Source organism: Bradyrhizobium sp. UFLA01-814, assembly GCF_046718885.1.
Classification (GTDB): Bacteria; Pseudomonadota; Alphaproteobacteria; order Rhizobiales; family Xanthobacteraceae; genus Bradyrhizobium; species Bradyrhizobium elkanii.
In genome coordinates this window covers 1-42024 of sequence record NZ_JAQOSR010000069.1, presented here as the reverse complement: position 1 = coordinate 42024, position 42024 = coordinate 1, and the positions used below count along the sequence as shown (strand labels likewise).

General features: G+C 64.3%; 38 protein-coding genes, 2 pseudogenes and 1 riboswitch. Of the genes and pseudogenes, 15 read left to right on the top strand and 25 right to left on the bottom strand.

The features are described from left to right. Positions 1–318 precede the first annotated feature (318 nt). The gene (locus PMN64_RS21580) at positions 319–1707 is read left to right on the top strand and encodes a P-loop ATPase, Sll1717 family (protein ID WP_411782068.1); all 1389 of its coding nucleotides are present in this window, start codon (positions 319–321) and stop codon (positions 1705–1707) included. A gap of 120 nt (positions 1708–1827) precedes the next feature. Here the strand turns inward: PMN64_RS21580 and PMN64_RS21575 are convergent. The 8 genes and pseudogenes from PMN64_RS21575 to PMN64_RS21540 form a co-directional block, all read right to left on the bottom strand. Then, positions 1828–2025, bottom strand: a pseudogene (locus PMN64_RS21575) (hypothetical protein); the annotation flags it as partial. A gap of 104 nt (positions 2026–2129) precedes the next feature. Beyond that, complete coding sequence (locus tag PMN64_RS21570) at positions 2130–2525, bottom strand: hypothetical protein (protein ID WP_411782067.1); 396 nt, start codon at positions 2523–2525, stop codon at positions 2130–2132. 390 nt (positions 2526–2915) lie between these two features. Further along, complete coding sequence (thiC, locus tag PMN64_RS21565) at positions 2916–4814, bottom strand: phosphomethylpyrimidine synthase ThiC (protein WP_411782066.1); 1899 nt, start codon at positions 4812–4814, stop codon at positions 2916–2918. Positions 4815–4987: 173 nt separating this feature from the next. Next, complete coding sequence (thiE, locus tag PMN64_RS21560) at positions 4988–5596, bottom strand: thiamine phosphate synthase (RefSeq protein WP_411782065.1); 609 nt, start codon at positions 5594–5596, stop codon at positions 4988–4990. Continuing rightward, complete coding sequence (locus PMN64_RS21555; protein WP_028332604.1) at positions 5583–6365, bottom strand: thiazole synthase; 783 nt, start codon at positions 6363–6365, stop codon at positions 5583–5585. The genes thiE and PMN64_RS21555 overlap by 14 nt, the downstream gene beginning before the upstream one ends. A gap of 206 nt (positions 6366–6571) precedes the next feature. Continuing rightward, the gene (gene thiS, locus PMN64_RS21550; protein WP_411782064.1) at positions 6572–6769 is read right to left on the bottom strand and encodes a sulfur carrier protein ThiS; all 198 of its coding nucleotides are present in this window, start codon (positions 6767–6769) and stop codon (positions 6572–6574) included. Beyond that, a complete protein-coding gene (locus PMN64_RS21545) occupies positions 6760–7773 on the bottom strand; it encodes an FAD-dependent oxidoreductase (RefSeq protein ID WP_411782063.1) in 1014 nt (337 codons plus the stop codon). The genes thiS and PMN64_RS21545 overlap by 10 nt, the downstream gene beginning before the upstream one ends. Beyond that, a riboswitch (TPP riboswitch) is annotated at positions 7761–7902 on the bottom strand. Its footprint overlaps the gene before it by 13 nt. A gap of 172 nt (positions 7903–8074) precedes the next feature. Continuing rightward, a complete protein-coding gene (locus tag PMN64_RS21540; RefSeq protein WP_411782062.1) occupies positions 8075–8596 on the bottom strand; it encodes a transglycosylase SLT domain-containing protein in 522 nt (173 codons plus the stop codon). Between the two features lie 370 nt (positions 8597–8966). Between PMN64_RS21540 and PMN64_RS21535 the strand changes: the two genes are divergently transcribed. Next, complete coding sequence (locus PMN64_RS21535; protein ID WP_028332600.1) at positions 8967–9164, top strand: hypothetical protein; 198 nt, start codon at positions 8967–8969, stop codon at positions 9162–9164. A 26-nt stretch (positions 9165–9190) separates the two neighbouring features. Here the strand turns inward: PMN64_RS21535 and PMN64_RS21530 are convergent, their stop codons facing one another. Beyond that, positions 9191–10549, bottom strand: a complete 1359-nt coding sequence (locus tag PMN64_RS21530) for an ATP-binding protein (protein ID WP_411782061.1) — start codon at positions 10547–10549, stop codon at positions 9191–9193. A 2-nt stretch (positions 10550–10551) separates the two neighbouring features. Beyond that, positions 10552–11289, bottom strand: a complete 738-nt coding sequence (locus PMN64_RS21525) for a response regulator (RefSeq protein ID WP_411782060.1) — start codon at positions 11287–11289, stop codon at positions 10552–10554. A gap of 268 nt (positions 11290–11557) precedes the next feature. Between PMN64_RS21525 and PMN64_RS21520 the strand changes: the two genes are divergently transcribed. Then, positions 11558–11935 (top strand): PRC-barrel domain-containing protein, encoded by a 378-nt coding sequence (locus tag PMN64_RS21520; RefSeq protein WP_028344225.1) that lies wholly within the window; start codon positions 11558–11560, stop codon positions 11933–11935. Positions 11936–12049: 114 nt separating this feature from the next. On the opposite strand, the gene PMN64_RS21515 is transcribed toward PMN64_RS21520, so the two are convergent. After that, complete coding sequence (locus tag PMN64_RS21515; RefSeq protein WP_411782059.1) at positions 12050–12286, bottom strand: hypothetical protein; 237 nt, start codon at positions 12284–12286, stop codon at positions 12050–12052. Here PMN64_RS21515 and PMN64_RS21510 point away from each other — a divergent pair. Continuing rightward, positions 12270–12809 (top strand): PRC-barrel domain-containing protein, encoded by a 540-nt coding sequence (locus tag PMN64_RS21510; RefSeq protein ID WP_028344227.1) that lies wholly within the window; start codon positions 12270–12272, stop codon positions 12807–12809. The genes PMN64_RS21515 and PMN64_RS21510 overlap by 17 nt on opposite strands. 239 nt (positions 12810–13048) lie before the next feature. Next, a complete protein-coding gene (locus tag PMN64_RS21505) occupies positions 13049–16117 on the top strand; it encodes an alpha-mannosidase (RefSeq protein ID WP_411782057.1) in 3069 nt (1022 codons plus the stop codon). Positions 16118–16201: 84 nt separating this feature from the next. Here PMN64_RS21505 and PMN64_RS21500 read toward each other — a convergent pair whose 3' ends face one another. The 3 genes from PMN64_RS21500 to PMN64_RS21490 form a co-directional block, all read right to left on the bottom strand. After that, a complete protein-coding gene (locus tag PMN64_RS21500) occupies positions 16202–17416 on the bottom strand; it encodes an ABC transporter substrate-binding protein (protein WP_028342234.1) in 1215 nt (404 codons plus the stop codon). Between the two features lie 300 nt (positions 17417–17716). Beyond that, positions 17717–19285: a DUF4403 family protein gene (locus PMN64_RS21495; RefSeq protein WP_411782056.1), complete on the bottom strand. Its 1569-nt coding sequence runs from the start codon at positions 19283–19285 to the stop codon at positions 17717–17719. A 190-nt stretch (positions 19286–19475) separates the two neighbouring features. After that, positions 19476–20165, bottom strand: coding sequence for a L,D-transpeptidase (locus tag PMN64_RS21490; RefSeq protein WP_283069529.1), 690 nt, complete (start codon positions 20163–20165; stop codon positions 19476–19478). 253 nt (positions 20166–20418) lie between these two features. Between PMN64_RS21490 and PMN64_RS21485 the strand changes: the two genes are divergently transcribed. Continuing rightward, a complete protein-coding gene (locus PMN64_RS21485; RefSeq protein WP_411782055.1) occupies positions 20419–21639 on the top strand; it encodes an acyltransferase family protein in 1221 nt (406 codons plus the stop codon). Between the two features lie 23 nt (positions 21640–21662). On the opposite strand, the gene PMN64_RS21480 is transcribed toward PMN64_RS21485, so the two are convergent. Continuing rightward, positions 21663–22352 (bottom strand): sulfite exporter TauE/SafE family protein, encoded by a 690-nt coding sequence (locus PMN64_RS21480; protein WP_411782070.1) that lies wholly within the window; start codon positions 22350–22352, stop codon positions 21663–21665. Between the two features lie 320 nt (positions 22353–22672). Continuing rightward, entirely contained in the window at positions 22673–23653 is a 981-nt protein-coding gene (locus PMN64_RS21475; protein ID WP_411782054.1) for an AraC family transcriptional regulator, read from the bottom strand. A gap of 134 nt (positions 23654–23787) precedes the next feature. Here PMN64_RS21475 and PMN64_RS21470 point away from each other — a divergent pair, with 134 nt between their 5' ends. Next, positions 23788–24363, top strand: coding sequence for a VOC family protein (locus tag PMN64_RS21470; protein ID WP_411782053.1), 576 nt, complete (start codon positions 23788–23790; stop codon positions 24361–24363). 163 nt (positions 24364–24526) lie between these two features. On the opposite strand, the gene PMN64_RS21465 is transcribed toward PMN64_RS21470, so the two are convergent. Continuing rightward, the gene (locus tag PMN64_RS21465) at positions 24527–25909 is read right to left on the bottom strand and encodes a TAXI family TRAP transporter solute-binding subunit (RefSeq protein ID WP_411782052.1); all 1383 of its coding nucleotides are present in this window, start codon (positions 25907–25909) and stop codon (positions 24527–24529) included. Positions 25910–26047: 138 nt separating this feature from the next. Between PMN64_RS21465 and PMN64_RS21460 the strand changes: the two genes are divergently transcribed. The 3 genes from PMN64_RS21460 to PMN64_RS21450 all read left to right on the top strand — a co-directional run bounded on the left by PMN64_RS21460 (position 26048) and on the right by PMN64_RS21450 (position 28692). Beyond that, a complete protein-coding gene (locus PMN64_RS21460; protein ID WP_411782051.1) occupies positions 26048–27103 on the top strand; it encodes a glycosyltransferase family 4 protein in 1056 nt (351 codons plus the stop codon). Between the two features lie 33 nt (positions 27104–27136). After that, the gene (locus PMN64_RS21455; protein ID WP_411782050.1) at positions 27137–27826 is read left to right on the top strand and encodes a methyltransferase domain-containing protein; all 690 of its coding nucleotides are present in this window, start codon (positions 27137–27139) and stop codon (positions 27824–27826) included. Between the two features lie 248 nt (positions 27827–28074). Further along, entirely contained in the window at positions 28075–28692 is a 618-nt protein-coding gene (locus tag PMN64_RS21450) for a hypothetical protein (RefSeq protein WP_411782049.1), read from the top strand. 408 nt (positions 28693–29100) lie between these two features. On the opposite strand, the gene PMN64_RS21445 is transcribed toward PMN64_RS21450, so the two are convergent. Then, a complete protein-coding gene (locus tag PMN64_RS21445; RefSeq protein WP_411782048.1) occupies positions 29101–30765 on the bottom strand; it encodes an aminotransferase class III-fold pyridoxal phosphate-dependent enzyme in 1665 nt (554 codons plus the stop codon). A gap of 34 nt (positions 30766–30799) precedes the next feature. Between PMN64_RS21445 and asd the strand changes: the two genes are divergently transcribed. Both asd and PMN64_RS21435 read left to right on the top strand, forming a co-directional pair. Then, positions 30800–31666 (top strand): archaetidylserine decarboxylase, encoded by an 867-nt coding sequence (asd, locus tag PMN64_RS21440; protein ID WP_411782069.1) that lies wholly within the window; start codon positions 30800–30802, stop codon positions 31664–31666. 121 nt (positions 31667–31787) lie between these two features. Continuing rightward, entirely contained in the window at positions 31788–32588 is an 801-nt protein-coding gene (locus PMN64_RS21435; protein ID WP_411782047.1) for an NUDIX hydrolase, read from the top strand. On the opposite strand, the gene PMN64_RS21430 is transcribed toward PMN64_RS21435, so the two are convergent. Next, positions 32589–34394, bottom strand: a complete 1806-nt coding sequence (locus PMN64_RS21430) for a winged helix-turn-helix domain-containing protein (protein ID WP_411782046.1) — start codon at positions 34392–34394, stop codon at positions 32589–32591. 163 nt (positions 34395–34557) lie between these two features. Between PMN64_RS21430 and PMN64_RS21425 the strand changes: the two genes are divergently transcribed. From PMN64_RS21425 to PMN64_RS21415, 3 genes are all read left to right on the top strand, one after another. Continuing rightward, a complete protein-coding gene (locus tag PMN64_RS21425; protein ID WP_028332582.1) occupies positions 34558–34863 on the top strand; it encodes a nickel-binding protein in 306 nt (101 codons plus the stop codon). A gap of 78 nt (positions 34864–34941) precedes the next feature. After that, complete coding sequence (locus tag PMN64_RS21420; RefSeq protein ID WP_411782045.1) at positions 34942–35352, top strand: hypothetical protein; 411 nt, start codon at positions 34942–34944, stop codon at positions 35350–35352. A 116-nt stretch (positions 35353–35468) separates the two neighbouring features. Further along, positions 35469–36296 carry a methyltransferase domain-containing protein gene (locus PMN64_RS21415; protein WP_411782044.1) on the top strand — a complete coding sequence of 276 codons (828 nt, stop codon included), beginning with the start codon at positions 35469–35471 and terminating at the stop codon, positions 36294–36296. Between the two features lie 92 nt (positions 36297–36388). Here the strand turns inward: PMN64_RS21415 and PMN64_RS21410 are convergent, their stop codons facing one another. The 6 genes and pseudogenes from PMN64_RS21410 to PMN64_RS21385 all read right to left on the bottom strand — a co-directional run. Then, entirely contained in the window at positions 36389–37951 is a 1563-nt protein-coding gene (locus PMN64_RS21410; RefSeq protein ID WP_411782043.1) for a FecR domain-containing protein, read from the bottom strand. A 159-nt stretch (positions 37952–38110) separates the two neighbouring features. After that, the gene (locus PMN64_RS21405; protein ID WP_411782042.1) at positions 38111–38434 is read right to left on the bottom strand and encodes a hypothetical protein; all 324 of its coding nucleotides are present in this window, start codon (positions 38432–38434) and stop codon (positions 38111–38113) included. A gap of 144 nt (positions 38435–38578) precedes the next feature. Continuing rightward, a complete protein-coding gene (locus PMN64_RS21400) occupies positions 38579–39193 on the bottom strand; it encodes an inner membrane-spanning protein YciB (RefSeq protein WP_411782041.1) in 615 nt (204 codons plus the stop codon). 40 nt (positions 39194–39233) lie between these two features. After that, positions 39234–40052 carry a CPBP family intramembrane glutamic endopeptidase gene (locus PMN64_RS21395; protein ID WP_411782040.1) on the bottom strand — a complete coding sequence of 273 codons (819 nt, stop codon included), beginning with the start codon at positions 40050–40052 and terminating at the stop codon, positions 39234–39236. A gap of 92 nt (positions 40053–40144) precedes the next feature. Further along, positions 40145–41254, bottom strand: a complete 1110-nt coding sequence (locus PMN64_RS21390) for a helix-turn-helix domain-containing protein (RefSeq protein ID WP_411782039.1) — start codon at positions 41252–41254, stop codon at positions 40145–40147. A gap of 152 nt (positions 41255–41406) precedes the next feature. After that, positions 41407–41625, bottom strand: a pseudogene (locus tag PMN64_RS21385) (DUF2147 domain-containing protein); the annotation flags it as partial. Positions 41626–42024: the final 399 nt, after the last annotated feature.

Here is a 42024-nt window from a genome sequence, read left to right as displayed (position 1 = left end):
CCATGGTCGTCGGCAGCGTCAGATGTGTATAAGAGACAGGAGTTTGGTGCGGGGGCGGGTGGCGGTGTGCAAGCCGCGGCTGCACGAGCGTCGGCGTAGGCGTTCCGTAGTTGTTTTGTGGTCCGTATGAGCGCAGCAATGTTCGAGGCATTTTTACCCCAAATGTCGCTTCACCCATCAGGGCTATTTGCTGTCGCTTCGCTCATGCGGGTAGATGCTACTTAAGACTAGTGTCGCCCGCTAGCGGCTGACGCACGCGAGGTCTATAAGATCGTGAGAATCATTATCGACCACCTATAGTTGCCAAGTGGAAAATCGATGGCCAAGCTCTCCCTCACTCAGTTTGAAACATTTGGAGATGTCGCAGCAGAAGATGACGCCGTCCTCGACTATTTCGTTTCAACGAATGCCGTTCAACGAATTGAAAAGCGCGAAGCGTTTCTCGTGCTTGGTCGAAAGGGAACTGGGAAAACTGCGATCGTTAGATATCTTACGGAGGGCAAGGTTCGACCGCTTTCTAAAGCCTTGAACCTTCGCGGGTACCCTTGGAATGTCCACGCAAGTCGTGTGGACCATGGCGCGTCAGACATTGAGGCCTACGTTTCTTCGTGGCGCTATCTTATCGCCGTCGAACTGGCTACCCTTGTTATCGCGCATCCAAAAGGTGGCGCGAGTGTACATGCGAAACCCTTGCAGCAGTTTTTGACGGATAACTATGGCGGAACAAACCCGGAATTGTCGGACATATTGCGACCGAGCAAGCTACGCTTAGAGAAATTTTCGCTACAGCCTTCGATTATGGGAAACCAGCTAGGTTCGGTAAGCCTCAACAGGCCTGAGCAGGATCACCAATTTGGCCTTGAACTTAATGCATTGGCCAACTCAATATTTAGCGCTGTTGAAAAGGTCTCTACTGATGCGAAGCTCGACTCGTTGAGCCTACATTTCGATGAGCTTGATCAAGGATTGTCAGCGTTAGACGAAGCTCGCAGCAAGATGCTAATCGGACTTGTTCTGGCGGCGCGCGATATAAAGCGAAACGGCGAGCGACAGTATGGTGCCGTCAATCCCGTGGTGTACCTTCGAACCGACCTATGGGATGAACTCCAGTTTTCTGACAAAAACAAAATCAGCCAAACCTTGACGTTTCACTTGGAGTGGAATCCGAAGTCCCTGCTGGATCTTGTAGAGACGCGACTTCGTGCGAAACTGTCGTCGAATGCTTCTTGGGCCGACATCGCAGATGATAGCCTAATGCGAGGTTCGCAAAGCAAATGGAATCATATATTGGCGCGAACATTCTTGCGACCGCGCGATGTGATTCGCTTTCTGAACACAGCTCTGGAGCGTGCCAAGGAACGAAATTATGGATCGCCACTTGTCTTTCTTAATGAGGACATTGTGGGCTCTCGCGAAGATTATTCGTCTTATCTGAAGCAGGAGCTTGATGATGAGATCCGTCCCCACTGGGCTTACTGGGACGAAGCGCTCCAGGCATGCTCAGCGATAAGCACCATTACATTTGAGCGTGGCCTTTTTGAAGAAGAGTATGCGAAGCGAAAATCACCAAAAAACCCGATCACTGCATCGGAGGCGTTGTCTCTCTTGTATAGATTTTCAGTTGTTGGGTACGAGCGCAGGAGCGGCTACGGCGGATCGTCTTGGGCCTTCAATATACTGATCCCGAAGCCGGCTGGGATAACGTAGCCAATCGCTTTAAGGTTCATCTCGGATTGAAGGAATATGCAAAGCTGAGAGAGACTAGAGAGTAAGAGAGCTTAAGGATATGACTCAGTGGCAGAATGACCGGGCAATGCTCGGTCATTTTCATTTCGTGTAGAACGTGCCCGGGAGCCCTCGCAACACTCGATTGCTCTCCTCCACTTTCTCCGCATCGAGATACACGCTTTCACCCATCTCCTTGAACTTGACGCTCGTCTGCGCTATGCCCTGCTCCTTGTCGTTGAGTGTCGCGGCGTAGTCGCGGACGTCCCGGGTGATCTTAATGGGCCTGAAGCGTAAGCCCATCTTATCGCGATCATTGCGATGGCGCGCGAAGGTGCTGTGGCGGGCGACCGGACCTTCGCCAGCCGATCATCCACCTACTCTCAGGCCGTCGCCGCCGAATATCACATCGAGCAGCGAACATACGGCGTCTCCACGGGCACCGGTTCCTTGGAGCTGAGTATGATCTTGTTCTCGCCGGAGAGTTTTATGTCGAATGACACGTCCGAAACCGCGACGCCGTCCGAGCACGACGCAATCACGCGAACATTCTGCCCGTCATCATGCAGCGATTTGACGGTACATTTCTGAAACGTGCCGGTGATTTGTTTCCCCTGGACGATCAAGCCGCCCGCGTTGAGGTCGGCATCCTTCTTGAACGCGAGCTTGTTGTTCTCCTTGGTGAAGACCTGATTGCAAGCCGAGGCGTCGATCGTCCAGGCTCCGCTCAAATCCGCAGCCTGTGTCGAGGCCGTTTGCGCAACGAGAAGTATGAATAGCACCGCATTGAAGGTTCTCATGAAACTCTCCAATCAAATGGTCACTAGACTGCTGGACCCTCTGCGAGGCGAACGTGGAATTGGCGCTCAATCGTCTATTTGAGGGCAGGGGTAATATCCCCGACGCAACCTTCATCGCTTTTGAGCGTCATAGCAAGCGATGAGATGGCGGATTTTTCGTTGATCCAAGTCAAGGGTTCTGCGGAGCGCCTGGTGTGGCCCTGGGCCGGTTGCTGTCGTGACCGGCCCTCTACAAGCCGCACACACGCACTAAATCATAAGTGAATGATCCAGACGCAAAAAGGCCGGGCTTTCACCCGGCCCTTCGTATTTCGATGGATGCGCGGGTCATCTCGCGCGAAGACGCGCTTCGCGCTGTTGCCCGGCAAGACGAGCGGTGAGGGCGAGCCCTCACAATACCCGATTGCTCTCCTTCACCTTGTCCGCATCGAGATACACGCTAGACCCCATCTCCTTGAACTTGGCGCTCATCGTCGCCATGCCGTCCTCGATGGTGGCTGACACCGACATCCCAACGCCCGTCGGGTCGTTGAGCGTCGCAGCGTAGTCGCGGACGTCCTGGGTGATCTTCATCGAGCAGAATTTCGGGCCGCACATCGAGCAGAAATGCGCGACCTTGTGGGCTTCCTTCGGCAGGGTCTCGTCGTGGAAGTTCTTCGCGGTGTCCGGATCGAGGCCGAGGTTGAACTGGTCCTCCCAGCGGAAGTCGAACCGGGCACGGCTGAGCGCATCGTCGCGGAGCTGCGCGGCGGGGTGGCCCTTGGCCAGATCAGAGGCATGGGCCGCGATCTTGTAGGTGATGACGCCGGTCTTGACGTCGTTGCGGTCGGGCAGGCCGAGATGCTCCTTCGGCGTGACGTAGCAGAGCATCGCGCAGCCGAACCAGCCGACCATGGCGGCACCAATGCCCGAGGTGATGTGGTCGTAGCCCGGCGCGATGTCGGTCGTCAGCGGCCCGAGGGTGTAGAACGGCGCCTCGCCGCACTCCTTGAGCTGCTTGTCCATGTTGATCTTGATCTTGTGCATCGGGACGTGGCCGGGGCCCTCGATCATGACCTGGCAGCCCTTGTCCCACGCGATCTTCGTCAATTCGCCGAGCGTCTCGAGCTCCGCGAACTGCGCGCGGTCGTTGGCGTCGGCGATCGAGCCGGGACGCAGGCCGTCGCCGAGCGAGAACGAGACATCATACTTGCGCATCAGATCGCAGATCTCGTCGAAATGCGTGTACAGAAAACTCTCCTTGTGATGCGCGAGGCACCACTTCGCCATGATCGAGCCACCGCGCGACACGATGCCGGTGACGCGGTTGGCGGTGAGGTGGATGTAAGGGAGGCGCACGCCGGCGTGGATCGTGAAATAGTCGACGCCCTGTTCGCACTGCTCGATCAGCGTGTCCTTGTAGAGCTCCCAGGTCAGCTTGACGGGATCGCCGTCGCACTTCTCCAGCGCCTGGTAGATCGGCACGGTGCCGATCGGCACCGGCGAGTTGCGCAAAATCCATTCGCGGGTGGTATGGATGTTGCGCCCCGTCGAGAGGTCCATCACGGTGTCGGCGCCCCAGCGGATCGCCCACACCATCTTGTCGACCTCTTCCTCGACCGACGAGGTCACCGCCGAGTTGCCGATATTGGCATTGATCTTGGTCAGAAAGTTGCGGCCGATGATCATCGGCTCGAGCTCGGCATGGTTGATGTTGGAGGGAATGATGGCGCGGCCGCGCGCGATCTCGCTGCGGACGAATTCCGGGGTGATGAAGGCCGGCACGGAGGCGCCGAAGCTTTCGCCGTCGGCAAGCGCGGCCTCGGCGCGCTCGAGCTGCTCCTTGCGGCCGAGATTCTCGCGCTCGGCGACGTAGATCATCTCCTTGGTGATGATGCCGGCGCGGGCGAACTCGAGCTGCGTGATCTTGTGGCCGTCGAGGCCGCGCAGCGGCGTGTGGTGCGCGGTGAACGCCTTGGCGGCGTGGGAGGCGCCGACATTGCCGTTGTCCTCCGGCTTGATGGTGCGGCCCTCATATTCCTCGACGCCGCCGCGCTCCTTGACCCAGGCCAGCCGATTGCGCGGCAGGCCGGCGTTGACGTCGATCGTGACGTTCGGATCGGTGTAGGGGCCCGAGGTGTCGTAGACCGGCAGGTTCGGCTCGCCGGCGCCCTCCGACAGCATGATCTCGCGCAGCGGCACGCGCAGATCGGGCGCGGCCTCCGGAGTCGCAAAGATCTTGCGCGAGGCGGGCAGCGCGCCGGTGGTGACGGCGGGACGGGTGGTGTCGGGATTGGAGCGGATGTTCATGAGGGATCCTCCGTTTTAATTCGTGTGCGTAGCGGTGATGTTGGTTCTCGTCATCCTGAGGTGCTCGCGAAGCGAGCCTCGAAGGATGAACGAGCCGGGCCGTCGCCCTTCGAGGGCCGCTGAAGAAGCGGCCACCTCAGGGTGACGGGATGAACAGTGTGTGCTGACCGCCATCACGCGGCCTCCGCGCTGAGGCCGAGCCATTGTCTGACCCGCGCGTCGGGGTCGGGGTTCTGGGTGACGTCACTGACGACGGCGATCGAATCGGCGCCGGCGGCGAAGATCTCGGCCGCATGCTCGAACTTGATGCCGCCGATCGCGACAAGGGGGATCGCGCCGATCCGTTTCTTCCACTCGGTGATCTTCGGAATGCCCTGCGGCTCGAACCGCATCGATTTGAGCGTGGTGAAGAAGATCGGGCCGAGCGCGACATAGTCGGGCTTGGCGGCGAGCGCGGTGGCGAGCTCGGCGTCGTCATGGGTGGAGATGCCGAGCGTCAATTTCGCTTTGCGAATCTCGCCGAGGTCGGCCTCAGTGAGGTCTTCCTGGCCGAGATGCAGATGCTCGGCGCCGGCGACGATCGCCGCGCGCCAATAGTCGTTGACGACGAGCTTGGTCGGCGTGCCCTTGGTCACCGCCAGCGCATCGCTGACGATCTGCAGCGCCCCGGCATCGTCGAGTTCCTTGGCGCGCAGCTGGATGGTGCCGACGCCGAGTTTGGTCAGTCGCTCGACCCATTTGATGCTGTCGACGACGGGATAGAAGGGGTCAGGATACGGCATGCCAGAACGGGGTCCCAACGACAGGGGTGGAGGGGGAGGCGAAGTCGCGGGCTTCCATCAGCCCGGCTTCGTAAGCGGTGCGGCCGGCCTCGACGCCGAGGCGGAAGGCATTGGCCATTGCGACGGGATCGGCAGCTTTGGCGACCGCAGTGTTGAGCAGAACGGCGTCATAGCCGAGCTCGAGCGCTTCGGCGGCATGCGACGGCGCGCCTAAGCCGGCGTCGACCACCAGCGTGATGTCGGGCAGGCGGTCGCGCAGCAGCTTCAGCGCGTCGCGGTTGGTGATGCCCTTCGCGCTGCCGATTGGAGCTGCCCACGGCATCACCACCTTGCAGCCAGCGTCGACCAGCCGCGAGGCGACCGAGAAATCCTCGGTGCAATAGGGGAAGACCTCAAAACCGTCCTTGATCAGGATGCCGGCCGCCTCGACCAGGCCGACCACGTCGGGCTGCAGCGTGTCGTTGTCGGCGATCACCTCGAGCTTGATCCACGGCGTGCCGAACAATTCGCGCGCGAGCTTTGCGGTGGTCACCGCCTCCTTGACGCTGCGGCAGCCCGCGGTGTTCGGCAGCACGGTGACGCCGAGCTCGCGGATCAGCGACCAGAACGCATCGCCGGTCTTGCCGCCCGCCGCCTCGCGGCGCAGCGACACCGTGACGATGCTGGCGCCGGAGGCGCGGATCGCGTTCTGCATGATCGCAGGCGAGGGATACAGCGCCGTGCCGATCAGCAGGCGGGACGGGAAGGATTTGCCGTAGAAGGTGACCATGGTGTTAGTGTCTCTCCGCTCTCAGCCCCGCACTCAACTCGTCGTCCCGGCGAAGGCCGGGACCCATACGCCGCGGCCCTTCAGTGAGGCACGCGGGGCGACGTTCTTTCCGGCAATTGCTGGTCGTGGTTATGGGTCCCGGCTCCGTGCGCAAGCGCGCACTCGGCCGGGACGACGTGGGGAGGGACTTTGCGAAATAACTCACATCACCCTCCCTGCCGCGGCGTGATGATCTCGATCTCGTCGCCGGCTTTCAGCGCGGTGTCGGCCCAGCGAGTCTTCGGCACCACGTCGTAGTTCAGCGCGATCGCGAAATGCGTGCCCTCGTAGTCGAGCTCGGCCAGCAGCGCGTCGACGCTGACGGCACTGATCTCCCGCTGCTCGCCGTTGACGATCACGCGCATTGCATCACCTCATTGTCGATTTCGCCGCGCGCGAGATAGGCGAGCGTCAGCTCGGCCAGCGCCGGCGCCAGCAGGAAGCCATGACGGTAGAGTCCGTTCACCGTGATGCGTTCCTGCTCGATCCTGATTTTCGGCAGATTGTCGGGGAATGCCGGGCGCAGGCCGGCGCCGAATTCGACGATGCGGGCCTCGGCGAACGCCGGATGCACGACATAGGCCGCGCCCAAGAGCTCAAGCGCCGAGCGCACGCTGACGCCGTTATCCTCGGCCTCGATCGAGGTCGCGCCCAGCATGAAGCGGCCGTCGCCGCGCGGGATCACGTAAAGCGGCCAGCGCGGATGGATCAGCCGCACCGGGCGCGCCAATTCGACCTCGGAGGTCTCGATGATGATCATCTCGCCCTTGACGCCGCGCAAGCTCGGCTCGCGGTCGCGCGCGGCAAGGCCGCGGCAGTCGATCACGACGCCGTCGAGATCGGCTGCCTCGGCGTCGCTGCCGAACTTGATGGCGCCACCGGCCTTGGCGATCGCGGCATGCAGCCGCGGCAGCACGCGGCGCGGCTCGACATGGCCCTCGTCGGGATAGAACAGGGCGTCACGGAAACGGCCCTCGAGCGACGGCTCGAGCCCGCGAACGCCCTCGGCGTCGAGCCGGCGATGGCCGGTGGTAAGGCGGGCAAAGCGCTCGAAATCGGCGCGGTCGCGCGGATGCGCCACCACCAGCGAGCCGTTGAACGGGGTTTCCGGAACGTGCTGCCGCCACAGCTCGAGCGAGCGGATGCCGAGCCGGGAGATCACGGGCTCGGAGGCTTCCGCCTCGCACCAGGGCGCCAGCATCCCGCCGGCCCAGTGGCTTGTGGATTCCGTCATCGCGGCGTCACTGCGCTCATGCAGGGTGACGGCACGTCCGGCCTCTGCGAGCAACAGCGCATGCCAGGCGCCGGCTATGCCTGCGCCGATGATGGTGACGGGGGAATCCCCCCGCGGTCTTGACGTCTGATACATCCCTGTCCCTTCGCCGGCATGACCCGGATCAGGTTCAAAGGGTCACCGCGGTCCCGGACTATTTGCCTACTGGCTAGTCCAAGCTTGCGGTATCTCAGCTCCTCCTTCGGAGCACCCCTCGGAACGCCCCTAATGTAGGCGGATAGGCTTGTGTGTCAACTTGTATGCCAGACGCGGGCGCGTTGCGGTGCCGCACCTCTTCACACCAGGTTGCTGGCGGAATGATTGCGTGATTTGCGTTGAGAGGCGGTGTCGCGGATGGCCGGCCACGCTGTGCGGCTGCGCGCAGACGCGATCGGCGCTATTTTTCGGCCTGTTCCGGCTTCGGCTCGGCGGTATCGGCTGTCATTTGCTCCGACTTGGCGAGCTCCTTCGGCGGTGCACCCGCGCCGCCATGCTTCGCTTCCTTCAGGTGATCCCCGCGCTGGCGCTTTGCGGCGTAGTAATACCCGCCCGCGAAGTAACGCACGGCTCGATCGTGATTGCCATTGGCGGCGCGATAGGCGCCGGCGAGGTACTTGATGCCGTATTTGAGGTTGGTCTGGGGATCGCGCAGACCCTCGGCGGTACCGGTGTAGCCGAGGCCGCGTGCAGTGCCGAGCTTGATCTGCATCAGCCCGATGGTGCCGCCGCGTCCGATCAGCTGCGGATGGTACTTGCTCTCGCGCACGATGACGCGATGCACCAGCTCTTCCGGCACGAGGTTGGCCTGGGCCTCGGCCGCCACCATCGCCTCATATTGCGCGCGCGATTGCGCCTGCGCGCTCGCGCAGGACGCCAGCACCGCGATCGCAAGGCAGCCAAGGGCTTGTACGGTCTTCATCTCGGTCGCTCGGGGCTTTCAGATGCGCGTCGGTTCTGCGGTCTCATTGGTACGGCGAGCGGGCAGGAATGTGGCAGAACCTTCGCATCAGCGAACGTTATGCGTCCGTGATTGTCCGGATGCCGGTGGGCCGGCCGACGATTGCGCGAATGATGCTTCAAATTGTTCGCTTCAACCGTCTCAGCCAAAAATTGTCTTGGCCTGCAATTTCCTTGTAATTTTTCTGACTAATTTTGCCGCACGCTATCCACAGCAGTTTGTCGTGCAAACGAATCAATGAAGGTCTAGACTTCATCCACGACAGGGTGCGCGATCGTTCAGTCAGCAGCTCTGTCCAAGCACGCAAGAAACAACATTCGGGAGATGCGCCATGGTCCGTCAGGACACCGGCTATATGCCTCGCGAAAATCCCTGCGCGCAATGCGGTAAGCCGATCGCTCGCCCCGATTGGGTGGAGCACAGCGAAGGCCGTTCCTCGTTCTTGTGGAATTGCCGCGCCTGCAATTACCGCTTCGAGGCCATCGCGATCTACGAGGAAGCGGAGCTCATTACGCCGCTCGCCGCCTGACGTCTCATCACATCGGCTTGCGCTGATCAGGCCGCGGATTTCTGCCGCGGCCGCAATTGCTGTTGCCGCGCCGGCAATTCGATCCGGACCACGAGCCCGTGCGGCCTGCGATCGTGCAGCGACAGCGTGCCGGCATGCGCGAGCACGATGGCGTTGGCGATCGACAGGCCAAGGCCGAAGCCTTCGGCCTCATCCATATTGCGCGCCTGGTCGCCGCGCACGAACGGCTCCAGCACGCTCGCCTTGTGCGCATCCGAGATGCCGGGCCCGTCATCCTCGATGTCGACGACGAGGCGGTCGGGCTTGACGTCGAGGCGCACGGCAACTTCGCCGCCGAACCGCACGGCATTCTCAACCAGATTGGTGATGCAGCGATGCAGGTCGGCCGGCCGCGCGGTCGCCATCGCGTGCTGCGGGCCCGTGTAGCTGACCTTGTGTCCCATGTCCGCGAACTGATCGGTGACGAGGTGCAGCGTGCTCGCGATGTCGACCAGCGTCATCTCCTCGAGCTTGCGGTCGTTGCGCAGGAACGACAGCACCGATTCCAGCATCGAGCGCATCTGGTCGAGGTCGCGCAGCATGCGGTGGCGGTGGGTCTCGTCCTCGATGAATTCGGCGCGCAGCCGCATCCGCGTGATCGGCGTGCGCAGATCATGGCTGATCGCGGCCAGCATCTTGGTGCGATCGTCGATCAATGCGGTGATGCGCTCGCGCATCCGGTTCAGCGCCCGGGCCAGCGAACGGATCTCCTCCGGACCGCGCTCGGGCAGCGGCGCGGCGGCGCCGTTCAGGCTGAAGGTCTCGGCGGCCTTGACGAAGGACGACAGCGGCGCGGTCAGCGCCCATGCTGCCCACAGGCCGAGCAGGGTGACGCTGATGACGGCGAACAGCACCGTCATCATCCACGGTCCGCCCCAGAACGGCCGCATGTGCTGATCCGGCGTCAGGTTGGCGGCGAACATGGCGCCGTCGGGCAGGCGGATCGCGACGCGGCGAATTTCGCCGTCATGCGGCGTGCCGCCGGCCTCGCGCGGCAGCAGGAAGATGCGATAGCCGGCGCCGAGCCGGCGCAGCGCGTGCAGGCTCGGCGCGTCGGTTTCGGTGAGCGCGCCGGCATCGGCCGGCAGGTCGCCGATCGCAAGTTGCGGGAAGGCGCGGGCGACGTCGGCCACGAGCCGCGGCCGCTCCGACGCCGGGGCATGCCCGAGCAGCTGCGCGGCGGCGGCGAGCTGGGTGTGCCAGCGATCCGAAGGCTCCAGCCGATCAGGGCGATGGATCAGGAAGGTGGCGGTGATGATCAAATGCAGCGCGACGATCGAAACGACGACCAGCGCCGCCATCTGGGCGCCGATCCCCCGCAGACTCAGCACGCGCAGCAGCTTCATGGTCAGTTGTTCGTGGCGGCAACCGCCTCCACCCTCGGCGTGAACACATAGCCGCCGGAACGCACCGTCTTGATCATGCTGGCTTCCTGCGGATCGGGCTCGATCTTGCGGCGGATGCGGCTGACCAGCACGTCGATCGAACGTTCGAACGAGCCGGCGCTGCGGCCCTGGGTCAGGTCGAGCAGGCTGTCGCGCGACAGCACGCGGCCGGGCCGCTCGCAGAAGGTGCGCAGCAGGTCGAACTCGGCGCTGGTCATGGCGACGCGCGCGCCTTCGGGGTTGCGCAACTCGCGCAGGCGGATGTCGATACGCCAGCCGAGGAAGGTCAGCGTGGTCGCGCCCTCGATCGCGCTGGCGTTGCGCGCGGCAGCCTGCCGACGCAGCACCGCGTTGATCCGCGCCAGCAGCTCGCGCGGGTTGAACGGCTTTGCCAGGTAATCGTCGGCGCCCATCTCGAGGCCGAGGATGCGGTCGACGTCCTCGCCGCGCGCGGTCAGCATGATGATCGGCGTCTGCGATTCCGCCCGCACCTTGCGACACAGGCTGAGGCCGTCCTCGCCGGGCAGCATGACGTCGAGCACCAAGAGGTCCACTCGGTGGTCGGTCATCGCCTTGGCCATCTCGCGGCCGTCGCAGGCGGTCGTGACATGACAGGAATTGGTACGGAGATATTTTGCGATAAGGGACCGCGTCTCGCGGTCGTCCTCGACGACAAGGATATTGGGCGCAGCCTGGGTCATACCGATCTTTTGTCCGTGATTCGGGGAAAGCGGCTCAGGAATTTTGTTTCAGTATGTGTCTGAAATCTTGCCCGGCTATCCGGGTTAACAGGTCGGCGGCAGGGAGAAAAGTTATCGTTCTGTCATCAATCCTGGCGCCCTGAAATGCGCGCAGAACCTCCCGGGACAGCTATGTTAGCCGGAGAAAGGGAAGGGCGGCTGTCATATCCAGGGCGGAACCCGTCCCCCTTGCGACGCGTTATTTCCCTTTCAGGTCAGGGAGGGTGAGATGGCTGTCGAGGTCGAGACCAGGCCGCATCAGCTCATTGCAAGCGACCGGGTCGAGGGGACGGCGGTGCGCCGGGCCAATGGCGACATGATCGGCCATATCGAGCGGCTGATGATCGACAAGATCTCGGGCAAGGTGTCGTACGCGGTGTTGAGCTTCGGCGGCTTCCTGGGCATCGGAACCAATTTGATCCCGCTGCCCTGGGGCCGGCTGCACTACAACCCGAAGTTCGAGGCCTATGAGCTCGACATCGAGGACGAGGAGCTGAAGCGCGCGCCGTCGTTCCGTGCCGACAAGGATTTCGATTGGGGCGATCGCTCGCAGGAAGTCGAGTTGCATCGCTTCTACGGCGTGCCGCCCTATTGGGGCGGCTTCTGATCGCGCGGCAACATGCGCGCATGATGACGCTCGTCGATCGGTGATGCGGTCGCGGGGCGAGCGCGCGGCTTGTGCAGCGCGGTTCGCCGGGACGACTTAGTGAGCCAAACATCGTCACATCATGGACTGCGCGTCCGGCGCAGTCGTGAGGCTCAACCGCAAGCTTAGTTGAGAGATCACGATCGCTTTCGTCAAGCGGCGCAGCGTTCCATGCGCTGAAAGGTCCTCACCCTGTTCCTCGGCATCCAAGCGGCTTTTGATCGCAGGTCCGTTAGGAACGGTTGCGAAGATGACGGGTTTTCCCAGCATCGATTTTGGAAGAGGAGAGCCATCAATGTTGGTCAAATCCATCGTCGCCGGCCTCGCCGGCACCGCGCTGCTTGCGACCGTCGCCGTTGCGCAGACGCCAACCGACAAGGGCGACAAGATGTCTCCTGCGGCCACGTCGCCGGCTCCAGCGGCATCGACGTCAGCGACGTCGCCGACCGAGTTCAAGGGCAACTGGCGTGCGTCGAAGGTCGCCGGACTCAGCGTCTATAACGACAAGAACGAGAGCGTCGGGTCGATCAACGATCTGCTGATGGACAAGAGCGGTACGATCAAGGCGGTCGTGATCGGTGTCGGCGGCTTCCTTGGCGTCGGCGAGCATCTGGTCGCCGTGCCGCTCGACAAGGTGAAGTTCGTCAGCGAGCCGATCGCCTATACCGGCGCGTCCAACAGCACCGGCGGCACCGCCAAGACGAACACCACCACGGGTGCAGCCCCGGCGGCGGCGGCGTCGAAGCCGAATCCCTGGTATCCGGATCACGCCGTGTTCAACGCGTCCAAGGATGAGCTGAAGGCGATGCCCGAGTTCAAGTACTCGACCGACTAAGGCATATCGCGACCTGCAAGAAAAAGCGCGTCCGGCTGCTGCCGGGCGCGCTTCTTGCTGGCCGGATGGATAAAGTCCGCGAAGAATGTAAGGATTAGGTCAGGCAATCCAATTCGGACAGCGCGTCTCCGGGCATTGGAGAGGTGAGGCATCGGAAAGGTGAGGTCCGCGAAGCGACCCGTTGCAATCTTCATCAACAGATTGAGCTTACGTAATCATTCTTCAAATGGCTGAACCTGATGAATGACAAGGACCGCGAGAGCGGCGATCCCGCGGTAGCCCGGATTCGCGGCCGCTACCCGCAATACACGCGGCGCCGGTTGCAAGGCTTTGCGGAGCGGCTGCAACAGAAGATCCATGCCGACCGCGTGCCGGTCACTTCGCTCGCGCTTGCCGGTCCCACCGAACGGATCAGCCTCGAGGACGCGCTCAAGCTCGATTATCGGGCGGTCCCATTGGGCGAGACGCTGGGACCGCTATGGGCGACTTATTGGGTGCACGTCGTGGCCGAGGTGCCGCAGGCCTGGGCCGGCTCGCGCGTGGATCTGTATTGGGACAGCCGCTCGGAAGCGCTGCTGCGGCTCAACGGACGTTCCTCGCAGGGTCTCAATCCCGGCCGCCACATCGCGCCGCTCGTTCAGTCGGCCCGCGGCGGGGAGACCGTCAGCTTCCATGTGGAGGTGGCCTGCAACGGCCTGTTCGGCGCGTTCTGGAGCGATCCGCAGGCCTACGCGCTGGTCGCCTGCGAGCTGCGCCGCTTCGATCCCGAAGCCTCGGCATTCTATTTCGACTACGAGGTGCTGCGTCAGCTCGAGGCTGACCGCGATCCCACGACAAGGTCGAGGTCATACGGAGCTGTCGGCGAAACGGCGCAGCCGGCGCTGGATCGGACCTGGGCGGGGCGCCTGCTGCACGATCTCAACCGCATCTGCAACATCACCGATCCCGACGATCGCGCGACATGGCCGGCGGCGCGGGCGATCCTCGACGGCCTGCTCGCGGCACGAAACGGCAGCATCACCCACGAGATGTCGGCGATCGGCCACGCCCATCTCGACACGGCATGGCTGTGGCCGCTGGCGGAAACCCGGCGCAAGGCGCAACGCAGCTTCTCCACGGCGGTGGCGCTGATGGAACGCTATCCCGATTTCAAGTTCGCCTGCTCGCAGGCCTATCAGTACGCCGTCATCGAGCAGAATGACCCTGACCTGTTCGCCCGAATTCGCGCCAAGGCCGCCGCCGGCCAATGGATTCCGGTCGGCGGCAGCTGGATCGAGCCGGACTGCAATCTGCCGTGGGGCGAGTCGATCTGCCGTCAGTTCCTCTATGGTCAGCGCTATTTCGAGCAGACGTTCGGTGCGCGCTCCAGCGTGTTCTGGAATCCCGACGTGTTCGGTTACGACGCCCAGCTGCCGCAGCTGATGCAGTCGGCAGGGATGTCGCGCTTCCTGACCCAGAAGCTGTCGTGGAACAAGTTCACCTCACCGCCGCATCACAGCTTCCATTGGCGCGGACTGGATGGCAGCACAGTGCTGGCGCATTTCCCCCCGGCGGACACCTACAACGGATCGGCGCAGGTCGCGGAGCTCCGCTATCACGCCGCCAATTACAAGGACGCCGACCGGTCGTCCGACGCACTCTATCTGTTCGGCTATGGCGACGGCGGCGGCGGTGCCGACGAGACGATGCTCGAGACGTTGCAGCGCGCAAAGGACTTGCAGGGGCTGCCGCGGATCCAGATTCGCTCCGTCGACGAGTTCTTCGACCGCCTGGCGGTATCGGCGCCGGATCTGGCGACGATCGAAGGCGAGCTCTATCTCGAATATCATCGTGGCACCTACACCACGCAAGCCGAGACCAAGCGCCTCAACCGCGCCTGCGAGGCCGGCCTTCAGGCACTCGAATTCGTGACCACTGTCGCGGCTGCCTGCCGGCAACCGGCACCATCCGCACAGGAGATCGAAGCGCTGTGGCGCACGCTGCTGGTCAACCAGTTCCACGACATCATTCCCGGCAGCAGCATCCGCGAGGTCTATGAACGTGCGGAGGTCGAACTCGCCGGCGTGGCGGAGGATGCCGGGCGTCGCACGCAAGCCGTGCTGGCGACACTGTGCGATCCCGAAGACGGCACTTGGACACCCATCAACACGCTGGGCTGCGCGCGTGCCGAGGTCGCGTCCGACCCCGACGGCGAGCTTCGTTACGTCGTCGCCGCGCCGTTTGCGGCGGGCGAATCGACGACGACCGAGGATCGCGTTGTGGTCGCCGCCGATGCGGACGGCTTCGTGCTGTCGAACGCGCGGCTCGAAGCGCGCATTGATCGCAGCGGGCTTGTTCGGTCGCTGCTGCATGTTGCGAGCGGCCGCGAGACCTTCGCATCACCGGCAGCGCGGCTGCTGCTGCTCGATGACCGGCCGCTCGATTTCGAGGCATGGGATATCGATCCGTTCGCGCTGGAGACCGCGCGCGAGGCGGCAGGGGAGGTGAGCTGCGCCGTGCTGTCGGATGGCGGACCGCGCGGCGAGGTCCGTTTCGAGCGCGAGCTCGGAAGCGCGAGCCGGCTCGCGCAGGTGATCCGCCTCGATGCCGGCGCCGATCATCTCGAATTCGAAACCACGGTCGATTGGCAGGAGCGCAAGACGGCGCTGAAGGTCATGTTCCCGGTGGCCTGCCGTGCATCCAACGCAACCTATGAAACCATGTTCGGCGCAACCGAGCGGCCGACGCATGCCAACACGGATGCCGATGCGGCCAAGTACGAGGTGCCCGGCCATCGCTGGGCCGATATCGCCGAGCCGGATTTCGGCGTGTCGCTGTTCAGCGACTGCCGTCACGGCTATTCGGCGTTCGGCAACCAGCTCGCGCTGACGCTGCTGCGCGGCTCCGAATTGCCCGATCCGCAGGCCGATATCGGGCGGCATCGGATGCGCTATGCGATCTATCCCCATCGCGGCGACTGGCGCAGCGCGGACACGGTCGGGCGCGCCTTGCGGTTCGAGCGTCCGGTGCTGTGGACGAAAGGAAAACCGCGCGCGCCGTTGCGACATTCGCTTTTGGCCGCGTCCCCGGGCAACGTGATCGTCGATACGATCAAGCCCGCCGAGGATGGCGACGGCTGGGTGGTGCGGCTCTACGAGAGCGCAGGCATTCGCGTCGCCGCGACGCTCGATTTCGGCGTCGACATCGCGTCGGTGTGGATGAGCAACACCCTGGAAGACCGCATCGAGACCCTGCCGACCGAGGGGCGGGGGTGCCGCCTGGCGCTGCGTCCGTTCCAGATCGCAACGCTGCGGGTCTTCCAGGCGTAGTGCTTGCAGTGAACTTTCGCCCCGCCCGGCTTGCGCGGAGAAGCCGGATCGCATCGCCAGATGCGATCCGGTGTGGCGTAGCCGTCAGTTCGACTTCACCAGCGGACAGCCGCCCTTGTCGAGCGGGCGGAACGCCTCGTCGCCGGGCACGGTGGCGATCAGCTTGTAGAGGTCCCACTCGCCCTTGGATTCCTCGGGCTTCTTGACCTCGAACAGATACATGTCGTGCACCATGCGGCCGTCGATCCGGATATGGCCGTTCTTGGCGAAGAAATCGTTGACCGGCGTGGCGCGCATCTGGGCCATCACCTTCGGCGCCTCGTCGGTGCCGATGGCCTCGATCGCCTTCAGGTAATGCATGGTCGCCGAGTAGAGGCCGGCCTGGATCATGGTCGGCATGTGGCCGACCTTCTCGTTGAAGCGCTTCGAGAAAGCGCGGGTCTCGTCGTTCATGTCCCAGTAGAAGGCGTCGGTGACGATCAGGCCCTGGGTCGCCTTGATGCCGAGCGAATGCGTGTCGGTGATCTCCTGCAGCAGCGCGATCATCTTCTGGCCGCCCTGGGTCAGGCCGAACTCGGAAGCCTGCTTCAGCGCGTTGGTGGTGTCGCCGCCGGCGTTCGCCAGCGCCACGACCTTGGCCTTGGAGGCCTGCGCCTGCAGCAGGAAGGACGAGAAGTCCGACGAGTTGAGCGGATGACGCACGTCGCCCAGCACCTTGCCGCCGCTTTCCTTGACGACATTGGCGGCATCGCGCTCCAGCGCCATGCCGAAGGCGTAGTCGGCGGTGACGAAGAACCAGGTGTCCTCGCCGCGCTTGACCATCGCCTTGCCGGCGACGTTCGACAGAGCATAGGTGTCGTAGGTCCAGTGCACCGTGTTGGGCGAGCAGGCGGTGCCGGTGATATCGGAGGAGCCACCGCCGGAATTGATGTGGATCTTGTTCTTCTCGCGCGTCAGCGCCGAGATCGGCAATGCGACCGACGAGGTCGGCACGTCGAGGATCGCGTCGACCTTGTCGTTGTCGTACCAGTTGCGTGCGATGTTGACGCCGACGTCGGGCTTGTTCTGGTGATCGGCTGCGATCACCTGCACCGGCTTGCCTTTCACCTTGCCGCCGTAATCGGCGACCGCCATCTCGACGGCGGCGACCGAACCCTTGCCGGTGGCGTCCGCATAGAGGCTCGACATGTCGGTGAGCACGCCGATCTTGACGACATCGTCGGAGATCTGGGCGTTCGCCGCGGTCGCGGAGACCGCGAGCGCGAGGCCGGCCGCCGCTGCGGCCAAGAGTGTTTTCATCGTGTTTTTCTCCCTGACTTTTTCGTTGAGGGTTGCTTCCACCGGGGCGTTCTAGCCGTTGCGACAAGCTGTCGCAAAGACGACTTTTTGAGCATGGGCAGGGCAGGGGCGGATGGAACGCGCGAGCGGAGGCCTTGTTACCTCCCCCCGCTCGCGGGGAGAGGCCGGATTGCGACGCAATCCGGGTGAGGGGTTACCGGTTTCACGACAGTCGCCACCCGTGGAGAAGGTCCCTCACCCCACCCGCTCAGAGCGAGCTCGGCTCGTCTCGACCCCGCGAAGAGCAGGGAGAGGACTCGGTTACAGCGCCGGTAACGCGGTGACGGCGGCCTTGATGGTGCCGTCGGTTTCCACGATCACCCGCAACGTCTTGGAATCGAAGTCGATGCCGGCCAGCCGGATGCTGTTGACCTCGGCGTCGACGCGGATGCCCTCCTCGTTCTTCTGCAGGTCGGCGATGGCGGCGGCGACCTTGCGCTGCGCGTTGGTCGCGAATGGCTTCAGGTCGACCACCAGCCGGTCGTTGAGGGTCTGCTGCATGTGCGGGATCGCGGCGCGCGCGGCGGCGCCGAGCAGGCCGAACGCGGCCTCGGATTCCACCGCCAGCTCGACGTCGGTCAGCCGCAGCGTCTGCGACGGCTGGTCGAGCCGCGGCCGGCCCCAGATGTGCACGGTCGCCTCGGCGCCCAGGCCGAACCAGCTGGCCTTCTCCTTGGCGTGCACCAGGAGCGAGATCAGAAGCCGGTCGCCGGAGGCGGCGATGCTCGCGCTCTTGACGGTCACGTCGACCGGCCCGGAGCCGTCCTCGGGGAAGGTCTTGCCCTTGAGCTGCGTCTCGACCAGCTGGCTCAGCGTGGTGAAGGACAGGTCGACCGGCAGGCCGATCGCGACCTGGCTCGCCATCGGCGGCACGATCGAGAGTTTTTCCGGGAATGGGCAGTTCGGGGTGGTCTGCGCCTCCGTGATCCGCGTCTCGGCCTCGATCCCCATCGTCAGGATCAGCGAGGACGCATCGACCTTCGGCTGCGCTGCGATCGCGCGGGTCGGTCGCAGCTCGAGCCACATCGGCGGCATCGAGGTCGTGCCGCCGGTGCCTTGCAGCGGGATCGAGCGGCAGGCCTTGGCCCATTGTACGCGGGCATTGTTCTGGAACACCGGGTCGTTGTGCAACCGGGCCTCGACTACGGAAATCTGGTCGGCGACCGCCTTGTCGATGACGGGCTTGACCTGGGCCGGCACGCTGATGCGGACGCCGGCCGTCGACAGGCTGGTGTCGCCGAGATTGACCTGCGCCTGCAGGTTCGGCTCGATCCGCCAGGACACGCCGAGCTTCGGCCGCGCGGTGAGGGTGACGTTGCCCTTGATCTCGGCGTTGGCGTTGACGTTCTTGATGTTCACGGCGCCGATCTGCTTGGCGACATTGCCGCCGAGCAGGCTGCCGAGCGCGTCACTGACCGCGCCGGTTGCCTTGGCGGACAACGCGCCGGTGACCTTGAGCGTGCCGTTGATCGGGGTGGTCAGCGTCAGCACGTCCTGCGCGCCGGTGGCCGCGATCGGCCCGCGCGATGCGGTCCAGCCGATGTCGGCATTTTGCAGGATTTGCTGGACCGGGTTGTCGGCCTTGCCGCCGAAGGTCTTCGGCGCGCCGCGTTCGGCAGCGTCGCGGATCGCCGACAGCGCGACCGAGACCTGCGCCACGATCGTCGAGGAACGCGGCGCCTGCGGCAGCGGCGGCAGCTCCGCGAGCTTCGGCTTCTGCACGGTGACGCTCGGCGCGAGCCAGTCCATTGCCTTGAGGCTGATCACGAACGAGACCAGCACCACCGCGATCCCGAGCGCTATCGTCCTTGGATGCATCGGTAGACGCATCATTCCCCCGGATGAAAATCAACTTGACGGGTTGTACAGGCCCCCCGACGAGGGCGCCAGTGTGGCGGGATCAAGCTGCTTCAGGGGCGGAAGGCGTTAAGGTTGATGAACGCGGCGACGGCCCCGGCACGAAGTGCCGGAGCCGTCGTCGAGGACGCCTTTATTAAGGGACGCCTTGGAGGGGAGGGACTTAGCGGACGGCCGAGCCGAGATCGGCGCGGCGGTCGGTCATCGGCAGCACGATCACCTTGGTGCCGACGCTGACTCGCGAATAGAGGTCGGAGACATCTGCATTGGTCAGGCGCAGGCAACCTGAGGACACGCGGGTGCCGATCGTCTCCGGCGCGTTGGTGCCGTGGATGCGGTAGATGGTGCCGCCGAGATACATGGCGCGGGCGCCGAGCGGATTGCCGGGGCCGCCGGCCATGTGGCGCGGCAGATAGGGCTGGCGGGCGATCATTTCCGGCGGGGGCGTCCAATCCGGCCACTCCGCCTTCTTGGTGATGGTCTGGGTGCCCGACCAGGTGAAGCCGTCGCGGCCGATGCCGATGCCGTAGCGCATGGCCTGACCGTTGCCGAGCACGAGATAGAGATAGGTGTGCGGCGTGTCGATGATGATGGTGCCGGGCGCCTCGCGCGTCGGATAGGCGACGACCTGGCGGCGCAGGCGGGCGGGCAATTCGACGGAACGGTCTTCCTCCTGCGCCTGCGGCATCGACTGCACCGGCGGCTGCACGGCCTCGGTCGGCGGCGTCAGGATGAAGGGGAACATCGGCAGCGGAGCGGCCGCGGCGGTATTTGCGAATGAGACGGTGCCAATCGCCAGCGCACCGAAGGCGGCGGCAGCGAGACGCGAGTTCAGCTTGATGGAATTGAACATTGTCGACCCCTGTTGTTTGCGCCCTGCGCGCCAGTTCCGGCGCGTCGTTGGCTCAAACCAGTACAGGTGAGGCGTTTCAGGACGTTTGCACGAAATCGCCAAAATGGTTTCGTGCCGTTAGGGAATTGTTTCGTGCGTGTTTCGTCGCACGGTTAAGGCCGGGTTGCCGGGAAGGGGGTGTACCGCCGCAAGACAGTCTTCCTGGCACGGCGCTTGCTGTCCCAGCGCATTGTTTCGGAATGGAGTGGAAATGATGCTGGGGCACACGATCGGCAGCATGCTGGATCGGCAGAAGGGCTTCGGCCCGGGGTTCGATTTTCTCCGTATCGCACTGGCGATTTCCGTCGTCGCCGCCCACGCGCCCTATGTCGCGAGCGGCAGTGGCGACGGCGAGCAGGCGTGGATCGCCTGGTTTCCGCACTACGCCATCCTCGTGATGTTCTTCGCGCTGAGCGGCTTTCTGATCGCGGCGAGCGGGCTGCGGCTTTCCCTGAAGGAGTTTCTCACCAATCGCGGCATGCGGATCATTCCGGCGCTTGCGGTCGAGATCGTGCTGTCGGCACTGATCCTCGGGCCGATCTTCACCGCGCTGCCGCTGCACGACTACTTCACCAATTTCGGCACCTACAAATACTTCACCAACGTCATCGGCCTCGTGAACTACGTTCTGCCCGGCGTGTTCAGCGGAAATCCCGCGCCGGAGGTCAACAGCTCGCTGTGGACGGTGCCGTTCGAATATGGCTGCTACGCGCTGATGACGGTGTTCATCCTGTTCGGCCTGTTGCGCAAGCCGCCGCTCATCGTGCTCGGTGCGCTCGTGCTGGTCGGCATCGGCCTTGCGCTCGCACTCACCGGGCATAGCGCGCAATCGTCGCAACTGCCCGCCGGCGTCGCCGGCACGCTGCATGACAGGATCTTCAGCACGGCGCCGTTCCTCGGACGCGGCGCGAAGCTGCCGGTCGCGTTCATGCTCGGCATCGCGATCTATCTCTATCGTGACCGCGTTCCCTACAACGGATGGCTTCTCGCCGCGTGCTGCTCGCTCTGCGCGGGCGCCGCGCTGCTCGGTCCGGCGGACTGGATGAGCCAGCCGGTGCTCAATCTTCTGATTGCACCGGCGCTGGTCTATATCACCGCCTATCTCGGCGTCTCGAAGCTGCCGCGGCTGCCGCTGCTCTCGCGCGGCGACTATTCCTACGGCATCTATCTCTACGGATTTCCGGTGCAGCAGGTGGTGCGGGTATGGCTGCCGCACGCGCCCGTGATCGTTCAGTTTGCGATCGCGCTGCTGCTGATCACGCTGTTCGCCGCGTTCTCCTGGCACTGGATCGAGAAGCCGATCCTGAAACTGCGCAGCCGCTTCTCGTTCGTGGCGCGCCAGCGCCTTGCGCCGGACGACGCGGTCGCGACGCGTCCAGACATTGCGCCGCTTGCCGTTGCCGCGAACGCCGTCCGCAGCAGGCAGTCCTCCTGACGGGGAGCCAGCACTTTCGCTGTTCAGGAGCTGAGATATCCGGCCAATCCGTCCCACAGCAGCTTGGCGGCGGTGATGACCAGAATGGCGTAGCAGGCGCGGTACAGCGCGCGCTGGTCGAGACGTTCGTGCAGCCGCCATCCGGCCCAGACGCCGACCGGCACCGCCGGCACGCAAAGCGCCATCAGCATCCACAGGCTGTGCGACGGCGTGGCGAGCACGAGCCACGGGCCTGCCTTCAAGAGGTTGCCGACCGTGAAGAACAGGCTGGTGGTGCCGGCGTAAAGCGCCTTCGGCATGCCGAGCGGCAGCAGATAGATCGCAAGCGGCGGCCCGCCCGAATGCGCCACCATCGTGGTGACGCCGGCGGACAGGCCGGCGAACGTCGCCTTGAACGTCGAGCGCGGACGCGGCTTGATCTCGCCGCCGCCGAGAAACCACAGCGCGGCGAACACCAGCAGCATCGCGAGGTCGATGCGCGACCATGTGCTCGGGCGCCAGAACCGCAGCGCGGTGACGTCCATGACGACGAACAGCGGCGCCAGCAGCGCGCCCGCCGCGATCGGGTCCATCGCCAGCGACAGCAGCGGGATGCCGACGATGGCAAAGCCGCCGCCGAACGCGCCCTTCATGAAGGCAATCAGGAAGACGCCAGCCAGTGCGACCGCGAGCACGAACGGCGCGGGCAGGTCTGTCATGGCGGAGGCGAGCATGGTGGTGTCGTCGGAGGCGTTGCGATCGCGGGCAACATTGGCGGCGCGTGCTTGTGCACGCAATCCAAACATTGCTCTCGGTGCAATTGAAGCCTGCGCGCCGCTTGCGGCGTGGGCTTCGATTGATGCGAACCGGCGTGCAATTCGCTCGAAAGCACTCGAGGGGTGGACTTATTTACTTTATACGGAACTTCAGCCTGATCGACACAAGTTGAACGAAGGTCAGGTCGTTGGCGGCAAGTTTGGTGTTAGCCCCATTATGTACACGTTTGAATTTTGTCGTTCATGACCCAACTCGGACACGGTCGAATAGCATAGATTCATTCGGGAGCTGGCGATGATTTGCCTCTTCGCCATGAACCCGGTGGTACGCCAACATGTTTCTTGAAGGCGCGGTTGAAGGCTGCCTCGGATTCGTAACCGACCTCCGCTCCCACCTGTGCAACGCTGATGCCTGGGATGACCAGATGTCGGACAGCGAGTTGCATGCGCCAGCGGCCGAGATAATGCATCGGCGAAACACCAACATAATGTGCGAAGCGATCGGCAAAGACTGATCGCGAAAGGCCGACTTCGCGAGCAAGTTCAGCGAGCGTCCATGGCTTTTCAGGACTCCCGTGGATGAGCCGTAGCGCATGTCCAACCTGTCGGTGCTTTAGCCCGGACAGCCAGCCCTTCGAATCTTCAGGGAGATGGATGATGTACTGGCGGACGACTTCGACGAACATCAGCTCGGCAAGCCTGGCGAGCAAACTTTCACTACCGGCGCCGCCGCGACCGGCCTCTTCGGCTGCGAGCCGAAGCAGGTTGGATAACCAGCCCCGCGCTGCAGCAGACATTTGGCTGAGCAGCATGCGGGGCAGCGCTTCGAGCAACGGATTGAATGGCCGCGCATCGCAGCCGAAATAGCCGCAAACCAGGTGGCAGTAGTCGGCGCTGTCGTTGTCGAGACGGGTGACGATCGGCAAGGGCCGATCTTTCGGCCGCGCGTAATCCTGGAGGTCTGGAAGACCGCGCATGCCCGGCGCGGAGCTCAGGACGTTGGCATCACCCATCGGGTAGATGACGATATCCCCCGCATTGAAGCGCATGGACGAATCAGAATTCCCCGCCAATCCGGCCCAGCAAGAGCCCGACAGGATGGCGTGGAAGCTGATCACATGTTCGGCCTCCGGCATGACCATCGACGCGATGGCGGCCGAGGGCGGGGACTCTCCGACCCAAGGCGCGTGAAGATGGCGTTCGAAGAAGACAGCGCCGGTCAGACGCACTGTCTTCAGCACATCTGAGAGAACATCCATTGCGGCGCCTCCTCGTCTCGGACGATCGAGCAAGAAAAGCAGACAGGGGAGCATACCAGTACAGTCGCGCACGGGGTACAAATTGCAGCACCAGAAGCCTTTTCAGGCCCGAAAAACGCCAGGGAAACGCTGCCATGGAATCAGCGGAGACAGCAAGCGAGCGGCCGGCTGCGCCGGTTAGCGTGAACCACATCGCGCTCAACGTTCGCAACATGGACGAGAGCCATCAGTTCTGGACCGAGGTGGTCGGATTACGGCTAGTTGGTGAATTCCGGCCGCGGCCTGGCCGGCCGCCAACCCCGAGAATGTGGTTCTATAGCGGTACGGACATCGGCGGCGTCCATCACCATGATCTTGCGCTCGTGGAGAATCCGAACCTGCCGCCGCCACCCGCGGAATGGAAGATGTGGGACTTGCCAATCGCGATCAATCATATCGCGATTACATTTCCGACCCGCGAGGCTTGGCTGAGCCGGCTCTCGTATCTTCAGGCCAAGGGCGTGAAGTTCGACCGGCGCATCGACCACGGGATGACGCACAGCCTCTATATTCATGATCCCAACGGCTACGGTGTGGAGCTGGTGTACGATCTCCCGCGCGAAGTCTGGGAGAACGACATTGATGCTGCATTGAACTTCGCCGAGCTCCGGCCGAGCGAAGGCGCAGAGGCGCTGATAGATCGCACTGACGTTCCAGTGTTTGGCGTATAGGCGAGAGCTTCGTCCTACCCGCGGTAGGCAAAAACCTCGTCCGCGAAGGTCTGCTGTTGCCCCTTTTGCGACCTCCGGCGAAGTCCGCTATTTGACCGCTACTGCGGACAAGCGGACATCAGGGCGCGCCTGACTCAAGCACCCCGATTTATAAGTCGATGCTCTAGCCGGCGCGCATCCGCGGCAGGCCCGGCTTGTCGCCGTTGATCACGGCGCGGCGGTCGGAGACGGCATGGTGGAATTGCTCGAGCGTCAGCCCGATCACCGAGAGGTCGCCTTCCTCGATTGCGCCGTCGTCGTAGCAGTCGAGCGCCTCGCGCAACAGGGCATCCGCATCGCCCTGCATGGCCGCGAGCTGCTCCGGCGTCTCGGCGCCGCGCACCTGCGAGATCAGGGTCAGCAGATTGTCGCGATGGGTGATGTAGTGCTCGCGCTCGTCGCGCTTCACGTAGTGGCGCAGCCAGGCGCCGGCCGAGCCGAGGCCGGAGAGCAGCAGGATGCCGCCCCAGATGTAATCGGAGTATTTTTCAAGGAAGGTGCGCTCGGTGCCGTCGATATAGGCGGCCGCGCCCTGATGCGCCGGCAGCGCGGCGTCCTTGTCGGTGTCGGGCTTCTCGATCTTTGCCGCCGCCGGCAGATCGCGCGCGACCTGGAGGCGCAGCGTGAACAGCTGCCGGTCGAGCGCGCCGACGGTCGCCTCGCTCAGCGCATGTTGCGCGATGATGAGGTGATTGACGCTGACGGTCTCGACCTTGTCCTCGGGCCGCGCCGGCGACGAGGAGAAGATGCTGCCGGCGATCTCCTCGGACTCATAGCGCGGATGCTTCTGCGCGATCGCTTCCGAGACGTCGATCGGGAGGAAGACCGGCTCGCCGCGCGCGGCCGCCGTCGCCGTAATCGCTTCCGCCGTTATCTTGCTGTCGAGCGGGCCGACGGTCATGTAGGCATCGAGCGAGGGGTCGCGCGCGAGGTCGGCGATCTTGTTGACGGCGAACTGGCTGACCGCGACCTTGTCGGGGTTGACGCCGGACTCGGTCAGGATCACACGCAGCAGCGTGACGTTGGCCTGGGTGCTGCCGACCACACCGACCTTGTGGCCGGCGAGGTCGTCGATGCTCTTGATCTTCGCGGGCCGCCGCTTGCCCTTGGCGCCCGAGGGCGCCCACAGCACGACGACATTCTTGCGCAGGATCGCAACCGACTCGGCGCTCGCGGGCAGATCGAGGTCGCCGCGCACCACCGCGAGGTCGACCTTGTTCGCCGTGAACAGCGCGATGCTCTCGGCGGAGCCCTGCGTCGTGACCGGCTTCAGCCGCACCGAGCTGCCGTCGTGCGTAAAGGCCTGGGCGAAACCCTGGATCAGCTTGACGTCCTCGCTGCCGGTCGGGCCGACCGCGATCGCGAGCGTCACCGGACGCAGCGCGTAATACAGCGCGCCGGCGGCGAGACCGAACACAAGCATGCCGGCCGCAAGGATCAGCAGCGACGAGTTTCGTCGCCTGAGCCTGCGGCGCTTGGCGCCGGGATTTTCACTCTGCTCTGACATCTGACTGTCACGTTACACGAAAAACCGGCCGTTTGCCGGGAAAAACTACCTAACATTTCGATGACGTCATACGTTTGAAACATCCATGTCAGAACGTCGTGCGAGCAGAATCAAGATTAACGATTTGGATCTCCTGCAATGCGCATACTCGTTGCGACCGATGCCTGGCATCCGCAAGTCAACGGCGTGGTCCGGACGCTGACGTCGCTTGCGCGCAGCGCAGCCGGGCTCGGCGCCGAGATCGAATTCCTCACTCCCGACGGTTTCCGTTCGGTCGGCGTGCCGACCTATCCGGGCCTGCGCGTGGCGCTGCCGAACCGCCGCGAGATCGCGCGCCGGATCGAGGAGGCTGCGCCCGAGGCGATCCACATCGCGACCGAAGGGCCGATCGGCTGGGCGGTGCGCGGTTATTGCCAGCGCAACAAGCTCGCCTTCACCACATCCTATACAACGCGCTTCCCGGAATATGTTTCGGTCCGCACCGGCATTCCCGACAGCGTCGGCTATGCGGTGCTGCGCCACTTCCACGCCGCCGGCTCGATGACGATGGTCGCGACCGACTCGCTGCGCACCGAGCTCGCCGAGCGCGGCTTCCGCAGGCTCGGCTTCTGGACCCGCGGCGTCGACACCGGGATCTTCAATCCGGACCAGCCGGCGGTGCTCGATCTGCCGCGGCCGATCTTCATGACCATGGGCCGCGTCGCGGTGGAGAAGAACCTCGACGCCTTCCTGTCGCTGGACCTGCCGGGCTCCAAGGTCGTGGTCGGCGACGGCCCGCAAAGGGCGGCATTGGAACAGAAATATCCCGACGCGATTTTCCTCGGCGAGAAGAAGGGGCAGGATTTGACCTCGCACCTCGCCGCCGCCGCCGTCTTCGTGTTCCCGAGTCTGACCGACACCTTCGGCGTCGTGCAGCTCGAGGCGCTGGCTTGCGGCACGCCGGTCGCGGCGTTCCCGGTCACCGGCCCGAAGGATGTCATTGCCAACCATCCGATCGGCGCGATCGACAATGACCTGCGCAGCGCCTGCCTGCGCGCGCTGACGATGTCGCGCGCCGACTGCCGCAATTTTGCGCTGGAGCGTTCCTGGGAAAACAGTGCGCGTCAGTTCATCGGCAATCTGGCCACGCTGCATCCGAGCCGCGCGCCGCGGCCCGCCCGCCGCGTTGCCGGCCGCAGTGCGGTTCCGAATTAACAGCTCAATCGAACGAGAGACGAGAGACGATCTATGGCTGAAATCATCAAGCTGGGTGCCGACCGTTCCCTGGACTTCGACCGCGAGACGGTCGAGCAGGCCTATGACCGCTGGGCGCCGATCTACGACCTCGTGTTTGGCGGTGTGTTCAGCAAGGGCCGGCAGGCCGCGATCCAGGCCACCAACAAGATCGGTGGCCGGGTGCTCGAGGTCGGCGTCGGCACCGGCATCTCGCTGCCGCTCTACAGCCAGAACGTCCGCATCTTCGGCACCGACATCTCGGAAGCGATGCTGGAGAAGGCCAAGAAGCGGGTTGCGGAGCGGGGCCTGAAGAATGTCGAGGGCCTCGCGGTGATGGACGCCGAGAAGCTCGAATTCCCCGACAATTCGTTCGACGTGGTGATGGCGCAGTATGTGCTGTCGGCAGTGCCGAACCCCGAAGCCGCGCTCGACGAGTTCGCCCGCGTGGTGCGTCCGGGCGGCGAACTGATCATCCTGACCCGCGTCAGCGCCGATGCCGGCGTCCGCCGCTTCATCGAGCAGAAGCTGCAGCCGGTGGTGCGCCCGCTCGGGTTCCGGACCGCCGAATTCGCCTGGTCGCGCTACACCAAATGGCTCGCCGGCGCACGCGGCATGGAGCTCGCGGAGCGCCGCCTGATTCCGCCGCTCGGCCACTTCTCGCTGGTCCGCATCCGCAAGGCGGACGTGGCGAAGGCCGCCTGAGAGGCGGCGTAGTCACCCTTGATCCTCATGGTGAGGAGGCGCACTGCGCCGTCTCGAACCATGAGGCCACGGTGTCGATCCTCGGCCTCATCCTTCAAGACGCTTGCTGCGCAAGCTCCTCAGGATGAGGGGAGAGGTTGAAGTTGCGTCAAGGCGTCGCTCCGCATTGTCATATGTCATTATGATGATGTCACACGCGATACATCGAATCCCTGTAAATCCTGTCCTGAAAGATGTTGGGGGAACCAATGATCAAGAATTTCCTGCAAGAGCTGCGTACCCAGCGCTGGGATGACCATCGCTTCTACCATCACAGCCGGATCAACCAGAGCCTGCACTTCGTCAGCGCGCTGAGCTTCCTGTTTGCCTATGCGATGCTGTTCTTCGATCCGGTCGTGTCGGCGCTGGTCGGCTGGCTGGTCTCGATGACCTCGCGCCAGGCCGGTCACTTCTTCTTCGAGCCGAAGGGCTACGACCACGTCAACCAGGCGACCCACGAGCACAAGGAAGACATCAAGGTCGGCTACAATCTGCAGCGCAAGGTCGTGCTGATGGCGATTTGGGCGCTGTCGCCGATGGTGCTGTACTTCGATCCGACGCTGTTTGGCCTGTTCAAGCCCTGGGTCACGATGGGCGACTTCACCCGTCAGGTGGCCAAGATCTGGCTCGTGGTCGGCGTCGGCGGCCTCCTGTTCCGCACCATCCATTTGTTCTTCATCCGCGACGTCGAGACCGGCCTCGTCTGGATGACCAAGATCATCACGGACCCGTTCAACGACCTGAAGCTCTATCACAAGGCGCCGCTGTTCCTGATGAAGGGCGAGCTGATCGATCCGGGTCTCGAGAAGCACGTCAAGCACGCCTGATCGTTGCTCCCAGCGTCTTCAAACTGCGTCATGCCCGGGCTTGTCCCGGGCATCTACGTTCCTAAGGTTACGGCGGATATTCACTTGTTGAGCGCTTTCGACCGCGCGCGCACTTCACCTCGCCCCGCTTGCGGGGAGAGGTCGGATTGCATCGATAGATGCAATCCGGGTGAGGGGGGCTCACCGCGAGTCCGTCTGTCACCGATTTTGTGGATGCAGCCCCTCACCCCAACCCTCTCCCCGCAAGCGCGGGGCGAGGGAGTAGGAGGGCCGCGCGTTGCCTCAGCGCCTGAACTTCACGGTGACGACCTAAACGCCGTCATTCCGGGGCGATCGCGCCAGCGAGCGAACCCGGAAGCTCGAGATTCCGGGTTCGATGCTGCGCATCGCCCCGGAATGACGGCGGGCTCAGCGGCCGAACCTCACGGCGACCATCTCCTTCAGGATCTGGCGCTTGATGTTCTTGTTGGTGAGGCCGGGCTTATGCCACCACCAGCCGTCGCGCTTCATCTTCTCGGCTGCCGCGACGAAGCGGTCGCTGACCTCGGCGAAGTCGGCGTCGGTGTAGTTGAGGGTGAAGATCAGACGGCCGGTGCCGACCCAGCTCAGCGCCAGTCCCTCGGCCCGCAGATAGTATTGCAGCATCCAGTTGTAGCGGGACGGCTCGGTGTAATAGACGGTCCAGATCGACGAGATGTTGCCGACGCGAACCTGAAGGCCCGCGGCCTTGAGCCGGTCGTTGAGCGTCTTGGCACGGCCGTTCCAGGTCTCGTCCAGCCCGTTGTAGATCGAGCGGAAGTTCGGGCTGGCGAGCCGGCTCAGGAACTCGTCCATCGCCGTCATCACATAGGGATGCGAGTTGAAGGTGCCGCGGGCAAAGCAGATGTCGGCCGGGCGGTCGTCGCGGAAGCGCCGCATCAAATCCTTGCGGCCGCACACCACGCCGACCGGAAGCCCGCCGGCGAGGCTCTTGCCGTAGATTGCCATGTCGGCCTTGACGCCGAAATATTCCTGGGCGCCGCCGGCGGCGAGGCGGAAGCCGACGAACACCTCGTCGAAGATCAGGACGATGCCGCGCTCGGTGCAGACTTCGCGCAGCTTCTTCAGCCATTCGGTGTAGGCGGCGCGGTCGTATTTGGAGGAGCGCGAGGAATCGACCAGCGCGGAATCGCCGGGCGCGTTGGAATTCGGATGCAGCGCCTGCAGCGGGTTGACCAGCACACAGGCGATGTCGTTGCGCGTCCGCAGCACGTGCAGCGTTTTCTCCGACATGTCGGCGAGCGTGAAGGTTTCGTGCGGCGACACCGGATTGCCGACGCCGGGCTGCACGTCGCCCCACCAGCCGTGATAGGCGCCGGCGAAGCGCACGAGGCGCTTGCGCCTGGTGTGGTAGCGCGCGAGCCGCACCGCCTGCATCACGGCCTCGGTGCCGGACATGTGGAACGAGACCTCGTCGAGGCCGGACAGCTCGCAGAGCCGCTTGACGTTGTCGGCAATGACCGGGTGGTAGGGGCCGAGCACGGGGCCGAGCGCGTGCGCGCGCTTCTCACCCTCGGCGATGCACTCCTTGTAGAAGTCGTTGCCGAAGATGTTGACGCCGTAGGAGCCGGTCAGGTCGTAGAACACATTGCCGTCGACGTCGGTGACAGTGACGCCGCTGGAGGCCTCGACGAACGCCGAGGTGCCGAGATGTTCGCGCACCAGGCGGCTGTACTGGAACGGCACGCGATAGGTTTCGGTGAACTGCAGGTCGGAGATGCGCTCCGTCACCTCGGTGGTCAGCGCGCGACCCTTGGGGTAGCGATCCCCGTAGAGGCCGGCGAGGCGGAAGAAGCCGTCCTGGCGCTGCATCGCGACGTCCTTCGGCGCGCCGTCGGAGCGGAAGAAGTCGTCGATGTCGAATTCGTAGTGCGGGACCATGCGCGCGACCATCTTGGACATCTTGGAATGTCCGGTCAGCGAGCGGTGCTTGGCACGTGACAGCGCGATGCGGGCCTGAATTTTGGGGAAAGCTGCGGCGGCGCCGGCAAGCGCGGCGGCGGACAGCGAGAGAATCGGAAGGGATGTTTCCATGACAGAAGCGCTAGCCTCAGCACCTAACAGATTCATGACAGTCAAGGGCCTGATCTCGGCATTCACCCAGCAGGAAGACCTCAATTTCCTGCTAACCAACCGGATTCCGCGCGCCGCGCTGACCCGCTTCATGGGCTGGTTCTCCAAGGTCGAGAACCCCCTGGTGCGCGACGCCTCGATCGCCTGCTGGAAGCTGTTCTCCGACCTCGATCTGTCGGAGGCCAAGAAGACGGAGTTCAGGAGCCTGCACGATTGCTTCACCCGCGAGCTCAAGCCCGGCCTGCGTCCGGCCGCAGCCGATCCCGCCATCATCGCGAGCCCGTCGGATGCGATCATCGGCGCGCATGGGCGGATCGAGGACGGGCAATTGTTTCAGGTCAAGGGCGCGCCTTATTCGCTGCTCGATCTGGTCGGCGATCCCGCGCTGGTGGAGCAGCACCGGAACGGCCGCTTCGTCACGCTGCGGCTGACCTCGAGCATGTATCACCGTTTCCACGCGCCCTATGATCTTGCCATCGACAAGGTGACGTTCATTCATGGCGACGTCTGGAACGTCAATCCGATCGCGCTGAAGCGGATCGAGCGGCTGTTCTGCAAGAATGAGCGCGCGGTGCTGCGCGCCAAGCTTCCAACCGGCGAGGCACTGACGCTGGTTCCGGTCGCCGCCATCCTGGTGGCGAGCCTCCGCCTGCATTTCCTCGACATCACGCTGAACGCGCAGTCGCGGGGCCCGGTGGATTTTCCCTGTGACGCGCATGTGAAGAAGGGCGATGAGCTCGGCTGGTTCGAGCACGGCTCGACGATTATCGTGCTGGCGCCCGGCAATTTCGAAATCTCTGACAATGTCGCGGAGGGAACGCGGATCAAATGCGGCGAACCGTTGCTGCGAAAGCCTTTATAGGCTTGTTTCCATCGCGCTCATCGTTTGAGCATGAAAACCGGCTTCCACTTTTCGAGATCATGCTTAGAATGGTCGGGATCGTCGTGCGACGATCCTAAATCGCAAACCTGATGGACACGAGATGGCGCGGACGCCTGTTCTGGCGGCGGGAGGCATTGTGCTGCGGCGGGAGACACCGCCGCGCTTTGCCGTCGTGCGCCTGCGCAAGCGCAATGAGTGGGTGCTGCCGAAAGGCAAGCTCGACGACGGCGAGACGCCGCGCGCCGCCGCCGAGCGCGAGGTGCTCGAGGAAACCGGCCACGACGTCGACGTGCACGAATTCCTCGGTACGCTGGTCTATGATTCAGGCGGCCGTTCCAAGGTGGTGCACTACTGGCGCATGGATGCCGGCGGCAAGCCGGTGCGGTCGCTGATGAACGACATCCGCGAGGTGGACTGGCTGCCGCTCGATGCGGCGCTCGAGCGTCTGTCGCGCGGTTATGAGCGCGCGTTCCTGGAAAATGTCGGACCGATCGCGTTGCAGGCCGCGGCGCTCGCCGAGCGCGAGCGGCGAGCGCGGGCAAGGGCCGTGGCCGCAGAGCGCCGGCGGAGTCGCGAAGCCGCAGTGCCACAGGTCATCGACGAGCAGGAGGTCGCCGGTGCGCCTGATGTTGCCGATGCGGCTGCCCCGGCGGAGACGCCGGCCATCGATCAGCCCCCGCTGGCGCAAAGCGAGCCCGATCCGCCGGCCATGGCGCCGCAAGACGTTCCGGTGGCCGCGCCCGATGCAGCTGCCGAGACCGAGCGGGGCGCCGAGACGGTGATCCCTGAACAAGCGCCGCCATTGGTGCACGAGGTCGTGCCCGCCGGCGCGGCACCTCAGCCCGCGCCGCGCAAGAATCTGATCGAACGCGTGCGCGACTGGCTGCGTCGCGCGGCGTGATCATCCGCACATCTGACGCCGTGCCGTTGGCTGCCAGGCCTCAATGTCGCGCTGCAAGGCAAGACACTCGGCAAGACGCTTGGGCGAACCCAGGTCACGTGCCAGAAGCTGTGCCGCATGAACTTCGGCCATGGCGCCGCGAACGTCTCCATGCTCCAGCTGGAGGCTGGAGATCTGAAGCCTCAGCCGCACGATCTGAACCCGCCCTTCGATGCTGGACCACAGCTGGCGAGCGAGATGGAGATGCCGCATCGCTGTTTCATGATCCTGCCGGGAAAGCGCGAGGATCGCCTGCGCTTCGTTGGTGAGCGCGCGGATCGAGGGCATCGGCCAGCGATCCGGACTTCCCGAAAGTTCGCAGATCAATGCCTTCGCTCGGGCGGTCCGATGCGTGTGTGCGGCAACCAGCGCCAGATGCGCGAGCAGAATTCCACGCCGCTGCAGCGTCCACCAGGTCTTGCCGATCAGGCTCCGCTCGAGGCCGGCATAGGCGGCCTCCGCTTCGCCTCTTGCGAGCAGCAGCATGGCGCGGCCCGGTTCCGGGCACCAGCCCAGCGTGTAAGCCCTGTCATAGGCTTCGAGAGCTGCGTCGTCATTGCCGATCGCCGCCAAAATATCGCCCAGCACCCGGTTGGCATCGCCCAGCGACCAGGGCGCATCGCTGGTCAGGCGCGCGAGCGCGTCCTGAATGCGCGCCAGCGCTTCGTCGAGCGAGCCCCTGATGCCGAGCACCTCGGAGCGGTGCAGCTGGCATGAGCCCGTCAGTTCCATGCCGCCGCCCGAACAGAAATTCTGGTAGCTCCGCGTCCACTGGTCGGCGCGTGCCCAATCTCCGAACATCCGGGCCGCCCAGAGGATGTTGCAATAGAGGTTGCCGCCCATGATCGGGTCCAGATTGTTGCTGGACAGCGCAACTGCGGCGGCATGGTCCTGATCGGCCAGTCCTCCGTGTGTGTCGCCGAGGCACAGCCGATAGAAGCCGCGATAGGCCAGGCTCAGCGCCTCGATATTGATCGCATCCTTGTATCTGACGGCGGTGTAGGCGGCGTCGGCCAACGCGAGTGCCTGTTCCGGCTCGCCATCGAAAGCAGCCAGTTTCGACTTCATCCATAACACCAGGGCCGCCGTCGGGGGATCGTCGAGCGTTGAAGCCCAATCCTCCGCCCGCGCGAGCCAGCCCTTTCCGATCGCTGCCTGGCCGCTTTCGAAATGCAAAGCCGAGAGTGCTATCGCGTCGACCGTGGCGCCTGCCGCGTCACCGGCCTGGCTGCGTGCGGCGACCGCGCGAACCAGAATCGGAATCGCTGCCGTGGCCCTGCCGAGGCACTGCAGGGCAAGCGCCCAATCGTGGAAATCTTCAGCGTTGAGCTGGCCGCTTTCATCCGCGCTCGCGAACAGGGTCGCTGCCTGCAACCACAATTGTCCGGCCGCCGCGCGTCGGGCGAGACCGATTGCACCGACGATGCCATCGACTTGCTTGGGGTCGATGCGTTCCGGCTGCCTGATCTCCGACTCGAGGAAAAAGCGATAGCCTTTGCCCGGCAGATTTCGGATCGCGCCGTCCATGCCGCCGTTGCGGAGCGCGGCGCGCAACGCACTCACCGCCCGCTGCAGCGAGTTGTCGGTGACCGTCACATCCGGCCAGACGGCTTCGAGGAGTTCTTCCTTGGAGATGACCCGCTCGCGGTGTCGAACCAGATAGATCAGCAGATCGAACACACGCGGCTGCAATGGGACCTCTTGGCGCGCGCACAGCAGCACGCGTCCAGCTTCATCAAGCTCGAACAGTCCAAATGAGAATGCCATGTGTATGAGTTGGGGCTCGGCGGAAAAGGTTCAGGCAAAGATCAGACAAAGATCAGGCAATGATCAGTCCGCGGTAAGGACAGTCGGCATCGACGGCGTCTATAGCTCATCATGGCTCGCCATGAGCGCCTGCCGTTCAATAATTGCAACCGAGGAGATTTCGATGGAACTCTATGTCATTCGCCGTCCGAGCGCCTGGGCGAACATGAGCGAGCTGGAACTCGCCGGCGCGACGTCCGCCAGGATCGGCGACGAGCAGATGCCGGACCGTGTCCGCTGGATCCGCAGCTATGTGGTGCATGAGGCGGATGGTCGCATCGGCACATTCTGCATATACGAGGCGCGTGACGGTGACTCGATCCGGGAGCATGCGCGCTGCGTCGGCATGCCGGGCGAGGAATTCTACAAGGTGGCGGCGACCGTGGTCGTGCGTGGTGATCCGGTCCAACCGCCCATTGCAGCCGAATGACGCCTGCGCGGCGTCGCATGGCGTATCCCGGCCAAACCTGATCCGGGACGCCATCACACTTCGATCAAGGAAACGATTATGTCGATTTCATTCATGGAATCCATTTCAAGTCCGGTACGAAGGCATTTTTCCTTCCTGCTTTTGCGGATCCGCCGGATCGTCAATCAATCGGTCGCAGGCATGCTCGCACATCGCGAGCAGCAGGCCAGTCGCCTGATGCCGCGCGAGGCCGGCGGCCGTCAGCCGAAGGGCGCCGGCAGCCGCTGCTCGGGGCCGGTCGTGCGAAGCGCACTGCTCGGGCTGGTGATCGCGGGTTTGTCCTCACCCGTGTTCACCAGAGCGGAGGAGCCTGTCGTTCGGGAGCATCGTGCAGCTCCGGCGCAGCAGGCTGCCTCGACTCAGCGTAGCAGCCACGGCTGCAGGCATCGCTCGGATTGGAGCATAGTTGCCGCATCGACCATCCCGGTCCTGCTCGACCGCCGCACGTAGCGCGCAGCACATTTGAAGTCATTGCACCGCTCGACGCCGTTTTGGCGCAATTTGCGGACTCTCGGCGAGGCCGGCGGCCTCGCCGAGAGCCGCATCACATTTCAAAGGAGATGCACATGAACGTTCAGACCGAAATGCCGACCATCGATCTCGCCGCCGTCAAGGCGCGCCAGCAAGCCACCTGGAGTTCGGGCGACTACGCGATCGTCGGCACCACGCTCCAGATCGTCGGCGAGATGCTCTGCGAGGCGGTCGACCTGCGCAGCAATCAAATGGTGCTCGACGTCGCCGCCGGCAACGGCAATGCGACGTTGGCCGCGGCGCGGCGCTTTGCCGACGTGGTCTCGACCGACTACGTCGCGGCGTTGCTCGAGCGCGGCCGCGAGCGGGCGGCCGCGGAGCGTCTGCCCGTCACGTTCCTGGAAGCGGACGCGGAGAAGCTGCCGTTTGCCGACGCCAGCTTCGACGTCGTGCTGTCGACCTTCGGTGTCATGTTCACCGCCGATCAGCAGCAGGCGGCGAATGAATTGCGCCGCGTCTGCCGCATCGGCGGCAAGATCGGACTTGCGAGCTGGACGCCGGAAGGGTTCATCGGCCAGGTGTTCAAGACCATCGGCAAATATGTGCCGCCGGCGCCGGGCGTGAAATCTCCCGCGCTGTGGGGCACCGAGGCGCATCTCGGTGCCTTGTTCGGCGCGCAGGCGACGCTTGATGCCAAGCGCAGGCACTTCAATTTCCGTTACAGGTCGCGCGAGCATTTCCTCGAGATCTTTCGCACCTATTACGGTCCGGTGCTGAAGGCATTCGGGGCGATCGATCCGGTCAAGCAGCAATTGCTCGCTGCCGACATGTTCGGCCTGATGGACCAGTTCAATATCGCCAGGGACGGCACGCTGGTGATCCCGGGCGAATATCTGGAGGCTGTGATCACCAGACGCGGCTGATCTGCCGCTCGCCATTGGTCGATCTGCGCGTGGCGCCGGCGTTCTCGCCGGCGCCATTCGCACGTTTGATCGACAATGATGCGATCGCTCGGTTACTGACGCTTGTCCCTGGGCGGAGGCTTCGCGCCGCGCGGCGGAGGCGGCGCGCGCCGTTGCTGGAAGCCTGGACGCGCCTGCACCGCGGGCCGTTGCATGCCCGGACGCACGCCCGGTGCGGCCTGCTGGATGCCGGGTCGCATCTGGCCGGGCGCTTGCGGCACGGGCTGCGCGGTGCCTTGGCGCGACGCGCCCGATTGACCCGGCTGGGTCGCTGGTGGTCCTGGCTGGCGCACGCCGCCCGGCGTCTGTGTGCGGCCGGGCTGCAGGCCGCCTTGCCGTGCCGGCGATCGTTGTTCGCCGGGTTGCGTCGCGCCGCCTTGGCGCGCGGGCTCTTGCGTGGGGGTTTGGCGCGTTGGCTGTTGTCCGGCTGGCGTTTGGACGCCGGGCGCATGCGGCAGCGTCGCGCCGCCGGGTTGGCCGGGCAGCGCATGCTGTGCGCCGCCTTGCTGCTGCGTGCCGGGCTGCTGCGAGCCTTGCCGGCCAGGCGCGCCCGGTTGCTGGCCGGGACGGTTCGGCTGACCGGGCTGCTGCATCTGGCCCGGACGGTTCTGCTGACCCGGCTGCTGCGGGGCGTTGCGGTTCTGGCCCGGCAGGCCGTTCTGGCGCTGCGGATTCGGCTGCACCGGCTGGCCGCGGTTCGGATAGGGCGCGGCCGGATTGGCCCTGCGGAAGTCGGGATTGGCGCGGCGGAAGTCGCGCTGCTCGGTCACGACCTGACGGCCCAGCGTCTGCGCGCTATGGACCTGGCGTACAAAGCCCTGGTCGCGCGTGATCTGTTGCGGCGAGATCGTCAGCGGCACCGCGGCGAAGCGGGCGCCGCCGGTGCCCGGACGAATCGCAAAGCCGCTCGCGCCGCGCGTCAGCACGCCGAGCGAAGCGCCGCTGCGGTCGTTGACCTCGATGCGGCCGACATGTCCATCGGCGTCGGGATAGAGCTTGATGCCGACATTCCTGCTTGTCGCGGTGGCGCCTTCGGGCACCTCGACGAGGCCGGTGGTGCCGCGGATGCCGAGCGTCGCGGTCGGGGTCGAGATCTTCATGTCGCCGGTCTTGGCGACCGCGGCGGCGACGAAGGCCGCCGTTCCCTTGGTGACGTTGAACAGCGCACTGTTCTGCTGGCCGCCGTCCTCATAGACATAATTATCGATCGTGATCCTGGCATTGGCGCGCAGGTTGAAGGTGGTGCCGTCGTTGAAGGTGATGCCGAGCGAGGAGGTCGCCGATGTCGCGACCTCGTCATTGGCAAAGATGTCGTCGCGGATCTGCAGCGGCGTCGCCGTGTTGTTGCGCGTGACGGTCGCGGCTCCTGTCAGTGTTGCCACGTTGCCGATCGGCTCGGGCGCCGCGGGCTGCGCATTCGCGGCCGGCGGCGGCGTTGCAGGCGCAGGTGTTGCAGGAGCAGGCGTAGCCGGCGTCGGACTCGGCGCCGGGGCGGGCGCCTGTGCAGGCTGCGCTTGTGCGAGCTGCGTCAGGTCCGGCGCGGCATTGGCCGTTGGTTGCCAACCGATCGTGACGCCGGCGCCAAGCAGAAGCGCAAAGAGAAAGCTGCGGCGCATCACCATCGATTCCCGGGGAGGCAGTGGGCACGGCAATTGAGCCGCGTCAGGCTGAATGCCGGATGAACGGTCCCGCCTGGTTGTCATGACGAACCGAAACGATCAAGCACTGCGCTCCGTTGCCGGAAGCGCGGTGCCTGGTCGCTGTTGGGGTTTTGTTTAGCCGCGCTTGTGAGGAGTGATATTGAGCGGTTTCGCCGGCTTGGCCGCGGGCGCGTAGCTCGCGGGTTGCGCAGCCGCCGGCGGCACGTAGTGGAACACCGCCTTGCAACCGTCGCTGAGCAGCGCGCGCTGGCGGATCATGCAGGCGGTGACGCGATCGACATCGGGGATTTCCGAGCTGCACAGCCGCATGGCGTCGCTGGTGCACATCTGCTGCTGCTCGTCGGTGTAGGCAAAGGACGCCGAGGTCAGCAGACCGAGCGTGAACGCGGTTGCCGCCAGCAGTTTGCCGTGACGAAGCGCGGAAGCGGTGAAAGCCATCATGTCCCCCTTGTGATCGCGCCGAAGCAGCGCGTTGTCGAAGCCATCACTAGGCAGGCTTGGTTTCGGCAATTCTTCGTCGCCAGGGCAAAATGGTTTCGTCGCGCGGGCCGTTTGTTTCGTCAACCACATCCCGATCGGGGGTTACGGCGCCGCGGGCGCCGGTGCCCCTTCGAGCGCAAGCACGGCCTCGCGCTGGGCCTCCGGCATGGCGCGGATGCGGCGCCTCGCGGTGAGGCGGAGCGCGGCAAAGCCGCCGAGGAACACCACGACCTTGCTCACGATGCCGAAGATCGGCATCACGACGGCCCATGTCGTGATCTCGCAGGTCAGCGCGACGAAGGCGTTCACACCGGCAGAGGCGAACATTAGGGCGGCCCAGGCATAGCCGACCTTGACGGCGACATCGGGCACGACTTTCTGTGCGATCTCGGGCAGGTAGCGGTTGAGCCAGCCGGGCTTCAGCATCACGACGCCGACGATCGCGTAGATCACGCTCGGCTTGAACAGCACGAAGCGCGGGTCATGGGTCAGCAGCGTGGCGGTGCCGGCGGCGACGACCAGGAACAGGCTGAGCCACTCCATGGTGTCGATCCGCTTGCCGCGCACCATCTGGACGCCGATCTGCACGACGCCGAATGCGATGCCGAGGCCGACCGCGAGCGCGGTGTTGTGCGTCAGCAGGAACAGAACCAGAAAGACAAGCGTCGAGGCGAGGTCGAGCGCCAGCAGCCTTGCCGCGGTAAGGAAGTGCTTCATCCTTGGTTAAGCTCCGCTTTTGTTCGCTGCCGCATGACGATCAAGAGAAAATGCCGGGATGTATTGCAGGTGCGATCCGTTTGATCAGCGGCAGGATCAGGACTGGCTGTGCGTTGAACAGGAAGTGGGTGAGCCACGCCGGAGTGAGGGAGCTGTATCGCAGGCGGATCGCGAAAAGGATCGCGCCGAACCCGATCATGACGGTGCCCCAGACGAGACCGAGCGGGAGGATGTGATTGGCTCCGAACAGCAGGCTGCCTGTCAGCCAGATCGTCGGATCGCCGAAGCCTGCGCGACGAAGCCAAGCGACCAGCAGCCCGCGATAGAGGATCTCCTCGCATAGTGGAGCAGTCATCACAAACAGCAGGATGTAAATTGCGGTTGCATGCGCACCATGGAAGTCGATCCGCGCTTTCCCCGGACCATTGCCACCGGCGATATCCGACAACCAGTGTGTCGCAATGGGCGCGCCGTACATCGCGATCACGAACCCCGCCAGGCTCGCGGCCAGGGCAGGCCAAGTCAGTCCGCGAAAGATGAATACGTTGCGGCGCAATCCCCGGCGCGACGACCAGAGCCACGCCGCTGTCACGCTAATCCAACTGCCGGCGACATAGAAGGCCATGCCAAGGAGCTGAAACTCGGCTCGTGTCGGCATGTCAACGGGCAGGCCACGGACGATCTGCCAGCCTGCGAGCGCGAATCCGGCTGCTGTGGTCAGGATGATCGCCAATCCGACGGGCGCCAGGACCATTGCGAGAACAACAATTCCCTCGCGCCAACCGGGCGTGGCCGCACCGACTTGGAAGGCGGTGGATTCGATCGGCGCGGGTAGGCGGTCGGACATGATCTCGTTCATCTGCGATGCCCGGAAAAGCCAAGCGTCGTGGCCCAGCTAGCGCGATTCAGCTGCCGCTAGCCTATCGATTTTCAAAATCGAGGAGCGAAAAGTCAGTTCGAACGGAAGATTTCCGCGTTGCCATCCACGTTTTGCCCGCCCGCCGCCCGTCGGCGAAACTCGCTCGGCGTCAGCCCGGTGTCCGCCTTGAAGGCGCGGTTGAACGGCGCCAGCGACTGGAATCCGGCGTCGAGCGCGATTGTCAGCACCGGCACCTCGGCCTGGCCGGCATTGGCGAGCGCCGCCTTGGCCTCGTCGAGCCGATAGCGGTTGAGGAAGGCATTGAAGTTGCGGTGGCCGAGTCCGTCATTGATCAATGTACGCAGCCGGTATTCCGGCATGCCGAGCCGCGCCGCCAACAGGCCGATGGTCAGCCCTTCCTGCCGATAGGCGCGTTCGGTCGTCATCAGATGGTTGAGGCGATTGAGCGACGCGCGGTCCTGAGGCGATGGGCCGTTGGGTTCTGACGATCCGGACGCCCGGCCGGCCGGGCCGCCGGAGCTCGCGTCGGCAATCGCCGGCTGGCTCTCGGGCGGATCGAACAGCATCGTCCAGATCGACATCAGCGCGAATGCACCAAGGCCGAGTGCGCCGCTCAGGCCGATGGACCGGGTCGGAATTGCGGCCAGCCCTGCCACGGCTGCAAGGGTCATCTGGAGGCCGATGCCGATCACCAGTGCGATCAGGATCCGGCCGCGCGCCGTGGTCACGGCGATACGCCATCCCTTCGCAATTTGCGCGATCCCGAGCCCGGCGAAGGCGATCGTCGCCAGCGCTAGCACGCGGCCGCAGGTCCGGGCGAGATCGGGCCAGATCGTCCAGCAATTGTGGCTCACAACGCCAAGGACGGCGAGCAGCGTCCATACGGCCGCATGCCAGGGCCGCAGGGTAAACCGCTCGTCGAACATCGCACGCGCCCATAGCCAGAAAATCACCGGCGAGCCCATCGCGAAGGCGACGAACGGAGAGCTCCAGCCGAATGTCGACGTAGGAAAGAACGGTGCGGTCGAAACCGCATAGGCTGCGCCGGCCACGCCCATCGCGGCACCGAGATACGCGGCGCGATGCACCGCTGCGTAACGCAGCAGCAGCACCGCGCAAACCACCAGGAACAGCGCGACCACCGCGCCGCGGAGGCCGAGTTCAAGAGCCGTCATCGCCATCGCAAGCCGCCCGCAGGTTCAATTCCACCTCGACACAGCTCTTATAGCGCGCCCGGCGATCCACATGAAGCGACCGCCGGTGGGTAAAAATCTTATGTCCGCTTGCCGTTGGCGCGGCCGGCGGACCTCAGAGCAATCCGGAAATGTCAGACCTAGCTGACCCGCTTCCAGGTCTGGCCGCCGCAGAACATGCCGAAGGCACAGCCCTGCACGCGCATCGCATTCGGGCCCTTCATCGCGATCGTCGAGTCATAGTTGCGGCCGGAATCGGGATCGTGGATGCGGCCGCTCCACTTGCTGCCGTCGGGCTTCATGTTGATCAGGATGCGCTCGTTGCTTTTGACCGAATAGCCGCAGAGATTGGCGCCGCAGATGGCCGACGCAAACAGCAAAGCGCCCGGCGGGGGCGGCCGCCGGGCGCCAAACACTCATGGCCTGTCGAATGGTCTAGAACACGCCGAGAATAATGGCGCCGACGAAGGCTAACGCGATGTACGCGGCCACAATGCTCAGCTTGCTCAGCAGAGGACTCGCGAAATCCATTGGGGAAGCTCCCTCGGTTCACAACGCTGCCCGCATTAACGCCGAGGCTAGCAACTGGTTCCCGGCCGAAAAAGTCAGCCGTGCTGTCGGGCCTTCAGTTCCGGGGCGATGCCGCATTGCGGTGTGCGGCAAACGGACGCCAAATCAAGTGGTTGAAGTGCGCGCAAATATATTCTGAAGCATCGCGAGTATCGACGTGTCACCGGTCCGGATGTTGTCCACCGCCC

Bases quoted from the DNA above. Each gene is read 5' to 3' on its own strand.
- PMN64_RS21520 (WP_028344225.1), top strand. From the start codon at position 11,558: ATGGCTGTCGAGGTCGAGACCAGGCCGCATCAGCTCATTGCAAGCGAC.
- PMN64_RS21425 (WP_028332582.1), top strand. From the start codon at position 34,558: ATGGAACTCTATGTCATTCGCCGTCCGAGCGCCTGGGCGAACATGAGC.
- thiE (WP_411782065.1), bottom strand. From the start codon at position 5,596: ATGCCGTATCCTGACCCCTTCTATCCCGTCGTCGACAGCATCAAATGG.
- PMN64_RS21570 (WP_411782067.1), bottom strand. From the start codon at position 2,525: ATGAGAACCTTCAATGCGGTGCTATTCATACTTCTCGTTGCGCAAACG.
- PMN64_RS21430 (WP_411782046.1), bottom strand. From the start codon at position 34,394: ATGGCATTCTCATTTGGACTGTTCGAGCTTGATGAAGCTGGACGCGTG.
- PMN64_RS21530 (WP_411782061.1), bottom strand. From the start codon at position 10,549: ATGAAGCTGCTGCGCGTGCTGAGTCTGCGGGGGATCGGCGCCCAGATG.
- thiC (WP_411782066.1), bottom strand. From the start codon at position 4,814: ATGAACATCCGCTCCAATCCCGACACCACCCGTCCCGCCGTCACCACC.
- PMN64_RS21445 (WP_411782048.1), bottom strand. From the start codon at position 30,765: ATGGAAACATCCCTTCCGATTCTCTCGCTGTCCGCCGCCGCGCTTGCC.
- PMN64_RS21485 (WP_411782055.1), top strand. From the start codon at position 20,419: ATGCTGGGGCACACGATCGGCAGCATGCTGGATCGGCAGAAGGGCTTC.
- PMN64_RS21475 (WP_411782054.1), bottom strand. From the start codon at position 23,653: ATGGATGTTCTCTCAGATGTGCTGAAGACAGTGCGTCTGACCGGCGCT.
- PMN64_RS21390 (WP_411782039.1), bottom strand. From the start codon at position 41,254: ATGGCGATGACGGCTCTTGAACTCGGCCTCCGCGGCGCGGTGGTCGCG.
- thiS (WP_411782064.1), bottom strand. From the start codon at position 6,769: ATGCGCGTGATCGTCAACGGCGAGCAGCGGGAGATCAGTGCCGTCAGC.
- PMN64_RS21510 (WP_028344227.1), top strand. From the start codon at position 12,270: ATGTTGGTCAAATCCATCGTCGCCGGCCTCGCCGGCACCGCGCTGCTT.
- PMN64_RS21480 (WP_411782070.1), bottom strand. From the start codon at position 22,352: ATGCTCGCCTCCGCCATGACAGACCTGCCCGCGCCGTTCGTGCTCGCG.
- PMN64_RS21525 (WP_411782060.1), bottom strand. From the start codon at position 11,289: ATGACCCAGGCTGCGCCCAATATCCTTGTCGTCGAGGACGACCGCGAG.
- PMN64_RS21460 (WP_411782051.1), top strand. From the start codon at position 26,048: ATGCGCATACTCGTTGCGACCGATGCCTGGCATCCGCAAGTCAACGGC.
- PMN64_RS21470 (WP_411782053.1), top strand. From the start codon at position 23,788: ATGGAATCAGCGGAGACAGCAAGCGAGCGGCCGGCTGCGCCGGTTAGC.
- PMN64_RS21405 (WP_411782042.1), bottom strand. From the start codon at position 38,434: ATGGCTTTCACCGCTTCCGCGCTTCGTCACGGCAAACTGCTGGCGGCA.
- PMN64_RS21415 (WP_411782044.1), top strand. From the start codon at position 35,469: ATGAACGTTCAGACCGAAATGCCGACCATCGATCTCGCCGCCGTCAAG.
- PMN64_RS21495 (WP_411782056.1), bottom strand. From the start codon at position 19,285: ATGCGTCTACCGATGCATCCAAGGACGATAGCGCTCGGGATCGCGGTG.
- PMN64_RS21490 (WP_283069529.1), bottom strand. From the start codon at position 20,165: ATGTTCAATTCCATCAAGCTGAACTCGCGTCTCGCTGCCGCCGCCTTC.
- PMN64_RS21450 (WP_411782049.1), top strand. From the start codon at position 28,075: ATGATCAAGAATTTCCTGCAAGAGCTGCGTACCCAGCGCTGGGATGAC.
- PMN64_RS21545 (WP_411782063.1), bottom strand. From the start codon at position 7,773: ATGTATCAGACGTCAAGACCGCGGGGGGATTCCCCCGTCACCATCATC.
- PMN64_RS21580 (WP_411782068.1), top strand. From the start codon at position 319: ATGGCCAAGCTCTCCCTCACTCAGTTTGAAACATTTGGAGATGTCGCA.
- PMN64_RS21465 (WP_411782052.1), bottom strand. From the start codon at position 25,909: ATGTCAGAGCAGAGTGAAAATCCCGGCGCCAAGCGCCGCAGGCTCAGG.
- PMN64_RS21435 (WP_411782047.1), top strand. From the start codon at position 31,788: ATGGCGCGGACGCCTGTTCTGGCGGCGGGAGGCATTGTGCTGCGGCGG.
- PMN64_RS21535 (WP_028332600.1), top strand. From the start codon at position 8,967: ATGGTCCGTCAGGACACCGGCTATATGCCTCGCGAAAATCCCTGCGCG.
- PMN64_RS21400 (WP_411782041.1), bottom strand. From the start codon at position 39,193: ATGAAGCACTTCCTTACCGCGGCAAGGCTGCTGGCGCTCGACCTCGCC.
- PMN64_RS21410 (WP_411782043.1), bottom strand. From the start codon at position 37,951: ATGCGCCGCAGCTTTCTCTTTGCGCTTCTGCTTGGCGCCGGCGTCACG.
- PMN64_RS21555 (WP_028332604.1), bottom strand. From the start codon at position 6,365: ATGGTCACCTTCTACGGCAAATCCTTCCCGTCCCGCCTGCTGATCGGC.
- PMN64_RS21455 (WP_411782050.1), top strand. From the start codon at position 27,137: ATGGCTGAAATCATCAAGCTGGGTGCCGACCGTTCCCTGGACTTCGAC.
- PMN64_RS21515 (WP_411782059.1), bottom strand. From the start codon at position 12,286: ATGGATTTGACCAACATTGATGGCTCTCCTCTTCCAAAATCGATGCTG.
- asd (WP_411782069.1), top strand. From the start codon at position 30,800: ATGACAGTCAAGGGCCTGATCTCGGCATTCACCCAGCAGGAAGACCTC.
- PMN64_RS21500 (WP_028342234.1), bottom strand. From the start codon at position 17,416: ATGAAAACACTCTTGGCCGCAGCGGCGGCCGGCCTCGCGCTCGCGGTC.
- PMN64_RS21540 (WP_411782062.1), bottom strand. From the start codon at position 8,596: ATGAAGACCGTACAAGCCCTTGGCTGCCTTGCGATCGCGGTGCTGGCG.
- PMN64_RS21420 (WP_411782045.1), top strand. From the start codon at position 34,942: ATGTCGATTTCATTCATGGAATCCATTTCAAGTCCGGTACGAAGGCAT.
- PMN64_RS21505 (WP_411782057.1), top strand. From the start codon at position 13,049: ATGAATGACAAGGACCGCGAGAGCGGCGATCCCGCGGTAGCCCGGATT.
- PMN64_RS21395 (WP_411782040.1), bottom strand. From the start codon at position 40,052: ATGAACGAGATCATGTCCGACCGCCTACCCGCGCCGATCGAATCCACC.